51 protein-coding genes and 1 pseudogene (1 of these 52 cut by a window edge) are annotated in these 56,221 nt (G+C 74.6%); 26 read left to right on the forward strand and 26 right to left on the reverse strand.

Annotated elements, in window-relative coordinates:
• The 5 genes from ACFWIS_RS23535 to ACFWIS_RS23555 all read left to right on the forward strand — a co-directional run.
• Positions 1–708 (forward strand): electron transfer flavoprotein subunit alpha/FixB family protein (locus ACFWIS_RS23535; RefSeq protein ID WP_380523980.1); only part of this gene is annotated, 708 nt, incomplete at its 5' end.
• Between the two features lie 194 nt (positions 709–902).
• Positions 903–2,324, forward strand: coding sequence for an acyl-CoA synthetase (locus ACFWIS_RS23540; RefSeq protein WP_380456808.1), 1,422 nt, complete (start codon positions 903–905; stop codon positions 2,322–2,324).
• 329 nt (positions 2,325–2,653) lie between these two features.
• A complete protein-coding gene (locus tag ACFWIS_RS23545; protein ID WP_380456806.1) occupies positions 2,654–3,565 on the forward strand; it encodes a C40 family peptidase in 912 nt (303 codons plus the stop codon).
• 422 nt (positions 3,566–3,987) lie between these two features.
• Complete coding sequence (locus ACFWIS_RS23550) at positions 3,988–5,055, forward strand: NUDIX domain-containing protein (protein ID WP_380456804.1); 1,068 nt, start codon at positions 3,988–3,990, stop codon at positions 5,053–5,055.
• Positions 5,056–5,138: 83 nt separating this feature from the next.
• Complete coding sequence (locus ACFWIS_RS23555; protein WP_380456802.1) at positions 5,139–5,954, forward strand: DUF4184 family protein; 816 nt, start codon at positions 5,139–5,141, stop codon at positions 5,952–5,954.
• Between the two features lie 73 nt (positions 5,955–6,027).
• Here ACFWIS_RS23555 and ACFWIS_RS23560 read toward each other — a convergent pair whose 3' ends face one another.
• A complete protein-coding gene (locus tag ACFWIS_RS23560) occupies positions 6,028–7,392 on the reverse strand; it encodes a dipeptidase (RefSeq protein ID WP_380456800.1) in 1,365 nt (454 codons plus the stop codon).
• Positions 7,393–7,621: 229 nt separating this feature from the next.
• Here ACFWIS_RS23560 and ACFWIS_RS23565 point away from each other — a divergent pair, with 229 nt between their 5' ends.
• A complete protein-coding gene (locus tag ACFWIS_RS23565; RefSeq protein ID WP_380456823.1) occupies positions 7,622–8,800 on the forward strand; it encodes a geranylgeranyl reductase family protein in 1,179 nt (392 codons plus the stop codon).
• 128 nt (positions 8,801–8,928) lie between these two features.
• Here the strand turns inward: ACFWIS_RS23565 and ACFWIS_RS23570 are convergent, their stop codons facing one another.
• A complete protein-coding gene (locus tag ACFWIS_RS23570; RefSeq protein ID WP_380456798.1) occupies positions 8,929–9,906 on the reverse strand; it encodes an ArsR/SmtB family transcription factor in 978 nt (325 codons plus the stop codon).
• A 117-nt stretch (positions 9,907–10,023) separates the two neighbouring features.
• Here ACFWIS_RS23570 and ACFWIS_RS23575 point away from each other — a divergent pair, with 117 nt between their 5' ends.
• A complete protein-coding gene (locus ACFWIS_RS23575) occupies positions 10,024–11,481 on the forward strand; it encodes an MFS transporter (RefSeq protein ID WP_380456796.1) in 1,458 nt (485 codons plus the stop codon).
• A 32-nt stretch (positions 11,482–11,513) separates the two neighbouring features.
• Here the strand turns inward: ACFWIS_RS23575 and ACFWIS_RS23580 are convergent, their stop codons facing one another.
• Both ACFWIS_RS23580 and ACFWIS_RS23585 read right to left on the reverse strand, forming a co-directional pair.
• A complete protein-coding gene (locus ACFWIS_RS23580) occupies positions 11,514–11,918 on the reverse strand; it encodes a RidA family protein (RefSeq protein ID WP_380456794.1) in 405 nt (134 codons plus the stop codon).
• Between the two features lie 253 nt (positions 11,919–12,171).
• Positions 12,172–12,903 (reverse strand): annotated as a pseudogene (locus tag ACFWIS_RS23585) (ATP-grasp domain-containing protein); the annotation flags it as partial.
• Between the two features lie 217 nt (positions 12,904–13,120).
• Between ACFWIS_RS23585 and ACFWIS_RS23590 the strand changes: the two are divergent.
• Positions 13,121–13,894 (forward strand): enoyl-CoA hydratase family protein, encoded by a 774-nt coding sequence (locus tag ACFWIS_RS23590; RefSeq protein WP_380456792.1) that lies wholly within the window; start codon positions 13,121–13,123, stop codon positions 13,892–13,894.
• Between the two features lie 99 nt (positions 13,895–13,993).
• On the opposite strand, the gene ACFWIS_RS23595 is transcribed toward ACFWIS_RS23590, so the two are convergent.
• A complete protein-coding gene (locus ACFWIS_RS23595) occupies positions 13,994–14,830 on the reverse strand; it encodes a maleylpyruvate isomerase family mycothiol-dependent enzyme (RefSeq protein WP_380456790.1) in 837 nt (278 codons plus the stop codon).
• 208 nt (positions 14,831–15,038) lie between these two features.
• Here ACFWIS_RS23595 and ACFWIS_RS23600 point away from each other — a divergent pair, with 208 nt between their 5' ends.
• Entirely contained in the window at positions 15,039–15,794 is a 756-nt protein-coding gene (locus ACFWIS_RS23600) for an acyltransferase (RefSeq protein WP_380456788.1), read from the forward strand.
• Positions 15,795–16,086: 292 nt separating this feature from the next.
• Here the strand turns inward: ACFWIS_RS23600 and ACFWIS_RS23605 are convergent, their stop codons facing one another.
• Entirely contained in the window at positions 16,087–17,457 is a 1,371-nt protein-coding gene (locus tag ACFWIS_RS23605) for a PucR family transcriptional regulator (RefSeq protein WP_380456786.1), read from the reverse strand.
• Positions 17,458–17,658: 201 nt separating this feature from the next.
• Here ACFWIS_RS23605 and ACFWIS_RS23610 point away from each other — a divergent pair, with 201 nt between their 5' ends.
• Positions 17,659–18,555, forward strand: a complete 897-nt coding sequence (locus ACFWIS_RS23610; protein ID WP_380456821.1) for an esterase/lipase family protein — start codon at positions 17,659–17,661, stop codon at positions 18,553–18,555.
• Between the two features lie 102 nt (positions 18,556–18,657).
• On the opposite strand, the gene ACFWIS_RS23615 is transcribed toward ACFWIS_RS23610, so the two are convergent.
• Both ACFWIS_RS23615 and ACFWIS_RS23620 read right to left on the reverse strand, forming a co-directional pair.
• Positions 18,658–19,233: a HutD family protein gene (locus ACFWIS_RS23615; protein ID WP_380456784.1), complete on the reverse strand. Its 576-nt coding sequence runs from the start codon at positions 19,231–19,233 to the stop codon at positions 18,658–18,660.
• Positions 19,234–19,432: 199 nt separating this feature from the next.
• Positions 19,433–20,788, reverse strand: coding sequence for an MFS transporter (locus ACFWIS_RS23620; RefSeq protein WP_380456782.1), 1,356 nt, complete (start codon positions 20,786–20,788; stop codon positions 19,433–19,435).
• Between the two features lie 17 nt (positions 20,789–20,805).
• Here ACFWIS_RS23620 and ACFWIS_RS23625 point away from each other — a divergent pair, with 17 nt between their 5' ends.
• Complete coding sequence (locus ACFWIS_RS23625) at positions 20,806–22,080, forward strand: ROK family protein (RefSeq protein WP_380456780.1); 1,275 nt, start codon at positions 20,806–20,808, stop codon at positions 22,078–22,080.
• Between the two features lie 218 nt (positions 22,081–22,298).
• Positions 22,299–23,429 (forward strand): PLP-dependent cysteine synthase family protein, encoded by a 1,131-nt coding sequence (locus tag ACFWIS_RS23630; RefSeq protein ID WP_380456778.1) that lies wholly within the window; start codon positions 22,299–22,301, stop codon positions 23,427–23,429.
• A gap of 120 nt (positions 23,430–23,549) precedes the next feature.
• Here ACFWIS_RS23630 and ACFWIS_RS23635 read toward each other — a convergent pair whose 3' ends face one another.
• The 5 genes from ACFWIS_RS23635 to mscL form a co-directional block, all read right to left on the reverse strand.
• The gene (locus ACFWIS_RS23635) at positions 23,550–23,855 is read right to left on the reverse strand and encodes a DUF6191 domain-containing protein (RefSeq protein ID WP_380456776.1); all 306 of its coding nucleotides are present in this window, start codon (positions 23,853–23,855) and stop codon (positions 23,550–23,552) included.
• 83 nt (positions 23,856–23,938) lie between these two features.
• Entirely contained in the window at positions 23,939–26,401 is a 2,463-nt protein-coding gene (locus ACFWIS_RS23640) for a right-handed parallel beta-helix repeat-containing protein (protein WP_380456774.1), read from the reverse strand.
• Between the two features lie 298 nt (positions 26,402–26,699).
• Complete coding sequence (locus ACFWIS_RS23645; RefSeq protein ID WP_380456772.1) at positions 26,700–27,575, reverse strand: MOSC domain-containing protein; 876 nt, start codon at positions 27,573–27,575, stop codon at positions 26,700–26,702.
• A gap of 287 nt (positions 27,576–27,862) precedes the next feature.
• Complete coding sequence (locus ACFWIS_RS23650; protein WP_380456770.1) at positions 27,863–28,651, reverse strand: DUF6643 family protein; 789 nt, start codon at positions 28,649–28,651, stop codon at positions 27,863–27,865.
• Positions 28,652–29,106: 455 nt separating this feature from the next.
• The gene (gene mscL / locus ACFWIS_RS23655; RefSeq protein ID WP_380456768.1) at positions 29,107–29,556 is read right to left on the reverse strand and encodes a large conductance mechanosensitive channel protein MscL; all 450 of its coding nucleotides are present in this window, start codon (positions 29,554–29,556) and stop codon (positions 29,107–29,109) included.
• A gap of 462 nt (positions 29,557–30,018) precedes the next feature.
• Between mscL and ACFWIS_RS23660 the strand changes: the two genes are divergently transcribed.
• The 3 genes from ACFWIS_RS23660 (at position 30,019) to ACFWIS_RS23670 (ending at position 33,003) form a co-directional block, all read left to right on the forward strand.
• A complete protein-coding gene (locus ACFWIS_RS23660) occupies positions 30,019–31,218 on the forward strand; it encodes a glycosyltransferase family 4 protein (RefSeq protein WP_380456766.1) in 1,200 nt (399 codons plus the stop codon).
• A gap of 128 nt (positions 31,219–31,346) precedes the next feature.
• The gene (locus tag ACFWIS_RS23665) at positions 31,347–32,021 is read left to right on the forward strand and encodes a thiol:disulfide interchange protein DsbA/DsbL (protein ID WP_380456764.1); all 675 of its coding nucleotides are present in this window, start codon (positions 31,347–31,349) and stop codon (positions 32,019–32,021) included.
• Positions 32,022–32,127: 106 nt separating this feature from the next.
• Positions 32,128–33,003 (forward strand): alpha/beta fold hydrolase, encoded by an 876-nt coding sequence (locus ACFWIS_RS23670; protein WP_380456762.1) that lies wholly within the window; start codon positions 32,128–32,130, stop codon positions 33,001–33,003.
• A gap of 18 nt (positions 33,004–33,021) precedes the next feature.
• On the opposite strand, the gene ACFWIS_RS23675 is transcribed toward ACFWIS_RS23670, so the two are convergent.
• Together ACFWIS_RS23675 and ACFWIS_RS23680 are read right to left on the reverse strand one after the other, a co-directional pair.
• Positions 33,022–33,768: an SAM-dependent methyltransferase gene (locus ACFWIS_RS23675; protein WP_380456760.1), complete on the reverse strand. Its 747-nt coding sequence runs from the start codon at positions 33,766–33,768 to the stop codon at positions 33,022–33,024.
• Between the two features lie 57 nt (positions 33,769–33,825).
• Complete coding sequence (locus ACFWIS_RS23680; protein ID WP_380456819.1) at positions 33,826–34,965, reverse strand: glycosyltransferase; 1,140 nt, start codon at positions 34,963–34,965, stop codon at positions 33,826–33,828.
• A 66-nt stretch (positions 34,966–35,031) separates the two neighbouring features.
• On the opposite strand from ACFWIS_RS23680, the gene ACFWIS_RS23685 reads away from it, so the two are divergent.
• The gene (locus tag ACFWIS_RS23685) at positions 35,032–35,802 is read left to right on the forward strand and encodes a glutamate racemase (protein ID WP_380456758.1); all 771 of its coding nucleotides are present in this window, start codon (positions 35,032–35,034) and stop codon (positions 35,800–35,802) included.
• A gap of 535 nt (positions 35,803–36,337) precedes the next feature.
• Here the strand turns inward: ACFWIS_RS23685 and ACFWIS_RS23690 are convergent.
• A complete protein-coding gene (locus tag ACFWIS_RS23690) occupies positions 36,338–37,591 on the reverse strand; it encodes a polysaccharide deacetylase family protein (RefSeq protein WP_380456756.1) in 1,254 nt (417 codons plus the stop codon).
• Positions 37,592–37,931: 340 nt separating this feature from the next.
• Between ACFWIS_RS23690 and ACFWIS_RS23695 the strand changes: the two genes are divergently transcribed.
• From ACFWIS_RS23695 to ACFWIS_RS23705, 3 genes are all read left to right on the forward strand, one after another.
• Complete coding sequence (locus ACFWIS_RS23695; RefSeq protein WP_188303958.1) at positions 37,932–38,201, forward strand: hypothetical protein; 270 nt, start codon at positions 37,932–37,934, stop codon at positions 38,199–38,201.
• Between the two features lie 255 nt (positions 38,202–38,456).
• Positions 38,457–38,963 (forward strand): sugar transferase, encoded by a 507-nt coding sequence (locus tag ACFWIS_RS23700; RefSeq protein ID WP_380456754.1) that lies wholly within the window; start codon positions 38,457–38,459, stop codon positions 38,961–38,963.
• Between the two features lie 23 nt (positions 38,964–38,986).
• Positions 38,987–39,490: an NUDIX domain-containing protein gene (locus ACFWIS_RS23705; protein ID WP_380456752.1), complete on the forward strand. Its 504-nt coding sequence runs from the start codon at positions 38,987–38,989 to the stop codon at positions 39,488–39,490.
• 26 nt (positions 39,491–39,516) lie between these two features.
• Here the strand turns inward: ACFWIS_RS23705 and ACFWIS_RS23710 are convergent, their stop codons facing one another.
• Positions 39,517–40,056 carry a PTS-dependent dihydroxyacetone kinase phosphotransferase subunit DhaM gene (locus tag ACFWIS_RS23710; RefSeq protein ID WP_380456750.1) on the reverse strand — a complete coding sequence of 180 codons (540 nt, stop codon included), beginning with the start codon at positions 40,054–40,056 and terminating at the stop codon, positions 39,517–39,519.
• Between the two features lie 485 nt (positions 40,057–40,541).
• On the opposite strand from ACFWIS_RS23710, the gene ACFWIS_RS23715 reads away from it, so the two are divergent.
• The 4 genes from ACFWIS_RS23715 (at position 40,542) to ACFWIS_RS23730 (ending at position 43,652) form a co-directional block, all read left to right on the forward strand.
• Positions 40,542–40,730 (forward strand): DUF397 domain-containing protein, encoded by a 189-nt coding sequence (locus ACFWIS_RS23715; RefSeq protein WP_360243590.1) that lies wholly within the window; start codon positions 40,542–40,544, stop codon positions 40,728–40,730.
• Positions 40,731–41,508: 778 nt separating this feature from the next.
• Positions 41,509–42,003, forward strand: coding sequence for a hypothetical protein (locus ACFWIS_RS23720; RefSeq protein ID WP_188303961.1), 495 nt, complete (start codon positions 41,509–41,511; stop codon positions 42,001–42,003).
• Between the two features lie 65 nt (positions 42,004–42,068).
• Positions 42,069–42,152: a putative leader peptide gene (locus tag ACFWIS_RS23725; protein ID WP_363440578.1), complete on the forward strand. Its 84-nt coding sequence runs from the start codon at positions 42,069–42,071 to the stop codon at positions 42,150–42,152.
• A 333-nt stretch (positions 42,153–42,485) separates the two neighbouring features.
• Positions 42,486–43,652 carry an acyl-CoA dehydrogenase family protein gene (locus tag ACFWIS_RS23730; RefSeq protein ID WP_380523982.1) on the forward strand — a complete coding sequence of 389 codons (1,167 nt, stop codon included), beginning with the start codon at positions 42,486–42,488 and terminating at the stop codon, positions 43,650–43,652.
• Positions 43,653–43,680: 28 nt separating this feature from the next.
• Here ACFWIS_RS23730 and ACFWIS_RS23735 read toward each other — a convergent pair whose 3' ends face one another.
• A complete protein-coding gene (locus ACFWIS_RS23735; protein ID WP_380456746.1) occupies positions 43,681–44,904 on the reverse strand; it encodes a phosphotransferase in 1,224 nt (407 codons plus the stop codon).
• A gap of 472 nt (positions 44,905–45,376) precedes the next feature.
• Between ACFWIS_RS23735 and ACFWIS_RS23740 the strand changes: the two genes are divergently transcribed.
• Positions 45,377–46,858, forward strand: coding sequence for a hypothetical protein (locus ACFWIS_RS23740; RefSeq protein ID WP_380456744.1), 1,482 nt, complete (start codon positions 45,377–45,379; stop codon positions 46,856–46,858).
• A gap of 184 nt (positions 46,859–47,042) precedes the next feature.
• Here ACFWIS_RS23740 and ACFWIS_RS23745 read toward each other — a convergent pair whose 3' ends face one another.
• Positions 47,043–47,612: a hypothetical protein gene (locus ACFWIS_RS23745; protein ID WP_380456743.1), complete on the reverse strand. Its 570-nt coding sequence runs from the start codon at positions 47,610–47,612 to the stop codon at positions 47,043–47,045.
• Positions 47,613–47,899: 287 nt separating this feature from the next.
• On the opposite strand from ACFWIS_RS23745, the gene ACFWIS_RS23750 reads away from it, so the two are divergent.
• On the forward strand, positions 47,900–49,399 hold the full coding sequence (locus ACFWIS_RS23750) for a HEAT repeat domain-containing protein (protein ID WP_380456741.1): 1,500 nt from the start codon (positions 47,900–47,902) through the stop codon (positions 49,397–49,399).
• Positions 49,400–49,716: 317 nt separating this feature from the next.
• Here the strand turns inward: ACFWIS_RS23750 and ACFWIS_RS23755 are convergent, their stop codons facing one another.
• The 3 genes from ACFWIS_RS23755 to ACFWIS_RS23765 form a co-directional block, all read right to left on the reverse strand.
• Positions 49,717–50,559, reverse strand: a complete 843-nt coding sequence (locus tag ACFWIS_RS23755; RefSeq protein WP_380456816.1) for an undecaprenyl-diphosphate phosphatase — start codon at positions 50,557–50,559, stop codon at positions 49,717–49,719.
• A gap of 223 nt (positions 50,560–50,782) precedes the next feature.
• Entirely contained in the window at positions 50,783–51,481 is a 699-nt protein-coding gene (locus ACFWIS_RS23760) for a class I SAM-dependent methyltransferase (protein WP_380456814.1), read from the reverse strand.
• Positions 51,482–51,575: 94 nt separating this feature from the next.
• Positions 51,576–52,112 (reverse strand): PadR family transcriptional regulator, encoded by a 537-nt coding sequence (locus tag ACFWIS_RS23765; protein WP_380456739.1) that lies wholly within the window; start codon positions 52,110–52,112, stop codon positions 51,576–51,578.
• A gap of 125 nt (positions 52,113–52,237) precedes the next feature.
• On the opposite strand from ACFWIS_RS23765, the gene ACFWIS_RS23770 reads away from it, so the two are divergent.
• Positions 52,238–53,005 (forward strand): alpha/beta fold hydrolase, encoded by a 768-nt coding sequence (locus tag ACFWIS_RS23770; protein WP_380456737.1) that lies wholly within the window; start codon positions 52,238–52,240, stop codon positions 53,003–53,005.
• Between the two features lie 77 nt (positions 53,006–53,082).
• Here the strand turns inward: ACFWIS_RS23770 and pxpB are convergent, their stop codons facing one another.
• The 4 genes from pxpB to ACFWIS_RS23790 all read right to left on the reverse strand — a co-directional run.
• Complete coding sequence (gene pxpB / locus ACFWIS_RS23775; protein WP_380456735.1) at positions 53,083–53,724, reverse strand: 5-oxoprolinase subunit PxpB; 642 nt, start codon at positions 53,722–53,724, stop codon at positions 53,083–53,085.
• Positions 53,721–54,497: a LamB/YcsF family protein gene (locus tag ACFWIS_RS23780; RefSeq protein ID WP_380456733.1), complete on the reverse strand. Its 777-nt coding sequence runs from the start codon at positions 54,495–54,497 to the stop codon at positions 53,721–53,723. The genes pxpB and ACFWIS_RS23780 overlap by 4 nt, the downstream gene beginning before the upstream one ends.
• Before the next feature lie 142 nt (positions 54,498–54,639).
• Positions 54,640–55,164: a hypothetical protein gene (locus ACFWIS_RS23785; protein WP_380456731.1), complete on the reverse strand. Its 525-nt coding sequence runs from the start codon at positions 55,162–55,164 to the stop codon at positions 54,640–54,642.
• A gap of 200 nt (positions 55,165–55,364) precedes the next feature.
• Positions 55,365–56,221, reverse strand: partial view of an IPT/TIG domain-containing protein gene (locus ACFWIS_RS23790; RefSeq protein ID WP_380456729.1) — the 3' portion only. The gene runs 178 nt beyond the window's last position; 857 of the gene's 1,035 nt are visible here — the last part of the coding sequence; its start codon lies beyond the right edge, outside the window; the stop codon is at positions 55,365–55,367.

Consider the following 56,221-nt stretch of genomic DNA (forward strand, 5'->3'; position numbering starts at 1 on the left):
GACGCGGCCGCCGTCCTGGTGACCTCCTCCGGCGAGGGCAAGGAGGTCGCCGCCCGCGTCGCGCTGCGCCTCGGCTCCGGCATCATCACCGACGCCGTCGACCTGGAGGCCGGCGACGGCGGTCCGGTCGCCACCCAGTCGGTGTTCGCCGCGTCCTTCCAGGTGAAGTCCAAGGTCACCAAGGGCGTGCCGGTCATCACGGTCAAGCCGAACGCCGTCGCCCCGGAGGCCGCCGCGGCCGCCGGCGCGGTGGAGAACGTGTCGGTGGAGTTCACCGGCAACGCCGCCAAGGTCACCTCGCGCACCCCGCGCGTCTCGACCGGCCGCCCCGAGCTGACCGAGGCCGCGATCGTGGTCTCCGGTGGCCGCGGTGTCGGTGCCGCCGAGGGCTTCGGCGTGGTCGAGGAGCTCGCCGACGCGCTGGGCGCGGCCGTCGGTGCCTCGCGCGCCGCCGTCGACGCCGGCTGGTACCCGCACAGCTCGCAGGTCGGCCAGACCGGCAAGCAGGTCTCCCCGCAGCTGTACGTCGCGGCGGGCATCTCGGGCGCCATCCAGCACCGGGCCGGCATGCAGACGTCGAAGACCATCGTGGCCGTCAACAAGGACCCCGAGGCCCCGATCTTCGAGCTGGTCGACTACGGCGTGGTCGGCGACCTCTTCGCGGTGCTGCCGCAGCTCACCACCGAGGTGAAGGCCCGCAAGGGCTGATCCCGCGGGTAGGGCCCGTCGAGGACGGGCTCCGAGACTGGAGGGCGTGGTACCGGGTGCTCGGTGCCGCGCCCTCCGTCGTCGTGCCCCGGGCGGCGGGGAGCGGCGCGCCGGCCCGTAGAGTCGGCCGGACGGTGCCCGGGCGCGGGAGCCCGCGGCGCGACCGGTGCGAGGACGAGGGCGAGGACGGAAGCATGGCACTGCTGACGGCACTTCAGGGTGGCCACGGCGACGCGGCGGACGCGCTGCGGGTCGACGGCCGGGCGCTCTCCCGGGAGGAGCTGCTGGGCGCGGCGACCGCGGTGGCCGACCGGGTGGCCGGGGCACCCGCGCTCGCGGTGCTCGCCCGGCCCACCGTGGAGACGGTGGTCGCCGTGGTCGGCGGGTTGCTGGCGGGCGTCCCGGTGGTGCCGCTGCCGCCCGACTCGGGCCCCAAGGAGCGCGAGCACATCCTGCGCGACTCGGGCGCGGCGCTGCTGGCGCACGCCGCCGGGGAGGCCGCGCCCGACGGCGCGTCGGTGGCGGCCCTGCCCGTGGACACCGCCGAGCGCTCGGCGACCGGGTACGCCGAGCCGGCCGCCGATGCGACCGGCTTCGTGCTCTACACCTCGGGCACCACCGGCGCGCCCAAGGGCGCGGTGATCCGGCGGGCGGCGATCGCCGCCGACCTGGACGCCCTCGCCGCCGCCTGGCAGTGGACCGCCGAGGACACCCTCGTCCACGGCCTGCCGCTGTTCCACGTGCACGGGCTGCTGCTCGGCGTGCTCGGCGCCCTGCGCACCGGCAGCCGGCTGGTGCACACCGGCCGACCCACCCCGGACGGGTACGCGGCGGCGGGCGGCAGCCTGTACTTCGGCGTGCCCACCGTGTGGTCCCGGCTGGCGGCGGACCGCGAGGCCGCCGGGCGGCTGGCCTCCGCCCGGCTGCTGGTCTCCGGCAGCGCGCCGCTGCCGGTGCCGGTGTTCGAGCGGCTGGCGGCGCTCACCGGGCACGCCCCGATCGAGCGCTACGGGATGACCGAGTCGCTGATCACGGTCAGCACCCGGGCCGACGGCGAGCGGCGGCCCGGCAGTGTCGGGCTGCCGGTGGAGGGGGTGCGCACCCGGCTGGTCGGCGAGGACGGGGAGCCGGTCCGGTACGACGGGGAGAGCGTCGGTGAGCTGCAGGTCGCCGGGCCCACCCTGTTCAGCGGCTACCTCAACCGGCCGGACGCCGACGCCGAGGCCTGGACGGCGGACGGCTGGTTCCGCACCGGGGACGTCGCGGTGATCGGGGCGGACGGCTTCCACCGGATCGTCGGCCGCGCCTCGGTGGACCTGATCAAGAGCGGCGGCTACCGGATCGGCGCCGGCGAGGTGGAGGCCGCGCTGCGCGACCACCCGGCGGTCGCCGACGCGGCGGTGGTCGGCGCGCCGGACGAGGACCTCGGACAGGCGATCGTCGCCTACGTCGTCCCGGACGGCGCCGTGACGGGGGAACAGCTGACGGCCTTCGTGGCGGATCGGCTGTCGGTGCACAAGCGGCCGCGCCGAGTCGTCCTGGTGCCCGAACTGCCCAGGAACGCGCTGGGGAAGGTGCTCAAGAAGCAGCTGCTGGCGGAGGCCGAAGGGCGCTGACGAAGGGGTGTCGACACGTCGGCCGGTGACGGGGGTTCACTCTGATGCGCCGTCGGCAGCCGCCCGGCGGAAACCTTCCTTTGGCGCACTCCACTGCGCGCCGTGAGCGGACGCGTGCCTAACGTGACACGCAGGCAGAACTGAATCCCGGGCGAGGCGCCGAGGCTCCCGGTCGTACGACCGGAGGCCGCGGCTTGTCGGACGGGAGTCTGCCGAGCGTACGTACCGGCCCCGCCGGGGCGTACCGCGTGTCCGCAGCAGTTTCCGCAGTCGACCGTTCGGCGGCCGTACGCCGCAGTGCGTTCGCAGCAGTGAAGGAAGTCAGCAGGATGACCACCGTCAACACCGGCGCGCCGGATGCCGCCGACGAACCGACCGGGCCGCACGCCCCCGCCACCCCCGCCCGCTCCGGCGGATCCGCCCGTCCCTCGAGGGCCGCGCGGATCCGTCGGGGGATAGGCATGGCGGCCGTGATCGCGGTCGGCGCGGGGACCATCGGCCTCGGCACCGGCGTGAGCCCCGCCGCGGCCGAGCGGGCGCCGGCGCACGCCGGGTGGGACGGCTCGCGGTACTGGTTCAAGAACAGCCAGGGGCAGTGGCGCTGGACCACCCACTACAACGTGTACCTGGCGCGGACCGGCGGGGCGAAGTCCTCGTCGAAGTCGTCGAAGTCGTCGTCCCCGGCGAAGTCCTCGAAGTCCTCGAACGGCGGGATCAAGCAGGGCTGGGACGGCTCCCGCTACTGGTTCAAGAACAGCAAGGGGGAGTGGCGCTGGACCTCCCACTACGACGTCTACCTGCAGCGGACCGGCGGCTCCTCCTCGTCCGGCTCGTCCTCGTCCGGTTCTTCGGGCGGCTCCCAACAGGTGGCCGAGGACCGGGACGTCGAGACCGCGGTGGAGTACGCGCTCGCCCAGCTGGGCAAGCCGTTCCGGACCGCGGGCAACGGGCCGGACGGCTACGACTGCTCGGGCCTGGTGCAGCAGGCCTTCCGGCGCGGCGGGATCAGTCTGCCGCGGGTCGCCAACGACCAGTACGCGGCGACCACGCCGATCACGGCGAGCCAGCTGCGCCGCGGTGACCTGCTGTTCTGGTCCCCGGACGGGACCGCGCGGGGCATCCAGCACGTGGCGATCTACCTGGGCAACAACCAGTACGTGGAGGCCGCGCGGCCGGGGACGCTGATCCGGACCTCGGGGATCAGCAGCGGGTACTACCCGGCGTACATGGGCCGACCGTAGCGCACCTGCGCGGGGCGCCCGGGCCGACCGGTCCGGGCGCCCCGACGCGCGGTCAGGGGCGGTTCGACCGGGGGTCGGGGGTCGGGGGGTCGGGGGTGGGCGGGGGAGCGGAAGGGCGCAGGGGCGGCGCGAGCGGCGTACGGGTGGGGCGCGCACGGAAAGTCGGCCGGTCCGACTTCCTGTGCGCAGGCGATGGCGGCAGAGTGCGGCTTTGATGGCGGCCGGTCCTCATATATCCGCACCGGGCCCGTGGCCTGGGCACATGCCGCTGTCAAGGGGCGGGCCGGGGCGCGCGGGCGGGCGCGGCGAGCAGTTTTGGGGAGCGGCGTACCGCGGGTACCACCACGGGTGGCGCTGGTTCGGCCGACGGGGGCGCTGCCCGGTGCGAACGGCATCGGGGCAAGTCGAGGGCAGGGGACGTTGTGATCGTCTGGGTCAATGGCACATTCGGGGCGGGCAAGACGAGCGCCTGCCGCGAGCTGGTGAAACTGCTGCCCGGGAGCGTGCTCTTCGATCCCGAGCTGGTGGGCTTCGGATTGCGCCGGATGCTCCCGGCCGACCGGCTGGCCACGGTGTCCGACTTCCAGGACCTCGCGGCCTGGCGCCGGCTGGTGCCGGAGACCGCGGCCGCGCTGCTCGGTGAGGTCGGCGGGCCGTTGGTGGTGCCGATGACCCTGCTCAGAGAGGACTACCGGGACGAGATCTTCGGCGACCTCGCCGCGCACGGGATCACGGTGCACCACTTCGTGCTGGACCCAGAAGAAACGATCCTGCGTGACCGCATCGCGCACCGCGAGGAATGCCCCGGTGACCCCGAGGGCAGCGAGCGGGTCCGCACCTGGTGCCTGGAGCACCTGCCCCGCTACCGGGCCGCCCGCCGCTGGCTGGTCGGCGACGCCCGGATGATCGACAGCAGCGCGCTCACCCCGCGCGAGACCGCGCACCGGATCGCCGAGCTGGTCCGGGTCGGCGCCGCGCGCTGCCCGATCGTCCAGGCCCAGGATCCGACCGGGGACACCGTGGCCTCGGCCGTGCTGTTCTTCGACGAGCAGGACCGGGTGCTGCTCGTCGACCCGGTCTACAAGCCCGACTGGGACTTCCCCGGCGGCGTGGTCGAACGCGGCGAGGCCCCCACCGACGCCGCCCTGCGGGAGACCGCCGAGGAACTCGGGCTGCGGCTCGACCCCTCCGTGCTGCGCCTGCTCGCCGTCGACTGGGAGCCCCGCACCGGCCCACGCCGCGGCGGGCTCCGGCTGATGTACGACGGCGGGCTGCTGAACGACGCGGGCCGGCGGAACCTCCTGCTGCAGCAGGAGGAACTGCGCGGCTGCCGGTTCGTCACCCTGGAGGAGGCGGCCGACCTGCTGCCGCCGAGCCGCTTGCAGCGCCTCGCCGCCGCGCTGGACGCCCGGCGCAGCGGGGAACTGCGGTACCTGGAGGCGGGGAGCCGGGTGGCGCTGGGCCTGGCCAGTACGGCGGAGGCCGTTTAGGGTCCGCCCGGGGGACGGCCGTGGCGCGCGGGGCGGGCGGCCCCGGTTGGTGGGGCGGGCGGTGCGGGCGCCAGGATGGGGGCATGCCGTTCACGCTGAGCCACCCCGCCGCCGTCCTGCCCCTGCTGCGCGCCGCCGGGCGGCGCGGGCCGTTGGTGGCCTCGGCGTTGGTGGCCGGGTCGATGGCGCCGGATGTGCCGTTCTTCGCCGAGTCGCTGCTGCCCGGGGTGTACGGGCACGGCGGGCTGACCCACGCCTGGTGGGCGGTGCCGACGCTGGACGTGGCGATCGCCGGTGCGCTGGTGGCGGGGTGGCACGGGCTGCTGCGGGCGCCGCTGGTGGGGCTGCTGCCCGAGCGGTGGGCGGGCGGGGCGGAGGCGCTGACGGTCCGGCGGGGCTCGGGCGCCGGGAGCGTGGACGCGGCGTGGTTCCTGGCCTCGGCGGCGGTCGGTGCGTTCACCCATGTCGGCTGGGACGCGTTCACCCACGGCGGCCGGCTGGGGGTGCGGCTGCTGCCCGTACTGGATCGGAAGGTGGCCGGTGTCCCGGTCTACGAGGCGCTGCAGTACGGGAGTTCGGCGCTCGCGCTGGCCGCGCTGGGCGGCTGGGCGGCGGGGGCGGTGCGGGCCGTCGAGCCGGTGCGGCCGGCCGTGCGGCTCGCGCCGCGGACCCGGCGGGCCGGCGTCGCGGCGCTGGGGGTGGCGACCGCGGTCGGGGTGCTGCACCGGCTGAGCCCGTTGCGGCGCAACCTCGTTCCGGAGGTGTGCTTCGGGGCCGGGGCCGGGCTCGCGGTGGGGGCGGTCGGGTACGCGGCGGTGGTCGCGGCTGCCCGTCGGTGGGGTGGCGGACGGCCCGGGGCCGGTGCGAACTCCCCTGAGAGGGTCCGCAGTTCGGTGTAGTGGTGGGCAAGGCGGCGGTCGGGGCCGCCCGCCGGGTGGGGTGGCGGGCGGCCCGGGCCGGGTCGAACTGCGGTCAGGCGGTGCGCAGTTCGGCGTAGCGGCGGAGGAACAGGGCCTCGGTGAGGGCCATCCGCTCCAGCTCCCGCGGGTCGACGCTCTCGTTGACGGCGTGGATCTGGGTGGTCGGGTCCTCGACGCCGATCAGCACGATCTCGGCCTGCGGGTAGAGCGAGCGCAGGGTGTTGCAGAGCGGGATCGAGCCGCCCTCGCCGGCCGCGACCATCGCGGTGCCGAAGGCCTCGGCCATCGCCTCGCCCATCGCCTCGTAGGCCGGGCCGTCGGTGTCGGCGCGGAACGGCGCGCCGTTGCCCTGGCGCTTGACCGTCAGATGGGCGCCGAGCGGGACCTGCGCCTCCAGGTGGGCGACCAGGGCGTCCTGGGCGTCGTCCGAGCTCATGCCCGGCGGGACGCGCAGGCTGATCAGGGCCTTGGCGGCGGACTGCACGGAGGAGGTGGCGCCGATCACCGGCGGGGCGTCGATGCCCAGGACGGTGACGGCCGGGCGGGCCCACAGGCGGTCGGCGACGGTGCCGGTGCCGGTCAGCGCGACGCCGTCGAGCACCTTGGCGTCGGCGCGGAACTGCTCCTCCGGGTACTGCACGCCCTCCCAGGTCTGGTCCGAGGCCAGCCCGGCGACCGCGACGTCGCCCTTGTCGTCGTGCAGCGAGGCGAGCACCCTGACCAGCGACTGCAGCGCGTCCGGGGCGGCGCCGCCGAAGGCACCGGAGTGCAGGTTGCCGGCCAGCGTGGTGATCGAGGCCTCGACCACCGTCATGCCGCGCAGCGAGGCCGTCACGGTGGGCAGGCCGGGGGCGAAGTTGCCGGTGTCACCGATCACGATGGCGTCGGCGGCGAGCAACTCGGGGTGGGCCTCGGCGTAGCGCTCCAGGCCGCCGGTGCCCTGCTCCTCCGAGCCCTCCACGATGATCTTCAGGCTGACCGGGTAGCCGTCCCCGTACACCTGGCGCAGCGCCCGCAGGGCGGTCAGGTGCATCAGGATGTTGCCCTTGCAGTCGGCGGCGCCGCGGCCGTACCAGCGGCCGTCGCGCTCGGTCAGCTCGAAGGCCGGGCTGAGCCAGTCGTCCTCGGCCAGCGGCGGCTGGACGTCGTAGTGGGAGTAGAGCAGGACGGTCGGTGCGCCCTCCGGGCCGGGCAGTTCGCCGTAGACGGACTGGGTGCCGTCCGGGGTGTCCAGCAGCCGGATCCCGGTCAGGCCCTCGGCGGCGAAGGCCTCGGCGACCCACTGCGCGGCCTTCTGGCACTCCTCGACCGGGAACTGGCGCGGGTCGGCGACCGACGGGAAGGCGACCAGCTCGGCGAGGTCGGTGCGGGCACGGTCCATCAGGGACCGGACGGCGTCGGCCAGGGGCTGTGACATCGGGGCTCCGGAGGGGACGGTCCGCCCGGGGGGTGGTACGGGCGGAGGCGGTCGGTTGGGGTACCGCCGATCATAGGCGGAGCCCCTCGGGAGCTTCCGGGGAGCTTCTGGGCCGGTGGGCGGTGCGGCGTCCGTGCCGGTGATCGGACGCATAGGATTGCTCGACGTGACTGACTCCGGAAGCCCTGATTCCCGTAGCCCGCTCAACAGCCCGCTCGACGAGGCGCCGGTGCCGCCCGACGGCGTCTGGGACGTCGTGGTGGTCGGCGCCGGACCAGCCGGATCCTCGGCCGCGTACGCCGCCGCCGCGCAGGGCCGCCGGGTGCTGCTGCTCGACAAGGCCGAGCACCCCCGGTACAAGACCTGCGGCGGCGGCATCATCGGCCCGTCCCGGGACAGCCTGCCGCCGGACTTCGAACTGCCGCTGCAGGACCGGGTGTCCGCCGTCACCTTCGCCTACGACGGCCGGTACACCCGGACCCGCCGGTCCGGGCGGATGCTGTTCGGGCTGGTCAACCGGGACGAGTTCGACCTGCGCCTGGTGCAGTCGGCCAAGCAGGCCGGGGCGGTGCTGGTCACCGGAGTGACCGTCACCGGGGTCGAGCAGCGCGGCGGCGAGCACCGGACGGCCGTCGTGACAGCCGCCGACGGGCGCACCTTCGAGGCCCGCGCGGTGGTCGGCGCGGACGGCAGCGCCAGCCGGATCGCCCGGCACGTCGGCGTCACGTTCGACCAGATCGACCTCGGCCTGGAGGCGGAGATCCCGGTGCCGCCGCAGGTCGCCGCCGACTGGTCGGGCCGGATCCACCTCGACTGGGGCCCGCTGCCCGGCAGTTACGGCTGGGTGTTCCCGAAGACCGAGACCAGCAGCCTGACCGTGGGCGTCATCTCGGCGCGCGGCGACGGCGAGCGGACCAAGCAGTACCTCGCCGACTACATCCGGCGGCTGGGCCTGTCCGGCTTCGCCCCGCGGGTCGAGTCCGGGCACCTGACCCGCTGCCGGGCCGAGGACTCGCCGCTCGCCCGCGGTCGGGTGCTGGTCGCCGGGGACGCGGCCGGGCTGCTGGAGCCGTGGACCCGCGAGGGCATCTCGTACGCGCTGCGCTCGGGCCGGCTGGCCGGCGAGTGGGCGGTGCGGGTCGCGGAGGCGGGTGACGCGACCTCGGTGCGGCGCGAGGCGCTGAACTACGCGTTCGCGATCAAGGCCGGGCTGGGCGTGGAGATGCGTGCGGGCAAGCAGCTGCTCGGTGCCTTCGAGCGGCGGCCGTACCTGTTCCACGTGGCGGTGACCTCGGTGCCGGCGGCGTGGCGGGCCTTCGCCCGGACCACCCAGGGACACACCACCTTCGCCCAGCTGCTGCGGCAGAACCCGGCGGCGCGCAAGCTGATGGCGATGGCCTCGCGGTAGCGGCGCGGGCCGTACGGCGGGGCGGGGGCGTGTGGCGGGGCGGGGCCGTACGGCGTGTCGAGCCGGCGCTCCTTCCGGTGCGGAGGGGCGCCGGCCCTGTCGGGGGCCGGGGGTGGCGTGTCAGCTCGTCAGCTCGTCAGCTCGTCTCCGAGCGTGCTCCGCCGGTACAGCACTGAGCGGCCGTGCCGGGCCCGGGTGACCAGGCCGGTGGCCGCCAGGACGGAGAGGTGCTGGCTGACCGCGCCCGGCGTGACGCCGAGGCGGAAGGCGAGCTCGGTGGTGGAGGCCGGCTCGACGAGCAGTGTGAGCAGCCGGGCCTTCGGCGCGCCGACCAGCGCCGCCAGGGCGTGTGCCGGCGCCGGGGAGCCCCCGCCGGCCATCCCGGCCTGCCCGCGTGCTGGGTAACTGATCTGCGGCGCAAGGGAGTTGTCGATGGTGGTGATCGCGCCCCGGACGAAGAAGGTCGGGCAGAGGACCAGTCCGCGACCGTCCACGGCGGTCTCCACATCCCCGTCCGTCCAGTGCCGGTTGATCGACAGTACGCCGTCTGCCCAGTTCAGCCGGTGGTCGAGGTCGGTGAACAGTGCCGCCGCGCCCTGCTGGGCGAGCACCCGGGCCCGGTACACCAGGTCGGCCTCCAGTGCCGCGCGGGCCTGCGGCCACCAGGTGGGCGCGAGGCAGGCCTCCCAGTACTCCGCCAGGGCGTCACAGATCCTGGTCAACAGCCTTTCTGGGTCGACCAGTTCGGCTTCGAGCAGGGCGGGCAGCGGCTGCCCATGCGGCAGGAAGGTCCGCTCCAGTTCGGTGCGCAGCAGCTCGGGCGGCAGCGCTCGGACGGTGGCGAGCTCGGTGCGGAACTCGGGTGTCGGGGAGGACGGCCGGGGCGTCAGGAAGTCGGGCACCCAGCGGTTCCGGGCGACCAGGGAGAGCAGCAGTCGGGAATCCAGTCGCTCGAACGAGGGCCTGAGCTGTTCGAAGGCCCGGCTCTGCAGCCAGTAGTGGCCGGGGTGGGTCCACATCCGCAGGCTGAGCACGGCCTCGTGGATCGGGGAGTACGCGAACCAGGTGGTGGCGAGATCGGCCAGTCGAAGGGTGAAGCGGTGCACGGGAGCTCTCCTGCCGACTGCCCGGCGCCCACGGCCGGGTTCCAGCCGGAGAGCCTAGTTTTAGCCAGGGCCTAAAGGAATATCCGGCCCGGCCCGCCCGGCGGTGGAATCGACGGCATGACCACCACACCGGCGGAGCCTTCCGCACCCTCCCTGGCCATGCCCGCGGCCGGCCGGACCGGTCGCCTGCCCGAGACCGTCCGGCGCCGGCTGCACCCCGACCCGACGGTCCGCCGGCTGGCCGGGATCACCCTGGTCAACACGGTGGGGAACGGCCTCTCGCTGTCCGTCTCGGTGCTGTTCTTCACCCGGGTGCTCGGCCTCAGCGCCGCCCAGCTGGGGTTCGGGATGACCGCCGCCGGCCTGTGCGGGGTCCTCGCCAGCGTGCCGGCCGGCCGGGCCGGCGACCGCTGGGGCGCCCGTCCGGTCCTGCTGGTGCTGGTCTCGGTGGAAGCCGTGGGCACCGCCGGGTACGCGCTGGTGCACAGCTACCCGGCCTTCGTCGCCCTGGCCTGTGGCGTCTCCGCCGTCGACCGGGGCGCGGCCGCCGTACGGAACGCGCTCTACGCCGAGGTGCTGCCCGCCGACCGCAGGGTGGCCGGACGGGGCTACCTGCGGGTGGTGACCAACATCGGCATCTGCGTGGGGACGGGCTTCGGCGCGCTCGCGCTCCAGCTCGACACCCGGCCGGTCTACCTGGCGGCGATCCTGGCCGACTCCGTCTCCTACGTGGCCGTCGCGCTGATGCTGTACCGGCTGCCCGCGGTGCTGGGGGCCGCTCCGCCCGCGCACTCGGCCGGGGCCGGAACGGTCAGTGCCGACCCCTCTGTCACGGCCGTCCCCTCGGTCAGTGCCGACCCCTCTGTCACGGCCGTCCCCTCGGTCACGGCCGTCCCCTCGGCCGGAGCCGGGACGGCCGATCCCGCGGACCCCGCCGGCAAGGGCGTCGAGCGGGGCCGGCGGCGCAACCCGGCGCTGCGCGACGGCCCGTTCCTGGCCGTCACCGCGCTGTGCTCCGTCCTCGGTCTGCAGTTCGCCGTCCTGGAGGTGGGCGTCCCGCTGTGGATCGTCCAGCAGACCGACGCACCGCGGATCACCGTCGCCGGCGCCTACATCGTCAACACCCTGATGGTGATCGCCCTCCAGGTGCGGGCCACCCGGGGCACCGGGGAACGGTCGGCCGCCGCCCGGGCCTGCCGCCGCGCCGGGCTGATGCTGGCCGCCTCCTGCCTGGTCATCGCCCTCGCACACGGGCTGCCCGGGATCCTGGCCGCCGCCGTCGCGCTCGCCGGGATCGGACTGCAGTCGCTCGCCGAGGTGTCGGGCCAGGCGGGCGGTTGGGCGCTGAGCTACGACCTCGCGGGCGAGCGCCACCACGGCGCCTACCAGGGGGTGTTCAACGCGGGCTCGGCGGCCGCGATGATGGCCGGCCCGGCGGTGGTCAGCACGGCCGTGATCGGCTACGGGCTGCTCGGGTGGGCCGCCCTGGGCGCGGTGGTGGCGGCGGCGGGACTGGCGATGGGCCCCGCCGTCCGGTGGGCCGGACGGCGGGACGCGTTGGTCCGGCCGGCGTGAGGGGGCCCCACTCCGGTCGGCGTGAGGGGGCGCTACTCCCGGACGATCGCCATCGCCTCGATCTCGATCAGGACGCCCGGCCGGAACAGCGCCGCGACCTGCATCGCGGAGGCGGCCGGCAGCGGCAGGCCGGCCAGGTACTCGTCGCGGGCCTCGCGGATCGCCGCGAGATGGGCGATGTCCGTCATGAAGAAGGTGAACTTGACGACGTCGGAGAAGTCCGCGCCGGCCGCGGCCAGGCAGCGGCGCAGGTTCTCGAAGACCTGACGGGCCTGGGCCTTCGGGTCTCCCTCGCCGACCAGGTTCCGGTGCTCGTCGAAGGCGACCTGCCCGGAGACCTGGACCAGCCGACCGCTGCCGGTGACGACGTGGGTGTAGCCCGTCCCGGGGGCGACTCCGGGCGGCTCGGCGATGTGGGTGAGGTGCGTGGTGGTCATGGCGCATGATCGTGCGCCATCGGCAGCCGGTGCCGCAAGCGCCGACGCCGTCCGGGCGCCGCCCGGGCGCCGCCCGGGCGGCCTCCGCAGGATGCCAACCCGCCTGGTCAGCGGACCACTTCGGCAGTTCGCGGCGGAACGGACGGTCGGCGCGGGCTAGTTGCGCGGCCGGGCCGGAGGAGCGCAGCACCACGTCCAGGACGCCGTCCGGCTCGGCCGCGTAACCTCCGCTGGCCCAGGCCGCGTTGGCCTCGACCACCGCCCAGCCGTGGTCCGTCCGTCCGACGTCCACCACCACCGCGCTCGGCAGCGGGGCCTGCTCGGCGGCGGCCGCCAGCACCTCGCGGGCGAAGGCCGTCACCTCGGCGTCGCCCCGCCCGTCCTGTAGGTCCTGCTCCTCCCGAGCGTCCTGCCCGTCTTGCGCGTCCCGCCTGTCCTGCCTGTTCCGCCCGAGCGGTGCGACGGACAGCTCGCCGTCCACCGCGTAGCGCGAGCCGGCCCGCACCGCGCCGTCCAGCACGAACAGCCGGTACTCCGTGCGGAACCGCACCACCTCGCTCACCAGCACCGGAGTGTCACCGTCCAGCAGCTCGGGACCGGGCAGCGCGCCGCCGTCGGGGTAGACCCGGGCGGCGAACAGCTTGTCGGCCGGCGGCTTCACGAAGGCCGGGCCGGTCAGCGTACGGGCCTTGGCCAGCGTGGTCGCGGACACCCGGCGGCCGGTCAGCGCGAGCGGCAGCCGGGCCAGCCAGTCCGCGGCCGGCTCCAGCAGGGCCAGGCCCAGCTCCCGGCCGACCGCGTCGCCGAACAGCGGCCCGCCGTACACGTGCACCGGTGCGCCGAGCAGTTCGCGCGGCGCCTGCCAGGAGGCCGCGGTGAACGCGCGCAGGCCGCGCAGACCGGCGGCGGTGCGCAGCTGGAGGCCGGTGTCGTTGATCCGCGGGGCGAGCAGCAGGACCGGGGAATCGGTGGTCATGGCGCCCATGCTGGCGGGTGGGCGGCGGCCGTCACCAGCGGTTTTCCGTCCGGCCGACGGACGGTCCGGTGCGCCGGGCGGCGGTTGGCTCTGGCCGAGGGGCGGGTGGGCGTGCCAGAGTCGTGCGGGCGCCGTCCGGGCACCCCTGGACCGCACCCGCGGCCCGGACACCCCGGACCGCGCCCGCTGCCCGACCCACCCTCAGCCGGAAGGCAGGCCCACGCCGATGACCAGCGCAGAGCCCCTCGTCCGCGTCAGCACCGCCGACGCCGTCACCACGCTCACCCTCGACTCGCCGCACAACCGCAACGCGCTCTCCTCCCGCCTGATGTCCGAGCTGCACGCCGGACTGGCGGTGGCCGCGGCGGACCGGGACGTCCGCGCGGTGGTGCTCACCCACACCGGCAAGGTGTTCTGCGCGGGCGCGGACCTCTCCGAGGCGACCGGCGCGGACCCGACGGTGGGCCCGCGCGGCCTGGTCGAGCTGCAGAAGGCGATCGTGGACTGCACCAAGCCGGTGATCGCCGTGGTCGACGGGCACGCCCGGGCCGGCGGCCTCGGCCTGATCGGTGCGGCGGACCTCGCCGTCGCCGGACCGGCCGCGACCTTCGCCTTCACCGAGGTCCGCCTCGGCCTCGCGCCCGCCGTCATCTCGCTGCCGCTGCGCCCCAAGCTGGAGCCGCGCGCCGCCTCCCGCTACTACCTCACCGGTGAGGTCTTCGACGCCGCCGAGGCCGCCCGGATCGGCCTGATCACCCGGGCGGCCGACTCCACCGAAGACGCCGGAGTGGTGCTGAAGGGCCTGCTGGACGCGCTGCGCCAGGGCTCGCCGCAGGGGCTGGCCGAGTCGAAGCGGCTGGCCAACGCAGAGGTCGCGCGGTCCTTCCAGCGGGACGCGGACGAGCTGGTGCAGCTGTCGGCGCGGCTGTTCGGGTCGGCGGAGGCGCAGGAGGGGATGCGGGCCTTCCTGGAGAAGCGGCCGGCGGCCTGGGTGCGCTGAGCCGCTCCCGGACGGCCGACCGGGCCGCGCCGTGTTCAGACGGCCGGCCGACGGCCCGGGTGCGCCGAGTCGCTCCCGGGCCCGGTCGGCGTCCCGGGCTCAGCGGACCGCGGCGTTGTCCCGCCAGAGGTCGAGCAGGCTCCGGTCGCCGCTGAGTTCGACCTGCCCGGCCTTTCCGATCTGTCCGGCCCTGCCGGTCTGCCCGACCTGTCCGGCCCCGCCGGCCCGGGCCGACCGCTCGGCCTGTTCGACCGTCAGCCGGTTCCAGAGCAGCAGGTAGAGCTCGCGGGCCGGGCCGGTGACGGTCAGGTCGGCGGGCTCGGGGCGCTCCTCCGTGGTGACGGCGAGCGGCTCGCGGGAGAGCGTCAGGTGCCACGTGCCCGGGCCGTCGGTGGTTCGGATCGAGACGGTGCGCAGGCTCTCGGTGTGCACCTTCGCCCGGCCACGGCGCATGAAGCCGCGCAGTAGCTCGTCGATGCCGTCCAGGGCGAGTTCGGGCGCCACGGCCGGGCCCGGGGCGCCGGCCGCCGCGTCGGCGTCGAAGCGGTGGACGGCGGTCTCGTGCGCCTGGCGCCGGGCCCAGAAGGCCAGTGGGGTGGGCGCGGGCAGGAAGGTCCAGCACTCGAGGTCGGCGGGGGCCGCGGAGAGCACGGTCAGCAGGGCGGCGTGGCCCTCGCGGTACCAGTCGAGCAGCTCGGCGTCCGAGGGGGCCGGGCCGATGACGGCCTGTTGGCCGGGCTCGTCCAGAGGTGCCCGGAGGCCCTTCGCCGGGAAGGCGGCGGCCCAGCGGTGGACCTGGCCGATGTGCCGCACCAGGTCACCCATCCGCCAGTCCGGGCAGGTGGGGACGGGGGCGGTGAGGTCGGCGCGGGTGGCTGCGTCGGCGAGCAGGGCACCCTCGTGGCGCAGTGCCTCGATGTGCTCGGAGATCTCCATGGCACGGAGTCTCCCACCGGGGACCGACAGCGGTGGCGGAATTCGGACGGCCCCGGGGGCCGGGCGCGGGGGCGGAGCCGCGCGTGCCGGTGGGCCGACGCGCTACGCCAGAAGTGCTGGTGGGCCGGGGCGAACGAGGCCGCTGGGCCCGGTGTGATGTCGGCCTCCCACCGGACGGACGGACGCTACGGGCCGGTAACGTGAGCGCATGCCGATAACCCGTTCCCTCCTCTCCACCGTCCGGGCCGGTGGCCGCCGGGCCGCCGGGCGCCTCGTCCACCGGGGCTGGCGCTGGGTGCAGCGGACCGGCGCGGTCACCAACCGGACCCCGGGCCCGTACCGGTTCGGCGAGCTGGGTGACGGTACGACCCTGGCCTTTCCGCTCGGGGCGGTGTTCAACGAGCAGTGGATCACCATCGGGCCGTTCTCGATCATCGGCGAGCGGGTCACCATCAGCGCGGGCTTCCTGCCGGGGCTCGACCTCGGGCCGGAGCCGATCGTGCGGATCGGCGGCGGCTGCGTGATCGGCCGGGACAGCCACATCGTCGGCCACCAGTCGATCGTCATCGGCGACGACGTGTGGACCGGCCCCGGCGTGTACGTGAGCGACCAGGCGCACGAGTACCGGGACACCGAGCTGCCGATCGGCAAGCAGTGGCCGCGCAACGAGCCGGTGGAGATCGGCGCGGGCAGCTGGATCGGCACCGGCGCGGTGATCATGCCGGGGGCGCGGATCGGCCGCAACGTGGTGGTCGCGGCGGGTGCGGTGGTGCGCGGCGAGGTGCCCGACCACAGCGTGGTCGCCGGAGCCCCGGCCAAGGTGGTCCGCCGTTGGAGCGAGGCGGAGGGCTGGCAGCCGCCGCTGCGCCACGAGCCGCCCCGACCGGTGCCGGACGGGGTGACGGCGGAGCAGCTGCGCGCCCTGGTGGGGTGGGACCTGCGCTTGCCCGGCGAGCGGGACTGACGGCCGTAACGGCCTGATCGTTTGTCAGTCCCATGGCTGATCCCTCCTGTTTCCTGACGGTTCGTCCGCTAGTGCGCCGTTCATTGGACTGTCGTCGTGATGTTGAACGAACCTCGAACGGGGAGCTTCCTAGGCGCAATCGTCTCGTCGGCGGGCTCGCCACCGTCGCGCCCGTGACTGCGCCCGCGCTCGCGCCCGCGCCCGCGCCACCGTCTCCGGTGGTGCGGGCGCGGTCCGTTGCCAACCGGCCTGCCGGGGCCTGCCGGGCCTGCCGGGCCTGGTAGGGCGCCTGTTAGGGCGTGGGGGTTCTCCGCTCGGCCGTCCGGGCGGCGATCGCGGCGGTGATCCGCAGGACGTCGGCGGGGCGCGCCGGGTCCAGGCCGGTGAGGACGGCGATCCGGCGCAGCCGGTAGTCGACGGTGTTCGGATGCAGGTGCAGGGCGCTCGCGGTGTGGCGGCGGTTCAGGCCCCCGGCAAGGTGGGTGCGCAGGGTCATGAGCAACTCGCCGCCGTCGGCGAGCGGTTCGAGCAGGGAGGCGAGCCGGGAACGGGCCTGGCTGGGTCGGGTCAGCTGGTACTCCAGCAGGACGTCGTCCAACCGGTGCAGCCCCGGCGGGCGGCCGAACGCCCGTGCCAGGTCCAGGACTTCGTACGCCAGCGCGGCGGCGCCGGGCACCTCGGCGGGCACCGCGGCGGCGGCCCCGGCCAGCACCGGGGCCCCGGCGGCCCGGGCCCCGGCGGCGAGGGTGGCGGCGAGCTGGGGCCAGAGCGACTCCTCGGCGGTTCCGTCGGACGGCTCGGTGGTGCGCTCCGGTGGTGTCTGCAGCGGGACGAGCACCAGGCCACCCGAGGGAGTGAGCGCGGTGAGCGCCGACTGCCGGGTGCGGTGGTCGAGTTCGGCGCCGAAGCGGCGGAGCTTGCGGCGGGCCGCTATGCCCGGGTCGATGCCGGGTGAGTGCTCGTCAGGGTGGTCGGCGAGGGACAGGCAGAGCACGGCGTAGCCGGCCGGCAGCTCGGTGCCGGCCCGGGCGGCCGCCTCCTCGGCGGGGGTGCCGGCGAGCAGCGCGGCGAGCAGGGACTGCCGGGCGGTGGAGCTGCGGTCGCCGGCCGAGCGCTGCCCGTCCAGGTAGCCGGCGCCGGCGGCGGTGGCGGCCCGGCGGAGCTGGTCGAGCAGCAGACGGTTGAGCAGTAGTAGGTCGGCGGCGTCGTCGGCGTGGGCGTCCCGGGTGAGGAACTCCCAGCAGACCTCCAGCCCGAGGTGGTGGGCGAGCAGGACGGCGTCCAGCGGTAGGCCCTCCTCGGCGCGGCGCGCGGCGGCCTCCCGTACGGCGGTGAACTCCTCGGCGGGGGCGGGGAGTCCGGTGCGGACGGCGTGGGCGAGGGCGCGGATGCGGCGCTCGGTGTCGCGGGTGAGTTCGCCGGTGAGCTGTTCGCGCGGGAGGCGGCGGTAGACCGGCACCCGGGCCAGCAGGGCGGCCATCACGGCTGCGGCCAGGTCGGGGGCGCCGCCGAGGAGTCGCTGGTCGGCGGGGAGGCCGCCGATCACCGGGATGTGCCAGGGGGAGGGGGCGTCGGCCGCAGCGGGGGTTCCGCCGGGGCGGCCGGTGGGAGGTTCGGCAGGGCGGCCGGCGGGGGTGCAGTGGGGTGCGTTGTGACCGGTCACAGAGAACACCGTCCAGGTCTGGGGAACGCCCAAGGGCCGGGCCGGAGGGGCGACCGCATCATTGAGCCACTCGGGTTACCTGTTGGTAACAAACTTCTGCTGTGGAGGCAACAGTTGAGAACCCCACTTCTCCGCTTCTCCGCAACTCCGGTGCGCCGTCGGCTCGGTGGATCCCTCGGTGGATCCCTCGGTGCGGCCGTACTGGCCGGTGCGCTGCTGGTCGGCGCGGCCGCGGCTCCGGCGTCGGCGGCGCCCGCCGCGGCCCGGGCCGTCACCGCTCAGGCCGTCACCGCCGCCGAACTGCCGCCCGACGGCGACTCGGTGGCCTCGCCGCCCGGTGCCAACGACTGGAGCTGCCGACCGTCCGCCGCCCACCCCGACCCGGTGGTGCTGGTGCACGGCACCTTCGCCAACCGCTACGAGAACTGGCTGGCGCTCTCTCCGCTGCTCAAGGGCCTCGGGTACTGCGTCTTCGCCCTCGACTACGGCACCATCCCCGGCATCACCTCCACCGGCAGCGGCCTGGTGCTGCCGATCGGCGGCCTCGGAGCGGTGCCCGCCTCGGCGGCCCAACTCGCCCACTTCGTCGACCTGGTGCGCAGCGCGACCGGTGCGGCGAAGGTCGACATCGTCGGGCACTCGCAGGGCGGCATGCTGCCGAACTACTACCTGAAGTTCCTCGGCGGGGCCTCGAAGGTCGACAAGCTGGTCGGCCTGGCGCCGTCCAACCACGGCACGACCCTCGACGGGATCACCAAGCTGGCACCGTACTTCCCGGGCGTGGCCGACCTGATCTACACCGTCTGCCAGGCCTGCCGTGACCAGGCGGTGGGCTCCGACTTCAACACCACCATGGCCTCCCGGCCGGACACCGTGCCGGGGGTGCACTACACGGTGGTCTCGACCGTGTACGACGAGGTCGTCACCCCGTGGCGGACCCAGTTCCTGAACGGGCCGGACGTGGACAACGAGGTGCTGCAGGACCACTGCCCGGTCACACTCGCCGAGCACGTCGCGATCGCGTTCTCGCCGACGGCGCTGCACCTGGTGACCAACGCCCTGGACCCGGCGCACGCCACGCCGGTGTTCTGCGGCTGACGGCTCGCCGGTTCTGTTGCCCGTACCCAGGTTCCTTCCGGGGGTACGGGCAACAGCGCCGCTCGGCGGGTGCTGCCGTGTGTGTCAGCGGGTGGTGCCGTGTCAGCGAGTGGTGCTGCGGAAGGTGATCACGGCGGTGACCCCGTCGGGCCGCAGTTCGTGGGTGCCGGGTGTGACGAGCAACGCGGCGTCGTAGCGGGCCAGTTCGGCGTCCCCGACGGTGGCCGAACCTGCCAGGCACACCAGCAGGACGGTCGACGACGGCGGGACGTGGACGGTGCCGGGCCCGGTCGGCAGGTCCACGGTGGCCTCGGCCCGGCCGCGGCGGGTCATCACGTTGAAGTCCACCACCGGGCCGCCGAGCAGTCGGCAGTCGGTCGTGGCGTCGCCGGGGAAGGCGAAGGGGCGGAACGGGGCGTCCACCAGCTGTCGGACGCCGTCCACGGTGAGGGCCATGCCCGCACCCTCGACCAGGGTGATCACCCGGTCGATCCCGGGGAACGGGGAGAAGGGCCCGGCCGAGGCGACGTCGGCGAGGCTCACCCGCCAGTCGAACTCGCCCAGTCCGGCCCCGGCGGGGAACCCGGCGACCTCCCTGGTCACCCCGCCCCCGTTGAGCCACGGGGTGGCCGGGCGCTCGCTCGCCCGCAGTACCTGGATGCCTCCGGTGGTGGTCATGGGGTCGCATCCTGCCAGTTGTGGGGTGGGTCCGTCAGTGATGGGGGCGGGGAACGGCGAACAGGTGACAGCGAACAGGTAACAGCGAACGGGTAACAGATGTTGAAATCTGTTATCCGTTTGCTGTCAGTTGTCAACGGCTACCCGCCACCTGCCATCCGCCCCCTGCCACCCGACCGCCACCTGGCCCCGCCCGCCGTCAGCGCCGCCCGACCGCCAGCGGCAGCAGGGCCGCCGTCGTGGCGGCCACCGCGACCGTGGTCAGGGCCAGCGGCAGTCCGGCGGCGTCGGCGAGGAAGCCGATCACCACCGGTCCGATCAGCATTCCGCCGTACCCGAGCGTCGAGGCGAGCGCGACGCCTTGCGGCCCGCCCGCCGCACCGGCGCGCGCGATCGCCAGTGGGAACAGGTTGGCCAGTCCGAGGCCGGCCAGGACGAACCCGCCGATGACCAGCGGCACCGACGGCGCCAGGGCGGCGACCAGCATGCCGACCGCCGCGGCCAGTCCGCCGAGCAGCATCAGCCGGTTCTGGCCGAGCCGGATGGAGAGCCAGGTGCCGCTCACCCTCCCGCTGGTCATGGCGAAGGCGTACGCCGCGTACCCGGCGGCGGCCGTTCCCGCGCTCGCGTGGACGTCGTCGGTGAGGTGGAGGGTGGTCCAGTCGGCGATCGCGCCCTCGCCGTACGCCGTGCACAGCGCGGTGAGTCCGAGCAGCAGCACCAGCAGCCGGAGGTGGCTCCCCGTCGGGCGGCCCGCGGAGTGCCCGCCGGCGCTCGCCGTGGAGCCCCGGGTGCTCGCCGGGGTGCCCTTCGAGGCGGTGTCCGGGGCGGCCTCCGGAGCGACCTTCCGGGCGGCACCCGCACCCGCACCCGCGTCCGCGTCCGGCACCGGCACCGGCGTCGGCGCGACCATCGGCGCCGCCGGGCTGCGCAGCAGGACGACGCCCGCGCCGACGGTGACGGCCAGTCCGAGCAGGCCGCCGAGGGCGAGCGCCCACGCGGTGGTCAGCCGGTCGGCGAGCAGCCCGCCGAAGCCCGCGCCGAGCAGTCCGCCCAGGCTGTACCCGGCGTGGAAGCTGGGCATGACGGGTCGTCGAAGCTGGGCGACCAGGTCGACGGCGGCGCTGTTCATGGCGACGTTGGCCCCGCCGTACCCGGCGCCGAACAGCAGCAGCACCGCGCCGAGCGAGAGCACCGAGTGGGCGTGCGCGGGCAGCGGTACGGCGAGGCTGAGCAGGGCGAGCGAGCCGACGGTGACCGGCCGCGAGCCGTAGCGGAGGCAGAGCCGGCCGACCAGGGGCATGGTGACGACGGCACCGACGGACAGGCAGAGCAGGGCGAGTCCGAGGGCGCTGTGCGAGGCGCTGACCTGGCTGCGGACGTCCGGGATGCGGACGACCCAGGCGGCGAAGAGGAAGCCGTCGACGGCGAAGAAGGCGGTGAGCGCGAGCCGTGCGGCCCCCCAGGGGCTGTCGGCCACCGGGGGTGTGCTGCGAGACTGTGTGGGGGAGTGGGCGGCGGGGCGGCGGGAACGGATTTTGTTTCGAAGCGACACAAAGTCACAATAGGGTCGTGCAGCTCTCACCATCAAGCCCGCGGCCCCGCTCCGGGACCGACCCCGACGCGCAGCGCGACGCCCACCGCCGCGCGGCCCCCGACCGGGGGCGGACGCTGCTCGGCCCGGCGCTGTCGCTCATCCACACCGGTCAGACACCCACCCGTTCCGCGCTCACCCGCGCGCTGGACGTCACCCGCGCCACCGCCGGCGCGGTCACGGCCGAACTGGAGGCGCTCGGCCTGATCACCGTCGACTCGCGCCCGGCCGGCGGCGGCCGCGGCCGCCCCTCGCACCGGCTGGCGATCAACCCGCAGGGCCCGGTCGTGGTCGCCGGCCAGATCCACGCCGACGGGCTGAGCGTCACCCTGGCCTGCCTCGGCGGCCTGCTCGACCCGCCCGTCCACCTGCCGCTGCCCGCCGCCACCGACCCGGTCCGGATGCTGCGCGCCGTCGCCCAGGCCGGCGCCGAACTGGCCCGCGCGACCGACCGCCGCTGCCTGAGCGCGGCACTCGCACTGCCCAATCCGGTCACCGAGCCGGACGGCACGGCGCTCGCCGCGCTGCACTTCGCCTGGCCCAGCGGCACCCCGGTCGCCGATCTGTACGACGTCGAGGTCGGCCGGGCCGACCACGGCCCGAACGCGGTGCGCCCGCTGCCCACCGCCATCGCCAACGACGCCAACCTCGCCGCGCTCGCCGAGTACCGGCACGGTGCCGGTCGCGGCGCCCGACACCTGCTCTTCGTCACCTCCGGCCACCGTGGCGTCGGCGGCGCGCTGGTGATCGACGGCCACCTGCACACCGGCAGCGCCGGGCTCGCCCTGGAGGTCGGCCACCTGGCCGTCGACCCGCAGGGCCGTCCCTGCGTGTGCGGCAACCGGGGCTGCCTGAACTCCGAGACCGACCCCGACGCGCTGTTCGCCGCCGCGGGCCTCACCCCGGAGCCGGGGCGCCCGTTGCTCGACCAGGCACGCGAGCTGTGCTGGGCGGCCGCGACGGACGAGCGGGCGCGGGCGGCGGTGGAGCACGTGATCGACCGGCTCGGTCTCGGGCTGGCCGGGGTCGTCAACATCCTCAACCCGGACCGGGTGGTGCTCAGCGGCCTCCACCTCGACCTCCTGGAGGCCGCCCCCGACCGGCTGCGCGCCGTGGTGGCCGACCGGAGCCTGTGGGGCCGCAGCGGACGGGTGCCGATCGTCGGTGCGGAACTGGCGCACGGCGCGCTCGCCGGCGCGGCCGAACTCGGCTGGGGCCCGTACCTGGCGGATCCGCAGTCCGTCCCGGCGTAGCGGGTGCGGTCGGCGTCGGTGCGATCGGCGTCGAGGCGATCGGCGTCGAGGCGGTTGAGGCGGTGGGCGCGGTGGGGGCGGTCGGAATCGGGGCAGGCGGCTTCGCCGGACGGGGAAGGCCCGATAAGCGGAAGCTGGGCCACTGAAAACGGTCACTTATCGTGACCCTCGTACACTCGTAGTGAGCAGCGGGGGGCCGCAACGAGGGAGTAGTGACCATGAGCACCCAGTCCGGCCTGAGCCTCGGCATGGAGCCGACCGTCGACGTCGACCGCTCCGACGCGCAGTACCGCACCTGGCTGAAGGAAGCGGTGCGCAAGGTCCAGGCCGACGCCAACCGCTCCGCCGACACCCACCTGCTGCGCTTCCCGCTGCCGGCCGAGTGGGGGATCGACCTCTACCTCAAGGACGAGTCCACCCACCCGACCGGCTCGCTCAAGCACCGCCTCGCCCGCTCGCTCTTCCTCTACGGGCTCTGCAACGGCTGGATCCGCCCCGGCAAGCCGGTGATCGAGGCCTCCAGCGGCTCGACCGCCGTCTCCGAGGCGTACTTCGCCCAGCTGATCGGCGTCCCGTTCATCGCCGTCATGGCCAAGAGCACCAGCCAGGCCAAGATCGACCTGATCGAGTTCCACGGCGGCGAGTGTCACCTGGTCGAGCGCTCGGACGAGGTGTACGCGGCCTCCGCGCGGCTCGCCGAAGAGACCGGCGGGCACTACATGGACCAGTTCACCTATGCCGAGCGGGCCACCGACTGGCGCGGCAACAACAACATCGCCGAGTCGGTCTTCGCCCAGCTGCGCCTGGAGCCGCACCCCGAACCGGCCTGGATCGTCGCCACCGCCGGGACGGGTGGCACCTCGGCCACCATCGCCCGCTACGTGCACTACATGCAGTACGACACCCGGATCTGTGTCGCGGACCCGGAGAACTCCTGCTTCTTCGACGGCTGGGTCAAGCACGATCCGGACGCCGTCTGCGGCAGCGGCTCCCGGATCGAAGGCATCGGGCGGCCCCGGATGGAGCCGAGCTTCGTGCCGGGGGCGGTCGACCGGATGATGAAGGTGCCGGACGCCGCCTCGATCGCCGCCGTCCGGGTGCTGGAGCAGGTGCTCGGGAAGAAGGCGGGGGCCTCCACCGGGACGGGCCTGTGGAGCGCGCTGCGGATCGTCGCCGAGATGCGGGCGGCCGGCCGGACGGGCAGCGTGGTCGGCCTGATCTGCGACCCGGGAGACCGCTACCTGGACAAGTACTACTCGGACGACTGGCTGGCCGGCGAGCGGATCGACATCGCGCCGTACCAGGCCGCGCTGGAGTCCTTCCTCGCGGGCGGCGCCTGGACGGGCTGAGGGTCCACGGCTGACGCGCGACGGCGGGCGGGCGACAACTGACAGATGACAACTAACAGCTGACAGATAACAGCTGACAGATAACAGATTTCAGACTCTGTCTACTGTCACCCGTTGCCGTCACCCGCCACTCCGCCGCCGGATCACCGCCCGCCCGCCCGCGAGGTCGATCCCCGTGCGCTTCGGCGCCCCGTCGTGCTCGTCGTCCCGCAGCACCAGCTCGATCCGCCGCTGCTCCAACTGCACCCGCTTGCTCGGATAGAGCAGCGCGTGCAACTCCTCTGTCGCGGTCGTCCCCGCATCGCGCTCACCCGGCGCGGCGGTTCGGATGCGGAGCCGCCGTACCACCGCGCCGAGGAAGAACACCACCACCAGCCCGGCCGGTAACAGCAGTCCACCCGCCGCACCCGTCAAAAGCATGCCCATGCCCGGCTCAACGCCCCGCCACTGTCCGGCAGTTCCCCCCTCCCGCCCGGCTCCCCCGCCGTCCGGCGGTCTCCGGCGCCGCCCTATGGCAGCGGGGCGGTCGGCAGGTCCGCCGGGACCAGCAGCTGCAGCTCCTCCGTGGAGGGGTCGGCCAGTGCCGCGACCCGCACCGCGTGGCGCTCGACCATGGTCTCGAACACCTGCCGCGCGGTGCGCCCGTTGCCGAAGTTGGGCCCGCGCTCCAGCCCGCCGAAGTGGTCCAGCAGCGCGTCCGCGGTCGTCTCGGCGAGCGCGTACTCGTGCTCCGCGCACTGCGCCCGGGCGATCTCCAGCAGCTCCTCCGCCGTGTAGTCGGGAAAGGTGATGGTGCGTGAGAAACGTGACGAGACACCGGGGTTGGCGGAGAGGAAGCGCTCCATCTCGGCGGTGTAGCCCGCCACGATGACGACCACCTCGTCCCGGTGGTCCTCCATCAGCTTGACCAGGGTGTCGATCGCCTCGCGCCCGAAGTCCCGGGCCCCGTCCTCGGGTGCGAGCGCGTACGCCTCGTCGATGAACAGCACCCCGCCGCGCGCCCGGTCGAAGGCGGCGGCGGTACGGATCGCGGTGGAGCCGATGTGTTCGCCGACCAGGTCGACCCGGGCCACCTCCACGAGGTGCCCGCGCTGCAGGACGCCGAGCGAGGCGAGGATCTCGCCGTACAGTCGGGCGACGGTGGTCTTGCCGGTGCCGGGTGCGCCGGTGAAGACCAGGTGCCGGCGCAGCGAGGGTGCCTTGAGCCCGGCCTGGCGGCGGCGTCGGCCGACCGAGATCAGGTCGATCAGGGTGCGCACCTCCTGCTTCACCGTGGCCAGTCCGACCAGTGAGTCCAGCTCGGCGAGCGCCTCGTCGGCCGGCCGACAGTCCGGGATCGGCCCGATCGCGGCGGTCGCGGCCGAGGCGGCCGAGGTCGGGGACACTGCCGAGGCCATCGGTGCGGCGGTCAACACGGGTGCGGCGGAGACGGGTTGGGCCGATCTGGGGGTCGGCAACTCCGGCAGTCCGGAGATCGTCGGGCCGGCCGAGGCGGTCCGGGCCACGTCGTCGGAGGTGCATCCTTCGGCGATCGGTCCCGGTTCGGAGAACTCGAATCCGGCCCGCTCGTTCTGTTCCGCCCGGCACCGGGTGAGCTGGGTGCGGCAGCCGTCGATGATGTGGAACCCGAAGCCCTTGCCGTGTGAGACCCGGCAGTCCTCGAAGGTGCCCCGGCCCTGTGCCGAGACGTAGACCCCGGCGTCCGCGCTGGCCCGTACCGTGCACTCGCGCAGCACCGGGTCGGCGCCCTTGGTGACGATCACCCCGGTGGCGACGTCGGAGATCTCGCAGTCGGTGAGGAGTCCGCCGCTGCCGTGGTCGCGGAACCAGAGCCCGGTCCCGGCCTCCTGCACCCGGCAGGACGCCAGTGAGACGGTGGCTCCGCCGCTGACCGAGACCGCCGAGCTGCGGATCCGGCTGAACGAGCAGCCCTGGGCGACGGCGGCGGAGTCCCGGTCGAGGACGAACAGCGCGTCCGGCAGGTCGTGCAGCGAGCAGTCGGTGAGGGTGAGCCGGGCGCCGTCGCTGACCCACAGCGCCGGGTACTCGCCGCTGGAGCCGTGGATCTGGCAGGACTCGGCAACGGCCTCGGTGCCCTGGTCCCAGATCGACAGCGCCCCGCGCCCGAAGTCCCGCACGGTGGTGTTGGTGAGGCTGAGCCGGGCGCGTCCGCGCAGGTCGGCGCCGTTCTCCGGCAGATCGTGCACCCGGCAGCCGGTGAGCACCAGTTCGGCCTCGCCGTCCAGGGTCAAGCCGTTGCCGGTGACCCGGTGGATGTCGCAGTCGACCAGCCGCCCGCCGGCCTGCGCCTCGGCCTGGACGCCGCTGCCGCGGATCTCGTAGATCTCGCAGCCGGTGAGCTCGGCCGCGCTGCCCGGGTCGGAGAGCAACACCCCGGCGCCGGAGGCGTGGTGGACCCGGCAGCGGTCCAGGGCGGCGGTCGCCCCGCCGAGGACGGCGATCCCGGCCTGGCCGGCCGCGGCGACCTCGCAGTCCTCGAAGGCGGCGGCGGTTCCCTCGCCGCGCAGCCGCAGCCCGAGTCCGCCGGGGTTGGCGACGACACAGCCGCGCAGGGTCGGCCGGGCGCCGCCGCCGATCTCGATCCCGGTGGCGGAGCGGGTCTCGATCCGGCAGCCGCTGAACGACGGCGTCGCCTGAACTCCGGTGACCAGGACGGCCGGGGAGGAGCTGTCGCCGCCCTCGACCACCAGGTCGCGCACGGTCGCGGCGGCGGTGACGGTGATCGCCACCCCGGAGGCCGGTTCGATCCGGACGGTGCCCGGGCCCTGGGCCGGGACGATCGTCACCGGCTTGTCCAGCAGCAGGTTCTCCCGGAAGGTGCCCGGCCGGACGGTGACGGTGTCGCCCGGCTCGGCGGCCGCCAGGGCTTCGGCGAGCGTGTCGTAGTCGCCCGCGCGGCGACGCCAGCGGGATGCGCTGTCCTGGGTGACCCGGACCCTGTGCTCAGCCATGACGGTCTGTCGTCCCCACCTTCGTCGTGCCGGCGATCAACGGGCCGTGGGCGCGGGGGTGCGCGGGCCGTCCGCCCACCGTAGCGCGCCCGGACGGGTGGTCCGTCCGCCCGTTCCGACCGGTCGGGGCGGGTGGCCCGGCCGCCCGTCGCCGCGCGGGCACCGGGGGCGCCCACCGTGGTCACAGGTTCCGACCACTTGTTTCAACGAGCGCGCACAGCCGGAGTTCCGTACGGGCGGGCCGCGTGCGGGACTCCGGCCGGGAGCCAGGAGGCGGGCCCCAGGGTGCGGCGCCGGCTCAGCGCCCGTCGGCGGGCCAGTGCGCCCCGTCCTCCAGGACCTCGACGTCGTCGCCGAGCCGCAGCGTGCCCAGCACGTCGCCCTCGATGCCGGCCGGCCGCTCGGGGATCAGGTTCTGTCCGAACGCGGCCTTGCGCAGCAGCTTGTGGTGCCGGGCCAGGGTGCGCAGCGGTTCGGGGCCGCGCCGCTCGCCGCTCTCCTGGTCGGTGGTGGTGATCACGCAGCGGCCGCAGGGCTTGACCACCTGGAAGGTGATCGCGCCGATCCGGATCCGGCGCCAGCCGTCCTCGGCCCAGGGCTCGGAGCCGCCGACCACCACGTTGGGGCGGAAGCGCTCCATCGGCAGGGTCTCGTGGCCGTCCGGGTTCTCGGCGGCGATCAGCTCGTTGAGCCGGTCCAGCGAGGCCGTGGTGGTGAGCAGCAGCGGGAAGCCGTCGGCCATCGAGACGGTGTCGCCGGGCCGCCCGTACTCGGGATCGACGGGCCGGGCGCGCGGGTCGTCCAGGTGCACCAGCCGGTAGTCGCCCAGGTGTTCGGCGGTCCACCGGTGGGCTTCCTCGGCGGCCTCGACGGCGCTGAAGCGGGTGCCCCAGACCTCGACCTCGGTGACCGGGCCGCCGCCGGCGGCGGTGGGGGCGGTGACCTCGATCCGGGAGCCGTCGGGGGCGGTCAGCGCCAGCCCGCCGTCGGGCAGCAGGCTGGGCCGGATCTGTCCGAGGGCCGCGTTCTCGCGCTGGCTGACGAAGCGTCCGGTGGGGCCGGCGAGCATCCAGCGGCGGTCTCCGGCCAGACCCCAGGGGTGGAGCGCGGCGGTGTCCGGGCTCAGGCGGTACATGGACTTGACGGGGTAGACGTGGAGTCCGGTGAGGTGCATTCCCCCATCCTGCCAGCAGCGCTCCGGCCGGACGCGCGCCCCCTGCTGCGCCCCCGCGCGCCTGACTCGCAGGCCTCGCCCGCACGTCGTCGTTCGGCCCCGGTTCGCCCCCTCGCACGTTGCCGTACACCCCTGTACGCGCACGGACCGCCCGGTACGCCGTGGGGGGCGTTCCGGGCGGTCCGTGGATGACCCGTTTCTCCGTTCGCCCGGCGTTCGGGGGCCGCCGGGTGGTGCTCAGGTGGTGCGGGTTCGGGCCGGTGGGGGCGGCCCCTGGTGTCAGTGGCTCAGTAGCCCTGGCCCTGCTGCTGGTAGCCGCCCTGCTGGAAGCCACCGGGCTCGCCGTACGGGCCCGGGCGCTGCGGCTGCATCGGGCGGACCGGCGCCATGGCCGGGCGCAGCTGGCCGCCGCCGAAGCCCTGGTCGCCGCCCTGGCCCTGGAAACCGGGGCCGGCCGGGTTCGGGCCGCCGAAGGACTGCTGTCCGCCGAAGCTCTGCGGACCGCCCTGCGGGAGCCCACCGGGCTGGCCCTGGCCGAAACCGGCCGGTCCGCCGGTCGGCTGGGCGCCGAAGGTCTGCTGGCCGCCCTGGCCGATGAAGGTGTTCTGGCCGCCGAAGCTCTGGCCGCCGGTGGGCTGGTAGCCACCGCTGGCGGTCTGGGCGAAGGCCGGGGCGGCGGGCTGCTGTCGCTGGTACGGCTGGGGGGCGCCGTAACCGGGGACGGGCGGCTGGGGGGCGGCGGCGTACGCCGGCGCGGGCTGCGCCGGGATGTACGCCGTGGCGGGTCCGGCCGAGGGGCCGCTGCTCGGGCCGGGGCCCAGGGCGAGGCGGGCGGGCGGCAGCGCGGGGAGGTTGCTGCCGGCACTTTCGTACCCGTTGCCGTACCGGTTCTCGTAGGACTGGCCGAGGCCGGATCCGTAACCGGAGGACAGTGCCGGCGGCAGGGCGGCCGGCACGTTGATGGGTGCGATCTGGGGGACGCCGCGCTCAGCCACGAGGCTGTCGTAGATCGGCGTGCCGGAGGAGAAGGACGGAGAGGGGTAGCCGACTCCGTCGTAGGAGCGGGGCGAGGTCATGGGGCATACGGTAAGCCCACAATGCGCCTGCTGAGGAGAGCGGGAGGGCGAGCAGTTCGAGTGTTTACACAGTCTTCGCTCGCACAAAGGTTTCGAAAGTAGGAAGAACGGACATACCGGCGTTCAGTTCCGGACAACCCTGGCGCCCCGTCAGTGATCGAACGACACCCGGACACGGCCTCCGGTAGGCCTTGCGATGACCGGCCGGTGGAGGCCCGGGGGCCCCATGGAGAAACTTTTGCGGACCGGGCGTGCGCGGGCGCATTCGAGCCCCTGCCGACGGTGCGACGGAGGCTCGTGAATGTTTGGGGAATAAATTTCCCGTCAGGGCCCACACGGGGCGAACCGGGCGCGGTCCGCGCCTGTTCCGGGCCTGCTCCCTGGCCTTCTCCGGGCCTGCTCCGGGCCTGCTCCGGGTCCGGAACACAGGCGCTCCGGACGCCGCCTCCGGGGCGTCAGTGCGACTGCAGCGCCTGGGACTGCGCGGGCAGGCCGGGCCGGGCCGTCACCTCGGTGGTGCAGAAGGAGCAGCGGGTCGCGGCGGCCGGGATCGAGCTCAGGCACTCCGGGCAGTCCACCTTGGCGGCGGGCGCCGGCTTGGCCCTCTCGAAGCGTTCCTGCAGCTTGCCGACCGGCACCACCACGGCGAAGTAGATCAGTGCGCTGACCAGCACGAATCCGATCAGCGCGTTGACGAAGAGGCCGTACGGGAACTTGGTGCCGCCCACCTCGAAGGTCTTCTGGGTGAAGTCGCCGACCGCGCCGGTGGCGACCCCGATCAGCGGGGTGAGGAAGGCGCTGACGAACCCGGTGACGACGGCGGTGAAGGCCGCGCCGATCACGATGCCGACCGCGAGGTCCACCACGTTGCCGCGCAGCAGGAAGCTGCGGAATCCCTTGAACACCGGGTGACTCCAAATCCGAACGGGGAAGGGGGAGATGGGGCAGAACACCGGGCGCCCCGGCCGGACATCCTGCCGACCGGCCGGGGTCGAGGTCCAACCGCGTTCACCCGATCCGCGTAACCGGCCGACGGCCCGACCCGGGCCCGCCCGGGTGGCGCGCGGGCCGTCCGCGTACCGGCCGATCGGCCTTCCGCGGCCCAGGGTTGATCCGACGACGTGAGCCGGTGACCGACGCGGCGTGCGGGGGAGCGAAGGGGCGGTCCGACGGAGCGGGGGCGGCCTCGCGGAGCGGAGGGGCGGCCCGACGGAGCGGCGGGGGCGAGCCGGGGCGCACGGCGGTCGCAACCGGCGCACGACGGCGGCCCCTCAGCGCGCATCGGGTGTACGGGCGCGGGCGCACGGGCCACCACCAGGTTGCGCGAAGGGGCTGTACCGGGCGGAGCGCTGTGCCAAGGTCGGTCCATGCCCGACCCTACGGCGGCCGATTCGGCCGGAGCCCGCCCGCGTGTCCTGCACCTGATCAGCGACGAACGCCGGGGCGGTGCGCAGAACTTCGCCCGTGACCTCCACCGGGAACTGCGCCGCCGGGGCCAGGCCTCCGCGCTGTGCGCGCTCGCCCCGCACCCCGCTCTGCCCGCCGCCCTGCCGGGTGCGGTCGCGCCCGGGGTCTGCACCGCGGGGACGGCCGTGCCGGGGACCTGCGGCGAGGGGTGCTCCGACACCGCTCGGCTGCGCGCCGCCGTCCTCGGCCCCGGTCGGCTGCGCCCGAGCACCCTGCGGGCGCTGCGCTCCGCCGCTCGCGCCGCCGACGTGGTGCTCGCCCACGGCTCCGACACCCTGGCCGCCTGCGCCCTCGCGCTGGCCGGCACCCCCACCCCCTTCGTCTACGTCTCGGTCGGCCACCCCCGCTACTGGACCGCCAACCGGCTGCGCAGACTCCGCGGCGGCACCCTGATGCACCGCGCCGCCGCCGTCACCACGCTCACCGACGAGGCGCGCGAGGTGCTGGAGGAGCAGTTCGCACTGCCCGACGGCAAGGTCCGGGTGATCCCCAACTCCCGTGCGGCGGAGAGCTATCCGCCCGCCGACGGCCGGGCCGACCGGCGCGCCGCCCGGCACGCCCTGGGCCTGCCCGCGGACGTCCTGCTGGTCGCCTGGATCGGTGCGATAGCCCCTGAGAAGCGGCTCGACCTCGCCCTCGACGTGCTCGACCGGCTGCCCGATGTCCGGCTGGCCGTCGCCGGGGAGGGCCCGCTGCTGGAGGCGCTGGCCCGCCACCCGGCCGCCGCCCGCGCCCACTTCCTCGGCCCGCTGCCCGACCCGGCCCCGCTCTACCGGGCGGCCGACGCGCTGCTGCTCACCAGCGACAGCGAGGGGGTGCCCGGTGCGCTGATCGAGGCGGCGCTGGCCGGGGTGCCCGCCGTCGCCACCGACGTGGGCTGGGTGCGCGAGGTGGTCCGGGACGGCGCCACCGGAGCACTGGTCGCCCCGGGGGATCCACTCGCCCTGGCCGAGGCGCTGGCGAAGGTGCTGGCCTGCAACCGCGCGGGGCTGGGCGCGGCCGCCCGGGCGCACGCGCTGGAGCACTTCGAGCTGGGCGCGGTGGTGGACGACTGGCAGCGGCTGGTCGCCGAGGTGTGGACCGGCACCCCGGCCGGCTGAGCTCCGCCACGCGATGACCGGCACGGGTGCCCGTGGACGCCGGGCCGGCTACGCCGTTCGGGCGAATCCGGGCCCGCCGCCCCGTACCGACTCGCCGGTAACGGGACGTCACCACCACACTGCCCGGTGTGAACTCGAAGTCGCTGCTGCGGTCCACCGTCCTGCTCGCCGTCGCCGCCGGGATCGCCGCATCCCCCGTCCAGGCCGGTGCGGTGGCTCACCAACCCCCTTCCGAGGGCGTCCAGTTCGTCAAGCTGGAGCGCCCGCAGCCGGTGCGCGAGAGCGCCCGTACCGAGGCCGTCGAGTTCTTCTGGTACGACTGCGGCCACTCCCAGGCGCTGGAGCAGCCGCTGCAGGCCTGGGCCGAGCGGCACCGCGGTGATGTCGCTCTGCGCCGGGTCCCGGCGATCTGGCAGGGCGGCCCGGACGAGGGCGTGCAGCGCGCCCACGCGCGCCTGTACTACGCGCTCGAGCGCCTCGGCCTGGTCGAGCGGCTGCAGACCAGCGCCTTCCGTTCGGTCCACACCGACCACGCCGACCTCGCCACCGAGGCCGCCGCCACCGACTGGGCGGTGCGCCACGGCGTTGACGCCCAGCAGTTCCGCACGGCCTACCGCTCCGCCGAGGTGCGGCGGTCGGTGGACGACGCGGCCGCCCAGTTCGTCCGCTACGGCATCAACGAGCTGCCGACGGTGGTGGTCCAGGGTGAGTACCGGACCTCCCCGACCAAGGCCGGCGGGGTGGAGGCGATGCCCGAGGTGCTCGACTACCTGGTGCAGCAGGAGCAGCTGAAGACGCACTGAAGCCCGGGTGGCCGAAAACCGACGGTGGTTGACGGTGGCTCAGTTCGTCCGTGCCGTGTCCGCGGCACACCTTGCCTAACCGTTCACATGGTGTTTAATGGTTAGCATGAGCGAGCTGACGATCCCCCACATCCACCACCGCCACGTCGACCTCGACGGCCTGCGCGTCTTCTACCGCGAAACCGGTCCGGCCGACGCCCCCGTCCTCCTGCTGCTGCACGGCTTCCCCTCCGCCTCGCACCAGTACGCCCGGCTGTTCGACGCCCTCGGCACCCGCCACCGTCTCATAGCCCCCGACTACCCCGGCTTCGGCTACAGCGACAGCCCCGCGCCCGACGCCTTCCCGTACCGCTTCGACACCCTCGCCGACGTGATCGAGCGCTTCTGCCTCGCCCTCGGCCTGGACCGCTTCGCGCTCTACGCCTTCGACTTCGGCGCACCCGTCGGTCTGCGCCTGGCCACCCGCCGGCCGGAGTGGATCACCGGCCTGGTGGTGCAGAACGGCAATGCCTACGAGGAGGGGCTCTCCGACCAGGCGCGGGGGTTCATCGCCCAGCGGCGCGGCGTCCCCGGCGCCGAGGAGGCCGCCCGGTCGATCCTCACCCTGGACGTCACCCGCAGCCAGTACGAGGGCGGCACCGGCGACCCGAGCCTGGTCGCCCCCGACGGCTGGACCCTCGACCAGCACTTCCTCGACCTGCCCGGCCGCAAGGACATTCAGGTCGAACTCGCCCTCGACTACTTCTCCAACGTCGAGCTGTACCCGCAGTGGCAGGCCTGGTTGCGCGCCAACCAGCCGCCCACGCTGGTGCTCTGGGGGCGCAACGACCCGTTCTTCACCGAGGCCGGCGCCCGCGCCTACCTGCGCGACCTGCCCGCGGCCGAACTGCACGTCTTCGACACCGGGCACTTCGCCCTGGAGGAGAAGCTGCCCGAAATCGCCCCGCTGATCGACGACTTCCTCACCCGGACGCAGAAATAGCCGTGCCCATCGGTGAGTTCAGTCGCGGCGCAGCAGATAGGTGACGAAACCGAGCGTCCCCCGGTAGCCGTGCAGCCACCCGGTGCGGTGGTGGTCCGCAGCCTCGCGGGCGGCCGCCGTGTCCGGATGCTCCGGGTGGTCCAGCGCCCACTCGGCCAGCGAACCCGTCCAGGCGAACTCGTAGTCGTCCCACTCCCGCGCCGTGCTGACGTGCCCGTCCACCGGCGTCCAGCCCTCCGCGAGCACCCGGTCGGTGGTGGTCGCGAGATCCGCGAAGTCCTCCGGGGCCGCGCCCAGCCCGTCCAGCGCGGCCGGGGACGGCGTGCGCTCCCAGAACCCCTCGCCGACCAGCAACCGGCCACCGGGCGCCAGGAGTTCACCGGCGGCGGCGAGGGTGGGCAGCAGCCCGCCGAAGGCGTGGGTGGCGCCCACGCAGAGCACCAGGTCGAAGCGCTCCCGGTCGGTGAACTCCCGCACGTCCCGGTGGTGCAGGCCGATCCGGCGCACCACACCGAGCGCCGCCGCCGACTCCCGGGCCCGGGTCAGCGCCGCCGCGTCCGCGTCCACGCCCACCGCCCGCCAGCCCGGCCGCGCGGCCAGCGCCCGCACCAGCCAGGCGCCCTCGCCGCAGCCGAGGTCCAGCACCCGGCCGGACTCCTGCCCGCCGAGCGCCCGCTCCAGCAGTCGGGCCACCGACCCGTCCGCCAGCGGCGCCGCGATCGGGTGGTGGGCATGGGCGAGCCGGGAGATCCGCTGACGGTCCATCCGAGCAGTATGGGCCCGACGAGCCCGCCGCGCCCAGGGTTTCCCGCCCCGGGCCTCTCAAGCCCCGGAGTAGGTCCGGCCCTTCCAGGCCGCACCCCGGCCCCGCCAGTGCTGCACCGCCGAGTCCACCGTCATCAGCAGGTACAGCGAGGCCGTGAACGGCAGCAGCAGCACGGCCGCGGCCGGCTGCCGGTAGTACCGGACCATCGGCAGGTACGTCCCCGCCATCAGCGCCCAGGCCGCCCCGCCCACCGCCGCCACCGGCGCCACCCCCGCCACCAGCCCGGCCACCGTCGCCACCGGCGGCACCAGGTACACCAGCGCCAGCCCCAGCACCGTCCCCAGCAGCAACAGCGGCGAGTGCCGCAACTGGGCGTACGCGCTGCGCGACACCATCCGCCACAGCTGCTCCAGCCGCGGGTACGGGCGGACGCTCTCCACCTCCCCGGCCAGGCCCAGCCAGGTCCGCCCGCCCGAGGACTTCACCGCCCGGGCCAGCGACACGTCGTCGATCACCGCCCCCCGGATCGCCGCCACCCCGCCCGCCCGCTCCAGCGCCTCCCGCCGCACCAGTGAGCACCCGCCCGCCGCGGCCGCGGTCCGGGACCCGGGGCGGTTGCTCCGGCGGAACGGGTACAGCTGGGCGAAGAAGTAGACGAAGGCCGGGACCACCAGCCGCTCCCAGCCGGTCTCCACCCGCAGCCGGGCCATCTGCGACACCAGGTCCAGCCCGCCGGACTCGGCGGCGGACACCAGCTCGGCCAGCGAGTCCGGGCCGTGCGCGATGTCCGCGTCCGTCAGCAGCAGGTACTCGACGTCCGGGCCGGCCAGCTCCACTCCGTGCCGCAGCGCCCACAGCTTGCCCGTCCAGCCGTCGGGCAGCGGCGGAGGGGTGGTCACGGTCAGCTCCAGCCCGTCCATCGTCCGCAGCTCCGCCGCCACCGCACCGGTGCTGTCCGAACTGTGGTCGTCCACCAGGATCACCCGCGCCCGCCCCGGGTACTTCTGCGCCAGCAGTGTCGGCAGGGACGACGGCAGCACCGCCGCCTCGTCCCGAGCCGGCACCACGACCGCCGCCTGCGGCCAGCGCACCGGCGGACGGCGCGGCGGCAGACGGACGTCGGTGCGCCAGAACGAGCCGTGGCAGCACGTCAGCCAGAGCCAGACCAGCAGGGAGAACGCGGCGATCCACAGCAGGACGGTCACCCCGGCAGTCTGCCGCAGATCGGGCCGCCACCGGTGGATCGACTAGAGTCTTGCCCCGTGAAGATTGCCCTGATGGACTCCGGAATCGGCCTGCTGGCCGCCGCCGCCGCCGTTCGGAAGCTGCGCCCCGACGTCGACCTGGTGCTCTCCTCCAACCCCGCCTCGATGCCGTGGGGACCGCTCACCCCCGCCGAGGTCACCGAGCTGGCCCTCGGCTGCTGCCGCGCCGCCGCCGCCCTCGAACCCGACGCCCTGGTGATCGCCTGCAACACGGCCTCGGTCCACGCGCTCGATACCCTGCGCGCCGAACTCGAGCCCGGCCTGCCCGTCATCGGCACCGTCCCGGCGATCAAGCCCGCCGCCGCGGCCGGCGGCCGGGTCGCCATCTGGGCCACCCCGGCCACCACCGGCAGCGCCTACCAGCGCGGGCTGATCCGCGACTTCGGCGGCACCGCCGACATCACCGAGGTCGCCTGCCCCGGCCTCGCGGACGCAGTCGAGCACGGCGACGACGACGCCATCACCGCCGCCATCGCCGACGCCGCCGCCCGTACGCCCGAGGGCACCGACACCATCGTGCTCGGCTGCACCCACTACGAGCTGGTCGAGGACCGGATCCGCGCCGCCGTCGCCCCCACCGCCTCCCCGGCCCTCACCTTCCACGGCTCCGCCGACGCCGTCGCCGCCCAGGCCCTCCGCCGCGTCGCCGACCCCACCCGCACCGGCACCGGCACCCTCACCGTCCTCCACGCCGGCGCCCCCGCCACCCTCCCCGGCGCCGTGACCCTCTACCCCCAGGGACTCTCCCTCACCCCCGCCATCGCCTGACCCCCGAACCCCGCCGGGACCCTTCGGTCCGGCGCAGGGCCGCTCGCGCGGCGGCCGGGACCCCGCCCCCGCCGGAACCCTTCGGTCCGCCGCACTCGCACCCTTCAACCGGCCTCACCCCACAACCCGGGGCACCCCGGCCCGGCAAGCCCGCCGCCCTCAGCCCCCGGGGCCCCCGTCCCGCGCCAGCTGTCGGTTGCCCTCCGACCCGGCCACCGGGCCGCCGGGCCGGCCCCGGGAGCGGGCCAGGCGAGCGGGCGACTTCCGGGGCCGGAGCAGGGCTCCACCAGCCGGGCTCGCCCAGTCCTCCCGGCGCGGAGCCAAGTCGCCCGGCCACTTCTCGGCCCGCTCGACCTGCTCCCTCCCGGCCGGTGGGCATGAGGAAGTCGGCCTGCCCGACTTCTGGTGCCGCGCGGCCCGGCCCATCAGGCGCCGGTCGGCCTCGCCCCGCACCCCGCCGGTCCACGAAGTGGCCGGAGAGGGCGCTGCGCAGGAAGTCGGCCGGATCGACTTCCTGCGCAGCGGCGCCACCGGGTCAGGCCACCTCGTGGCGGCGCCAGCGGCGGTAGGCGGGTTCGAGGCCGGAGAGGATGGTGTCGAAGCGGCGGATGCTGGTGGTGGAGTCGACCTGGAGGCGGCTGATCTGGAGGGGGTGGGTGGGGAGGCGGGGGCCGAGGCGGTGGTCGGAGAGGAAGCCGAGGCGGTAGCCGAGTTCCTGCAGGACGGTTTCGGCGCGCGCGTCGTGGCCGCCGTCGGGGTAGGCGAACGCGATCGGGGGTTCGCCGAGCCAGCGGGTGAGGGCTTCGTGGGCGCCGGTGATCTCGGCGCGGACGGTGACGTCGTCGCAGCGGCCGAGGCAGGGGTGCCCCTGGGTGTGGTTGCCGATGGCGACCCCGCCGTCCCGGAGGGCGAGGAGGTCGGCGGGGGTGAGCTGTTCCTGGCGGGGCGGCCGGCGGTCGGCGCTGACCCGCAGTTCGTGCAGGCTGCGGCGCCGGTCCGGGTCGGGCATGGCCTTGAGCCGGGGGAGTAGCTGGGAGGGGTGGCCGCAGTCGAGTGAGCGGGCGCGGCCGCCGTGGCGGGCGAGGAAGTCGGCCTCGTGCCACCAGAAGGGGCGCTCGGTGCCGATGAGTTCGGAGATGACGAAGGCGGTGGCGGGGATGCCGCGCGCGTCGAGGGCGGGCAGGGCGTGGGTGAGGACGCTCCGGTCGGCGTCGTCGAAGGTGACCAGGACGCTGCGCGGCGGCAGCGGCCGCCGCTCGCTGACGGCCCGGAGGACGGCCTCCAGCGAGACCGGGGTGGCGAGCCTTCGCAGCCGGTCCAGCTGGGCGCCGAAGGAGCGGTGGTCGGTGACCCCGTGGTAGGCGAGGACGGCGAGTCGCTGGGCGGCCCGGGCCCGGAACAGCGGTTGTACGGGGGCGAACCGCAGCCATTCGCCCCGTGCGTCCTGCTGTTCCGTCTCGGTGTGCGCCACGTCGACGGGCTCGGCCTCGGCACTGTCGGGCCCGATGCCGACGGGCCCGACACTGACGGGCCCGACACCGACCGCCGCGATGTCGAACGCCTCGGCACCGGCCCCCTCGGTACCGACCAGCTCGACGTGTTTGGTCTCGAGGCGCTTGGTGTCGAGCCGTCTGGTCGGTTCGAGGCGCTTCGCCTCGATGGTGGGTCGGGGGCGGCCGGCGCCGTGGTGGTCGGACGCGAAGCCGGTGGGCGGCGGCAGTGCCCGGACGCCGGGTAGGGGCCTGGCGCGGGCGGTGGAGGTCGACGGGGTGGACTGGGTCTGCGGCAACGGTTCCCCCTTGGTCGCCGAGCGGCGTGGCGGTACCGCCGGAGGACGGAGCCCGGCCTCCGACTCCAGGGGGCGGCGGCTCCGCTCCCTGGGTATTCCGGTTCTCGGTGGGGGGTCTCACCCTCCCGTGAACGGCTCCTGGATCACTCGATGCCATTGAGACCCCCGCACCAGGCGGATGGTTGTACCGGGGGGACGAGGATTTTTCGTGGACTGATTGTGGAGCCCGTACACGCGTCCGCAGGCCCTGAGCAACCCCCGGACGGGCGGTCGCGCAGGGTGCGCGGGGCCTCACTCCCTGCGGGCTGCTTCGGGGGCGTGCCCGGGGTACCTTGGGCTCATGGCAGATGCGGACCGTGATCCCTTCCACCTGCACGGTGCGACCCGATGGACGCGCGCGTGCAGCGGTGGAGCCCTGGTCACCCACCGGATTCCGCTGGCGGTGGCGGGTGTGGCCTGTCTGGTGCTGGGCATCGTCGTGGCCGTGATCGTTCCGGACAGTGACGGTCCGGCCTGGGCGATGGCGGTGGCCGGCTGCCTGGCGACGGGCGTGCTGCTGCTCGGCCGGATCGTGTTCGGAGTGGTCCGTCGGCGGGGTGCCGCGCTCTGACTGTGGCGCCGGCGCTCACTCCGTCGGGTGCTTCGCCACGGGTCGGGTGCGATTGATCAACAGATCGATCGAAATTGGTCAGAACGACCGAATTTCATCTCTTCTGACAATCATCCGCGCTTGTGTTTCCCCATTCCCGGACAACGGCTTCCTCCCCCCTCTACTGTGAATGCGTTCCCGTGGCTCGGAAGGCCCTGGAGAACGCCCTGGAGGGGGAGCGATGCGCGGTCGACCGGACATCGCCGTGTCCGCCTCATGAAACGCGGTGGCGACCTCGCCGTCGCCTTCCTGACCGCCGTCGTCGCACTCCCGCTCGCCCTGCTGATCGCCGCCCTGCTCCGCTGCACCGCCGCCGGACCGGTGCTGCTCCGGCAGACCCGCACCGGACGGCACGGCCGCGAGTTCCAGGTCCTGCGCTTCCGCACCGGCCGCCACGGCCGCCTCGGCACCCTGCTGCGCCGCACCGGCCTGGACGAGCTGCCGCGGCTGTGGAACGTCGCCCGCGGCGAGATGGGCGTGATCGGCCCCCGCCCGGACCGCCCCGAGCAGGTCGTCCACTACACCCGCCGCGAGCGCGGCCGCCTCGCCGTACGGCCCGGCCTGACCGGTTGGGCGCAACTGCACGCCGCCTGCCCGCTCGCCGGGCCGGACCGGGCCGAACTCGACCTCTGGTACGTGGAGCACCGCTCGCTCCGGCTGGACCTGCGGATCCTCGGCCTCACCGTCCTCGCCGCGCTCCGGCCCTACGGCTCCCGGGCGTAGGCCCGCTCGGTAGGCTGCGCCGCATGGCCATTCCCCCCTTCCTCCTCGAACTCCGCTCCGTCGTGGGCACCCGTCCGCTCTGGCTGAGCGCCGTCGCCGCTGTGGTGCTGGACGACCAGGGCCGGGTGCTGCTCGCCCGCCGGGCCGACGACGGGCGGTGGGCGTCGGTCGGCGGCATCCTCGACCCGGGAGAGCAGCCCGCCGACGGAGTGGTGCGTGAGTGCCTGGAGGAGACCGGGGTGGAGGTCGTGCCCGAGCTGCTCGCCGCCGTCACCGTCACGCCGCCGATCACCTACCCGAGCGGCGACGTGACGCAGTACCTGGAGCTGATCTTCCGCTGCCGGGCGGTCGGCGGCGAGGCCCGGGTGAACGACGACGAGTCGCTGGAGGTCGGCTGGTTCGCGCTGGACGAGCTGCCGCCGATGATCGACTCCGAGCACTTCCGGATCCGCCACGCGCTCGAGTGCCAGGGCCCGGCGGTGTTCGCGCTGGACGGCCGGGAGCACCCCCGGGAAGGGCGGGGCTAGATCGGCCGGACGGGCCTAGGAAGGGCTCAGTCCTTCTGCTGCCGGTAGGCCTCCTCCGCCGCGTCCAGCACCGCGGCGAGGTCCCCGCCCGCGGTGGCGGTCGCGGTGGCGGCGACCGCGCCCTCCACGAACGGCGCGTTCGCGAACCGGACCGGGAACGGCAGCCCGTGCTCGTCGGCCTCCGACAGCAGCGCCCGGACGGTGGTGACGGCGCCGCCCAGGTCCGCGAGCACCACCACGCCGTGGCCCTGGTCGACCCGCCGGGTGGCGGCGGCCACCAGCACGGCGCTGATGCCCGGCCCGTCGCCCGGGTCGCCACCGGTCGAGGCGACCGGCGCGGGGGAGTCGGATCCGGTCAGCGTGAGCGCCAGCGAGCGTACGGCGGTGGCCAGTTCCTGGCTGTGCGAGACCAGGACGATCCCGACCCGGCCGTGCGCCGCGGGCCGCGCCGGGGTCGGCCGGGGCAGCGGGGTGGCCGAGGGCGGGGTGCGGGGAGCCGGCGGGTGGGCCGAGGGGGCGTCGGAGATGGGGATGACGTCGGCGCGGGTGCCGTCCCGGCGGCTCATCGGCTGCTCCCTGGGGCGAGTTCATGGGCGGGGGTCGGGCGGGGTGTCGGGCGGGCAGTGCGGCGGATCCTGGGCGGACTGTGGGCGGGCCGCCGAAGTCGTGGGCGGCGTACGGGCTTTGCACGGGCTTCCCGCGGCGGATCCGCGGGCCGCTCGCGGCGGGTGTACGGGCTTCCTGCGGGGTGTCCGGGCCCGTCCGGCCCACCCGGGCACCCACGCGTCCTGGCAGCACTCTGGCAGCTGCCCGCCGCCCCGCCGGTCGGGACACGCCCCACCGGGCCCCGAGCGCTTCTCCGGCGGCGCCCCTCCCGGCCGGGGGAGTCCTGGTCAACCCGCTGACCGGGCCGGGGAGGTGTGGCTAGGCTGGCCGTGGAAACCCGTCGGGAGGAGATCGGTCAGTGGCAGTCAACAGCGGGACGGACACCGGGGCGGACACCGGGACGGTCGGCGTCGAGCCGGAGCTCGCGCGGAACGGGAAGCCGAAGGTGGACTTCACCGGGGCCGAGTGGCTGTGCAGCAGCCAGGGTGTCGGGGACGTCCAGATCGCGTTCGTGGACGGGTACATCGGGATGCGGGACGGCCGTCAGGAGGACGGGCCGGTCCTGGTCTTCACCCCGGCCGAGTGGCGGGCCTTCGTGCTCGGCGCCCGGGACGGCGAGTTCGACCTCACCTGAGCGCCCGCGCGCCTCCGGAAGCACCTGCGGAGCGGCCCGAGCTGCGGCGAGCCGACAGCGTCGGGACCGCTCCGCAGGTGCTTCCGGAGGCGGGGCCGACGCCGATTCCGGCACCGAACATCACAACTGATGATCTATTGAGCGTGCCACGTCAGAATTTCTGTTGACTGTTAGACAAACGCAGCTCAGAGTATGAGCACAGGCAGACGCCGTGCCCACCGCCCCCACGCGGCCAGACACGGCGCCTGCTGTGCGGCCCGGCATTTGCCAGGCCTGCCTCCCAGTCATCCCCTGCGCACCGGGGTGCGTCGGCCGGTCCCGGCCCACGAGGGGCCGGCAGTCGCCGGGAGGCTGGCGCCGACGCCGAGAGCGACTCGGACGACGGCACCGTTTGCTCGGGACCCGCACGCCCCCACGCGGCGGTGTCCCGAGCAGATCCACGGGAGCGACGGGCCGGGGCCCCGCGGATCTGGCTCTTGTTGCACGGAACTGCAATGGAATTGTTGGCTTGTGTGTTGTGCTCTGCGCGACGACGAAGCTGGGTGCTCGGCAGTTCGGCACGACAAGTGCACGGTGAGGGAAACGCGTGTAGGGCCGCGTTGCGACATGCCGTCCCCCCGGAGGGTGAAACCCAGAACGGCTGTCGTGCTGAACCGAACGTAGCCCGGACGGTTGCTCAGAGTCAACATTGGTCTCTGAGCGTCGACCTCCCGCCCGTCCCCCGTCGGTGTCCCACCCGCCTCGCGAGTGTGGTGTGCCGGACACGTACGATGTTCCCATGTCTTTTCTCCGCCGTCGCTCCGGACAGCCCGCCGGCCCGGACTTCGACGTGCTCGCGATGGACCCGGGCGACTGGCCCGGCGACTTCGGTGCGGCCATGATGACCGGCCCGGACGGCTCCTGCCAGGGGATTTTCCTGCGCTACGACCTGTTCGGCGGCAGAGGCCCGGCGATGTTCATCGGCAACCTCCCCGAGGGCTCGCCCGCCCGGGAGACCGGTGACGACGTGCCCTTCGAGGTGCGCCAGCTGCTCGCGGCGCTGGAGAACGACGAGCCGGTCGAGTTCGTCTCGGCCGAGGACTTCCCGGTCATGCTCGGGGACGACCTGCTGATCGTGAAGAAGGTCAAGACCAGCGAGGAACGCGTGTTCTGCGCCCAGTTCGGCCGCAGCGACGGCGTCCTGGTCACCATCGCGTCCTGGGACCGACCGATTTCGGACGACCTGTATCAGCTGCTGAAGCCGCTTCCGGCCGACATGTTCCAGCAGGGCTGACCGGACCCACCCGGGGCGCGGACACTGCTTGACGGTATCGATCACCGGTTCGTACAGTCGCGAACATGCCGTGCCGTCTCCCGCTGTTGACCCGTCGCAGGCATCTGGACCTGTGCCGGACCGCCAGCGCGGTGTGTCCGGGCCACTGAGGGGGGATCTCGCCCCCGTGGCGGCGGGCGGCCGACCGGACCGGGTCGGCGCCGAATCCGGGGGAGGGTCGTGGGCCGGCCTCCGGGGCCGCCGGCCGGTTCCGCGCGCCCCCGCGGCGTGCGTCCACACCCGCTGAGCCCATGCTGTCGCCCGGAGGCACCAGCACCATGACGACCATCGCCGCAAACGATCGTTCACCAAATGATCGTCCTCGAACCGAAGCGACGGATTCCGGCCATCCCGCGCCGACCGCCCCGCTCGCGCGCCCGGCGGCCCCCGTACGGCCCGCGCGGCCCGCGGCGCCCACCCCTCCCGCGGCGCCGGTGACACCCGTGCCGCCCGTGCCCGAACGCCCGGCGGTCGAGGCCGCCCTGGCCGGTCTGCCCCGGGTGGTCGACCTGCTCGCCGCCCGCGCCGAGGAGCACGACCGCGACGCGACCTTCCCGTACCAGGGCATCGAGGCCGTCCACGAGGCCGGGCTGCTCACCCTGACCGTCTCCCAGCGCTACGGCGGACCGGGCGGCACCCTCGCCGACACCGTCCGGGTGCTGGCCCAACTCGGCCGCGGGGACGCCTCGGTGGCCGTGGTCACCGCCTTCACCCTGCTCCAGCACGCTGAACAGGCCCGCCGCGCCGGCTGGCCGACGGCCGGCTACCGTCGGCTGCTCACCGAGTCCCGGCGCGGGCCGGCGCTGGTCAACACGCTGCGGACGGAGCCCGGTGGCGGACCGGACGACCTGCCCGGGACGGTGGCCCGGCGGGACGACGAGGGCTGGCTGCTCACCGGCCGGAAGACGTACTGCACCGGCGCCGAGGCGCTGGCCTGGATGGCCGTCACCGCGCGGACCGACGAGCCCGAGCCCCGGATCGGGACGTTCCTGGTCCGCGGCGAGAGCGAGGGCCTGGAGATCGACCCGACCTGGGACCAGCTCGGCCTGCGGGCCAGCGCCAGCCACGACATCGTGCTCGACGCGGTGCGGGTCCCGCTCGAACTCGGCCTCGGGCTCCGCACACCCGGCCAGGCGGACGCCGCGGAGGCCGGACTCGCCCGCGCCTGGCAGGACCTGGCCCTCGCCGGGGTGGCGGTCGGGGTCGCCCGGGCCGCTGAGGCCTGGCTGGTCCGCTTCCTGAACCAGCGAACTCCGGCCAATCTGACCGAGCCGCTCGGCACCCTGCCGCGCTACCGCTGCGCCCTCGGCGAGATCGACGCCCAACTGATCGGCGCCGAGGAACTGCTGCACGGCCTGGCGCCCCGGGTGGACCGGGGCGAGCCGGACGCCGTGGCCCGGACCGGCCCGGCCCACCTGCTGGCCGTTCGGGCCGCCACCGCGGCCGTCCAGCAGGCCGTCGCGCTCACCGGCAACCCGGGGCTGAGCCGGCGTCACCCGCTGGAGCGCTACCTGCGGGACGTGCTCAGCAGCCGGGTGCACCTGGCGCCCGAGGATGACGTCCTGGACGCCGCCGGCCGGGCCGCCCTGGAGCGCGGCGCCCGGCCGTGAGCCGGTGGGTCGGGAGGCCCGGGGCGGGTCAGCGGGTGCCGACCGCGGCCCGGACCGCCCGGCGGGCCAGCGCGGCGTCGTCGTAGAGCCGGCGGATCATGATCCGCTGCTCCTCGCCGGCGCCCGGCACGTCGTACAGCCGGATCTCCCGCATCAGCACCAGCACCAGGTTCACCAGGAACGCGTCCCGGGCCAGCGTGCCGCCGCTCTGGGCGAGTTGGCTGATCTGGCGGCGGGCGGCGGTGTCGCCGGAGAGCACGCTCCACAGCACCGCCAGGTCGTAGCCCGGCAGGTACCAGCCGGCCTGCTCCCAGTCCACCAGCACCGGGCCGGAGGGCGCCAGCAGCATGTTGCTGAGCAGGGCGTCGCCGTGGCACAGCTGCAGCGGGGTGGTGCCCAGGCCGTGCAGCAGGCCGCGCAGGTCGCCGGCGTCCCGGTCGGTGAGCTGGCCCACCGAGTGGTAGCGGGCGATCTCCAACTGGTAGTCCAGGCGCGGCTGGAAGACGTCGCTCGGCGGCCGCCAGAGGTTCAGCGTCCGGACGGCGTTGAGCAGCGCCCGCACCTCGCCCGGGGTGGGCGCGTTGACCGGGTGGCGCTCCCGGGCGGCCGGGCGGCCGGGGACGCGCTCCATGACGAGCACGCAGCGGTCGTGGTCGGCCGCGACCAGCCGGGGCAGCCGCACCGGCGGGCGGTGCCGGACGAACGCCCGGTAGACCGAGACCTCGTGGTGGAAGTCGGCCACCAGCTGCTCGAAGTACTCACTCCGCACCGCCTGCGGCGCCAGGCACTTGGCGACCACCGGCGCCCGCCCGATGGTGCCCGCCACCAGGATGTGGCGGCTGCCCTCGCGCAGGACCTGGCGCGGGGTGAACGCCGGACATATCCGCGCGACGCTCCCCAGGGCGGCCCGTACCGCCGGGGTCTGCAGTGCCGACGGGTCGATCCGCTCCGGCCCGACCGGCTGGCCGGGCCGCCGGGCGCGCAGCACCTGGCCGTCGGCCTGCCGGGCCAGCGGGAGGCGGTGGCCGGCCGGCGGGAGGGCCTGCGGGGCGGCCTCGGGGGCGCGCAGCCCCAGCGCCGTGCGGCCGGACGGCACCCGGGCGTCGGCGGACCGGCCCTCGGTCCCGCGCGGAGCCACCGGCCGGCTCGCCGGGGGCAGCTGCTTGGGCCCCGGACGGCCGGCGGCCGCGTTGGGGGGGCGCAGCGCGGTCCGGTTCGCGGTCGGCGTGGGGGTCGTCGCTGAGGAGTACATGGGCTGAGGGGGGTCCCTTCCGGTCCGTCTGCGGGTTCGCCCCGCGGGGGCGGGGAGGGCTGGTGCCGTGTGCTTCCTGGCGTGACGGCGGCCCTGGTTCGGTCGGTGGGTGGTGCGCGGGCGCCGGGCACGGACGCGGGGCCGGAACCCCTGCTCGGCGGTGCTCAGGCCGTCCGCACCCTGGGGAATGCGGTCGGCCGGGCTGCCGTGGCCGTGCCCGGCGCCCCCGCGCCACCCGGCCGCGCCACCCCCTCGGGTGAAGACCGGGAGCGCCCCGTGCCACGGTCGGGGGAGTGCCCCGACGCTGGTGGGACGCCGCCCGACCCGAGGGGCGAGGTGGCGCATCCCTACAACACACCCGTCGGGCACTGGCTTTGTAGTCTGGCGGGCCCTGGCGAACGGTGGCGAATGCTCGCCTGGCACTTGCCCGAGCCTCTAGCCTCGGAGGTGCCGAGGAACCTGGGGGCTTCATTTGAGCAGGGAACCCAACACCCGACTCGCCGATCTGTTCGTCCTGACCGGATGGTCCAAGGGCGAACTGGCCCGGCTGGTCAACCGTCGGGGTGCCGCGCTGGGGCAGCAGCAGCTGTCCACCGACACGTCGAGGGTACGGCGGTGGATCGAGCAGGGGGAGATCCCGCGCGATCCGGTGCCGAGGGTGCTGGCAGCCGTGTTCACGGAGCGGCTCGGACGTGTCGTCACCACTGAGGACCTCGGTCTGGAACGACACCGGCCCACCAGGTCCGGAGCGGAGCCGTCCGCAGCAGTCCCGTGGTCGCCGGATCGAACAGCCGCGGTCCTCACCGAGTTCACGGGAATGGACCTCATGCTGAACCGACGTGGATTGGTGGGCGCCGGAGCCGCGCTCACGGCCGGGGCGGTCGTCGCCGACTCGCTGAAGGGCTGGTTGGGCGGGGACGCGGTCGCGTACGCGGCCTCGGTGCCCGGACCGCGCCAGCTGGTCACCGGGAGCGCCGCGCGCCCGGTGGTCGACGTGTACGACGCGGGCCCGGTGGGGCTCGACGAGGTGGAGTCGCTGGAGCGCTCGGTGCAGGTGTTCCGGGCCTGGGACGCGGCCCGCGGCGGCGGGCTGCAGCGCAAGGCGGTGGTCGGCCAACTCAACGAGGTCGGCGGACTGTTGACGCACCGCCACGCTCCGGCGGTGGAGCAGCGGCTGTGGCTGGTCGCGGCCAACCTGTCGGTGCTGGCCGGCTGGATGTCGCACGACGTGGGCCTGGAGCCCACCGCCCAGAAGTACTTCATGATGGCGGCCGAGGCGGCCAAGGAGGCCGGCGACCGCCCGCGGGCCGGGGAGGCGATCTCCCGGGCCGCCCGGCAGATGGTGCACCTGGGCCGGGCCGACGAGGCGATCGAGCTGATGTCGGCGGCCAAGGCGGGCGGCGGCCTGCTGCTGCCCAGAACGCGGGCGATGTTCAACACGGTGGAGGCCTGGGCGCGCGCCTCGATCGGGCACTCCCAGGACACCTACCGGCTGCTCGGCGAGGCGGAGGAGCTGTTCACCGAGGACGCGCCGGAGCCGCCGCCGTCCTGGATGCAGGTCTTCGACGAGGCCGAACTGCGCGGCATGCAGGCCCTGGTGCTGCGCACCCTGGCCGAGCACGACCCGGCGGCGGCCCCGCAGGCGCGGCGGCACGCGGAGCGGGTGATCGCCCTCCGGGAGGGGACCGGGCAACTGCGCTCGGCGCTGTTCGACCGGATCACCCTGGCCTCGGTGCACTGGATCACCGGGGAGCCGGACGCGGCGGAGTTCCAGGCCAAGATGGTGATGAACCTGATCGGCCAGAACTCCTCGCACCGGACCTGGGACCGGCTGCGCGAGATGTACCGGCTGACTGCCCGCTACCGGGGGCTGCCGGTGGTGGACGAGCTGCGGGCGCAGCTCGGCCGGGAGCTGCGGGCGGCGGACGCCAAGAACCGGCCGCGGCCGTCGTGAGACGGGCAGCCGGTCGGGAGGCGGTCGGGCCGAGATGATCGGGCCGGAGGCGGTCGGGCCGAGATGATCGGGCCGGAGGCGGTCGGGCCGAGATGATCGGTCCGGAGGCGGTCGGTCCGGAGACGGCCGGGAAGCTGTCGGCCGGGCGGTTCCCGGCCGGTGGAACGCGGATGGGGATCCGGGTTCAGGCCCGCCGGAGCAGCATGCGCAGCGCGGTGACGGTCCCGTCCGTGCCGAGCACGGGTTCGCCCGCGCACTCGACGTCGTCGTGCCGTCCGCAGGGGCGGCGGATCCGCAGGGTTCCGGCGGCCGGGCGGCCGTGCACCAGGGCGTCGGTCATCATCCGGCGCAGCAGCGGCCGGTCCGCCTCGGGGAGGCGGTCGGGCAGCCGGTCGAGGCTGAGCGGGCCGTGGTCCGGGTCGCAGCCGAGGAGGAGGTAGGTCTCGGCGTCCCAGCGGACGCCGTCGGTCAGCAGGTCCCACTCGGCCGAGCCGACGAGTCCGTCCCCGGCCGTGCCGCCGGTGTCTCCGTTGCCGAGGTAGGGGCCGGACGGTTCCTGCGCCGTGCCGTCCACTCTGCCGTCCGTTCCGCGGTCGGAGCCGTCCGCGGCGCCGTCGCCCGCTGCGCCGCGGGTGCGGGCCGCCCTGCCCGTGGGGCCTGCGGAGCGCTCCGTGTCGGAGCCGTCCGCGCCCGCCGGGACACCGTCCACCGTGGCGGTGTCCGGCGGGCGGGCGGTGCCTAAGGGCATGTTCATGACGGGTCCATCGCTGAGTGTGGCCCGCCGTGCGCGGGGCGTCGGGGTGGTGAGAAGACTGTCGCACAGCGTTCTCACCGGTGTGGGCGATTTGGACAGAACGCAGGCAAAATTCCCCTGGCATATGCCACTGTGGCAGCCGCCTTCGTCGCCCTGTGTGCGGAAGCGGGTCCGAGGCGGTAACCTTCGGTGATTCCGGCGCCCGGGCGCCCACCGCAGTACCGACCAGAGACCCCGGCGACGGAAATCCCGTTGCCACTACGACCGCCGCAACGGATGCTGACCTCATGTTCGAGCCAGTGATAGCACCTAGTGCCAGCCTCCTAGGCCTCCTTCAGCGAGGCCGTGGTGACGGGCAGCTCCACGCGCTGGCCGCCGACCGTGCCGAGGCCATCGCCGCGCTGGAGGAATGCGTCACCAGGGATCCGCGGGCCGACTGGCAGGTCGAGAGCCGCTCCCTCTACTACGCCCGCCTCTACATGGAGCTGGAGGCCTCCCTCGACGGCATCGAGGACCACCTCCACTCCGCCGAGGACCTCGTCAGCGATGACGAGAGCCGCACCGGCCTCGCCCTCTCCGTCCTGGGACACCTCGCCGCGTACGGCCGGCGCGACGCGCTGCTGATGCTGCGCGAGTACGCCGCCACCGGCGCCAACTGGGCCTGGGCCCTGGACGAACTCGCCCTGCGCGACGACGACCGCGGCCTGCTGCTGCTCGGCACCGCCGTGCTGGACCGCTTCGCACCGGGCCCCGAGGGCGACGCCGAGCTGCGCGAGTTCATCCGCAACGCCTACGAGCCCAGGCCCTGGCGGCTCTGGGCGGCCTACCACCCGAGGGTGGCCGCGGCCAGCGAGCAGTCCCCCTTCGACCTGTGGCAGCGCCAGCTCAACCGCGGCGGCGTCACCCCCGGCTGGTCCACCGCCGACGTGCTGGCCTGGGCCGACCAGGGCAGTCTGGGCGACCTCGGCGCCGCCGCCTTCCTGGGCCGGCCCGAGCCGGTGCGCGCCGACGAGGACCGCTCAGGCCCCGACGCCGTGGACCGCCGCGCCGCCGCGGCCGCCCGCTGTCTGACCGCCGTGGTCCGGCCTGAGGACCGTCCCGCCCTGCTGGAGGCGGCCCGCGACGGCCTGCCCGGCGCCCGGCGGGCCGCCCTGCGCTACCTGGTGGACCAGCGCGACCCGGCCGCCATCGAGCTGATCGAGGCCGCTGCAGCTGACGTGGACGACCGGATCGTCCGGGCAGCTCTGGAACTGCTCGGACGGATGCGCGGCCCCGAGGTGCTGGCGCAGGCCCGCCGCTGGGCCGACCCGGCCAGCGGGGGAGCCGACAGCGCGCTCGGCGAGACCGCGGTACGGCTGCTCGCCGACGCCGGGGAGCCGGCCGACGCGCCGCTGGTGGTCGCCGGACTGCGCCGCTGGATCTCGGTGCGCGGGGTCAGCGGTACGGGGCTGGGATCGCTGGTCGACGGTGCGGGGCGGCTGGCCGCCGCCGACGCCGTCCCGGTCCTGCGCCACATCTACGGCGAGGCCGGCTCCTCCGAACTGCGCGGCCGCGCCGCCCGGGCGCTCGCCGCCACCGATGTGCACTTCCCCGAGGGGCCCGCCGTCGAGTGCCTCTGGGACTGCGAGGAGTCCACGCGCGAGCTCGCCGCGCGCCATGTCGCCACCACCGGCGACGCGCGTGTGCTGGAGCGGCTGCGAAGGCTCGCCGCGGACCCGGCCGAGGAGGCCGAGGTCCATGCCGCCGTACGCGGCCGACTGACCGCAGCCCGGGAGTTCGGGCGCTAGGGCGTCGGTCGCCGATGCGCTGCACTGGGCTCCGCCCCCAGCCTCCGGCCGGGAGGTGCCCCACCTCCGCCTTGCGATGCGCGCACCCCGAACGCCGCCCCGCCCGCCCTCCGGGCGGACGACGGGAGTTTGAAGACAGGCCTTGGACGGACCCGACGTTCGGTGGGCCGGGACACCTCGACGGTGTCCCGGCCCACTGCTTTGCGTCGGGGCCCACTGCTTTGCGTCGGGGCCCGCTGCTTTGCGTCGGGGCCCGCTGCTTTGCGTCGGCGCCCGCTGCGTTCGGTTTTCGGTCGAGGGCTTGGTGGAACGCGGTTCTACTTGACCGGGCCCGCGTCCGGGGCCAGCACGCCGCCCGCCACCAGACCGATGATCAGCACGCCGAGCAGCACCCGGTACACCACGAACGGGAGGAAACTGTTGCTCGAGATGTACTTGAGGAACCACGCGATCGCCGCGTAGCCGACCGCGAAGGCGATCAGGGTGGCCAGGATCGTCGGCCCCCAGGCCGGGGCCGGTCCCTCGCCGATCTTGAACAGTTCCAGCGTGCCCGAGGCGAGCACCGCCGGGATCGCGAGCAGGAACGAGTACCGGGCCGCCGCCTCCCGGCTGTAGCCGAGCAGCAGGCCCGCGCTGATCGTGCCGCCGGAGCGGGAGACGCCCGGGATCAGCGCCAGCGCCTGGGCGAAGCCGTAGGCGGCCGCGTGCGGCAGGGTCAGGTCGGTGATCGGACGGGCGTGGCGGACGGCCCGGGTGCGGTCGGCGAGGGCCAGCACCAGGCCGAAGACGATCAGCGTGGTGCCGATGATCCGCAGATCGCGCAGATGGGTCTCGATGGAGTCCTGGAACAGCTTGCCGAGGATGCCGATCGGCAGGGTGCCGATGATCACGAACCAGCCCGTCCGGGCGTCCGGATCGGAGCGCAGCGCCGGGCGGAACAGCGACAGCACCCAGGTCCGGACGATCGAGGCGATGTCCCGGCGGAAGTAGATCAGCACCGCGGTCTCGGTGCCGAGCTGGGTGACGGCGGTGAACGCCGCCCCCGGGTCGTCCCAGCCCAACAGGGCGGAGAACACCCGCAGATGGGCGCTGGAGGAGACGGGCAGGAACTCGGTGAGCCCCTGGATCAGGCCGAGAACGGCCCCGTGGAACCAGTCGATCACCGAACACCCGCCAGGGGTATCAGGCGGGTGTGGTGCTGGTGCGGCATGGGCGGGTCCTTGCGGGTCGGAGCGGGCGTGCGGACGACCGCGACCCGCGCGGCCCGCGGCCGCGCACGGGCCCGGCGCGCGGCCGATGGTACGGGGTGGAGGTGACAACTCTTTGTTCACCCTTTAGCCGTGCTTTGCGCACCTGGGCCGTCCCGTCCCGCGCGGACCGGTGCTAGCCGGCCGGCCGGGCCAGGACCCAGGTGCGATCCTCCGTGAGGTACTCCTCGACCCGCAGACCGGCTTCTGCCAGGGCCTGTTCGAAGGCCGCCGCGGTGAGCGGACGGGACAGGAAGGTCTGGGTCCAGATGCCGTCCGGGAAGACGTACTCGGCGTGGACCGAATTCACCCCGGTACCGACCGGTGTCGCGGACAGGATCCGGGCCACCCCCTCCGTCCCGGCGATCCGGCTCTCCCGCGGCACGTTGCGGTGCCAGTCCTCCCCCTCGCGCTGCACCAGCACGCAGCCGTCCTCGGCGACGTGGCGGCGGCAGGTCTCCAGCAGGCCCTGGCGGACCGCCGGGTCGCCGGCGTGCACCAGGAAGGAGGCGAGCATGACGACGTCGAAGCGCTCGCCGAGGTCCAGCCGCTCGATCGGGCTGCACACCGTGCGGACGTCCGACCGGACCCGGGCCAGCATCTCGGCGGACTCGTCCACGGCCGTCACGGCGAAGCCGCGCTCGACCAGCGGGTGGGTCATCCGGCCGACGCCGCAGCCCAGTTCGAGGATGCGGGCGCCCGGCGGCACCGCGGCCTCGATCACGTCGGGTGCGTCGCCCACCGGGAGGCGGGTCCACACCTCGACCGCGCAGCCGTCCGGGGTGATCGCACCGGTGCCCGTTCCGTGGTAGCCCTCGCGTCGCTCGTCGCTCATGTGCGTGTCGTTGCCCATGGGCCTCATCGGAGCACGGGCCGGACGGGGAGGGAAGGGAGAGCGGACGGCTTTCGGTCAGCCGCCGGACGGTCCGTCAGTCGCCCTGCGGGCCCTCCAGTTCGGCCAGGGCGGCGCGCAGCCAGGTGAGTTCGGCCTCGGTCGTGGCGCGGGCGGTCAGCAGCAGGCCGCGCCGGAACGGGTCGGTGAACTCCTCGGCGCTGCGCGGGCGGTCGTCCTCGTAGAAGAAGCTGGCGGGCTCGGTGAGGAAGTCCAGCCGGCGGCGGAGCACGGCGGCCTGGGCGGCCGGGTCGTCGAGGTGGCGCAGGAAGGAGACCACCGTGGTCCAGCGGTTGCCGTCGCTGATGTCCAGCGGCTCGGGCTCGCGCAGCCGTTCGAGCAGGGCGGTGCGGCCGGCCGCGGTGAGGTGCAGGGTGTGCCGGGGCGCGGCGGCGCTGCCGGGCTCGGTCTCGCGGACCAGTAGGCCGTCGGCCTCCAGACGCTTGATCGCGGGGTAGAGCGAGCCGTCGCTGATCGGGCGGATGTGGCCGGTGAGGGCGGCGAGGTGGCGGCGCAGCTGGTAGCCGTGCAGCGGCCGGTCGTACAGGAACCCGAGGATCGCGAGTTTCAGCATGGGCTCACTCTTCCAGCTCTTCCGGACCCGTGTCCCGGGGCGCCGGTATATCGGTTCCGTTATACCTCGAAGCCGATGTATGGTCTGGCCTCGACAGCTTCCCACCGACACAGGAGCGTGTGCGCGTGCGCGAGACCCCCGTCACCCCGAACGGCGACCGGATCCGCTGGGTCGAGCTGCCCGGCGCCGAACCCGCCCGGCTCTACCTCCACGGGCTCGGCGCGAGTTCGCCCGTCTACTTCGCGGCCGCCGCCGCCCATCCGCTGCTCAGCGGGCACCGCTCGCTGCTGCTCGACTTCCTCGGCTTCGGGATCAGCGACCGCCCGGCCGACTTCGAGTACACCCTGGAGGCGCACGCCGACGCGGTCGCCGCCGCCGTCGCCGCGGCCGGCCCGGAGCGGGTCGAGGTGGTCGCCCACAGCATGGGCGGCGCGATCGCGATCGTCCTGGCGCACCGGCACCCCGGGCTGGTCGCGCGGCTGGTCCTGGTCGACGCCAACCTCGACCCCATCGCGCCCGACCGCGAGCGGATCGGCAGCAGCGGGATCGCGACCTACTCCGAGGCGGAGTTCCTGGCGGGTGGGCGGGCCGAGGTCGCCGAGCGGGTCGGCCCGTTCTGGTGGTCCACCATGCGGTTGGCCGGCCCGGAGGCCCTGCACCGCAGCGCCGTGCACCTCGCCCGGGGGAGCGAACCGACCATGCGCGAACTATTGCTCGGGCTGGACCTGCCGCGCACCTTCCTCCACCCGGAGGCGGACGCGCCCGCCGGTGCCGACGGGCTGCGCGCGGCGGGGGTACGGGTGGTGGAGGTGCCGGACTGCGGGCACAACATCATGCTGGACAACCCGGACGGCTTCGCCGCGGCGGCCGCCGCGGCGCTGGGCGCGGGCTGAGGAACGGCTGCTGCACCGGGACTTCCACTTGGGGCCTCCACCGCGGCGACGTCCTCACCCCCGCTGCCCGGCAGCGGCTACGCCCGTTCCGCGGTGAACCGCACCCGCGCCCCCGGCGCCAGCAGCGCCGCCGGTTCGCGGGCCGGGTCCCAGAGGGCCAGTGCCGTCCGCCCGATCAGCCGCCAGCCACCGGGGGAAGGGCTCGGGTAGACGCCGGTGTACCGCCCGGCCAGGGCGACCGAGCCGGTCGGGACGGCGCTGCGCGGGGTGGCCCGGCGCGGCACCTCGTAGCGCGGCGGCAGCCCGGTGAGGTAGCCGAAGCCGGGTGCGAAGCCGCAGAAGGCGACCACGTACTCGGGCTCGGTGTGGATCCGTACGGCGGCCTCCGCGGAGACGCCCCAGAGCGCGGCGAGCTCCGCCAGGTCGGCGCCGTCGTAGACGGTGGGGACCTCCAGCAGCGGACCGCTCGCCGCGGTGGCGGCCGCCGGACGGGCGGTGCGCAGCAGCGCCGCCAGCGCGGGGGCGTCCGTGACGCCGTCCAGCAGCACGGTGCGGGCGGCGGGGACGACTTCGTCGACCCCACCCAGTTCCCCGGCGGCCTGCCGTTCGCGCAGCCACCCGTACAGCGCGGCGACCTCGGCCGTGCCCGGTAGCTCGACCAGCAGCGCCCGCTCGCCCACCCGCCGCACCCGGCGGCCGGGGCCCCCGTCCGCCGTCATGTGAAGGCCTCGACCCGGACGCCGGCCGTGGCCAGGGCGCCGCGGATCCGCCAGGCGAGCTGGGCGGCGCCGGGGGTGTCGCCGTGGACGCAGAGCGAGCGGGCCTCGACGGCGATGCGGTCGCCGCCGACGGCCTCCACCGTGCCGTCCCGGGCGATGCCGACCGCGCGGGTGATCACCGACCCGGGGTCGTGCACCACCGCGTCGGGCTCGCGGCGCGGGACGAGGGTGCCGGTCCAGGTGTACGCGCGGTCGGCGAAGGCCTCGGTGACCACCGGCAGGCCGACGCCCTCGGCGACGGCGAGCAACCGGGAGCCGGGCAGTCCGAGGACGGGCAGCGGCCCGTCGCAGACGGCGCCCGCCCGCAGCACGCCGGCCACCACGGCCTCGGCCTGCTCGGAGTCGGTGACCACCCGGTTGTAGAGGGCGCCGTGCGGCTTGACGTAGGAGACCCGGGAGCCGGCCGCGCGGGCGAAGACCTGGAGGGCGCCGATCTGGTAGGCGATCTCGTCGGCCAGTTCCTCCGGCGGGACGTCCATCGCGCGGCGGCCGAAGCCCGCCAGGTCGCGGTAGGAGACCTGGGCGCCGATCCGGACGCCGCGTTCGGCGGCCAGTGCGCAGACCCGGCGCATCGTCGACGGGTCCCCGGCGTGGAAGCCACAGGCGACGTTCGCGCTGGTCACCACGGACAGCAGGGCCTCGTCGTCGGTCAGGGTCCACCGCCCGAACCCCTCACCGAGGTCCGCATTGAGATCGATCACCGCATCGGCCACGCCCGTCCGCCTCCCAGCAGCTGTTGAGCCAGATGGTAGGGCCTGGCGAGGAAGCCCGTCGGCCGTGACCCGGACGGCCGACGGGCCCACCGGCGCGGGTGCGAAGCCCACACGCCCCGGGGCGGCGCCCAGGAGCGCCGACTCAGTTCGCGGCAAGGCGTTCCTGGAAGGAACGTTCCAGCGGACGCAGTGCCCGCAGCACGATCAGCAGTGGAATGACGCCGAAGACACCGAACGACATGTCGATGAATCGCCAGGCCAGCGGGATCCCGCGGAGCGGCCCGCAGATCAGCGCCAGCGGGATCACCGCGCCGCAGGCGAGCACCGCCCAGCGGATCACCCAGATGTTGCGGACCGGGTCCTTGAGCGGTCCCCAGAAGGCGGCGCCGATCACCAGGTGGGCGAAGGCCAGCCAGTCGGTGCCGTAGGCCAGGAACGGGTAGTTCCGGTTGGTCTCGGCGATGCCGGTGTGGACCCGCTCGAACCAGGCGGCGACGGCCGGGACGTGGTCGGTCAGTGGGGCGGCCGGGCCCGCGGCGAACTCGGCCAGCCAGCGGGTCTCGGTCTCCAGCGGGAAGGCGGTCAGGCCGCTCAGTACCAGGCAGACCAGGAAGAACCGGAGCCAGCGCCGGGTCTTCCGGAGGGTGACCGCGGGGTCGCCGTCCATCTCGCACACCTCCAGCGCGCGCCGGGCGCGCGCATGCCGAATGTGCAGGCGGGCCTTGTCCCGTCTGCGCAAGAGCGACTCTAGACCCTGTATTTGAACGCGTTCAACATGGTCTCCGGATCGGCCCCGGACACGCCGATGCCCGGGCGCCTGAAGGGCCCCGGGCATCGGTGGAACAGCGGCCGCTCGGTGGAACCGGGCTACGCGGTGTACGTGTACGTCACCGGCGCGCTGGTGCCGCCCGCCGTGGTGACCGTGACGTCCACCGGCCCGGGCGCGGCGCCCGCCGGAGACGTTGCCGAGCAGAAGGACGGCCCGCAGGAGACGTGCGCGGCCGGCACCCCGCCGAAGGCGACCGAGCCGTAGGTCAGGCCGGTGCCCTGGAGGTACACCTGGGTCCCGCCGGCCACCGGCCCGCTCTTGGTGGTCAGGTTGCTCACCACCGGCGCGGGCGGTGCCGGCGGCGGGTCGCCGGTGTAGTCGAAGGCGGCCGGCGCCGCCGCCGTGCCGCCCGGGGTCACCACGCTGACCGGCGCGCTGCCGGAGCCGCCGGGCGTGGTCACGGTGCAGGCGGTGTCGGTGCAGGTGCCCGCGGCCGGGACGCCGCCGACCAGCACCATGCCGCTCGACAGGTTACTGCCGCTGACGGTCACGGCGGTGCCGCCCGTGCCCGGTCCGGTGGTGGTGTCGAGGCCGGTGACGGCCGGTGCGGCCTGGACGGTCGCCGGCAGGTAGGACCGGCTGCCGAGGTCGTACCGCGAGATGTGCCCGGTGGGGTCGGTGTCGTTCGGGTTGGCGGCCGTCACCGTGATCACGCCGGCGATCGGAACCCCGGCCGTGGTGCGGAGGTTGAGCTTCATGAACTCGCTCTTCCCGACCACTCGGGTGCCGGTGAGCACGGCCTCCAGGTGGCGGCCGTCGGGGGAGAGGGTCTCGGTGAAGGTGTAGTCGTACGGCGTGGAGTAGAACATCGCGCCGTCGGTGGTGACGCCCGGCGGCAGGTCGACGGTGAAGTGCGTCGGGCCGGTCAGGTCGGAGGTGCCGGCCGAGACCCAGC

Origin of the sequence: Kitasatospora sp. NPDC127060 (assembly GCF_042724935.1) — a bacterium.
Lineage (GTDB): Bacteria > Actinomycetota > Actinomycetes > Streptomycetales > Streptomycetaceae > Kitasatospora.

Coding starts and splice junctions, on each gene's coding strand:
- ACFWIS_RS23745 (WP_380456743.1), bottom strand. CDS start 47,612: ATGAACATGCCCTTAGGCACCGCCCGCCCGCCGGACACCGCCACGGTG.
- ACFWIS_RS23750 (WP_380456741.1), top strand. CDS start 47,900: ATGTTCGAGCCAGTGATAGCACCTAGTGCCAGCCTCCTAGGCCTCCTT.
- pxpB (WP_380456735.1), bottom strand. CDS start 53,724: ATGACGGCGGACGGGGGCCCCGGCCGCCGGGTGCGGCGGGTGGGCGAG.
- ACFWIS_RS23540 (WP_380456808.1), top strand. CDS start 903: ATGGCACTGCTGACGGCACTTCAGGGTGGCCACGGCGACGCGGCGGAC.
- ACFWIS_RS23695 (WP_188303958.1), top strand. CDS start 37,932: ATGGCAGATGCGGACCGTGATCCCTTCCACCTGCACGGTGCGACCCGA.
- ACFWIS_RS23575 (WP_380456796.1), top strand. CDS start 10,024: ATGACCACCACACCGGCGGAGCCTTCCGCACCCTCCCTGGCCATGCCC.
- ACFWIS_RS23640 (WP_380456774.1), bottom strand. CDS start 26,401: ATGGCTGAGCACAGGGTCCGGGTCACCCAGGACAGCGCATCCCGCTGG.
- ACFWIS_RS23710 (WP_380456750.1), bottom strand. CDS start 40,056: ATGAGCCGCCGGGACGGCACCCGCGCCGACGTCATCCCCATCTCCGAC.
- ACFWIS_RS23630 (WP_380456778.1), top strand. CDS start 22,299: ATGAGCACCCAGTCCGGCCTGAGCCTCGGCATGGAGCCGACCGTCGAC.
- ACFWIS_RS23760 (WP_380456814.1), bottom strand. CDS start 51,481: ATGAGCGACGAGCGACGCGAGGGCTACCACGGAACGGGCACCGGTGCG.
- ACFWIS_RS23590 (WP_380456792.1), top strand. CDS start 13,121: ATGACCAGCGCAGAGCCCCTCGTCCGCGTCAGCACCGCCGACGCCGTC.
- ACFWIS_RS23785 (WP_380456731.1), bottom strand. CDS start 55,164: ATGGACGGCGACCCCGCGGTCACCCTCCGGAAGACCCGGCGCTGGCTC.
- ACFWIS_RS23580 (WP_380456794.1), bottom strand. CDS start 11,918: ATGACCACCACGCACCTCACCCACATCGCCGAGCCGCCCGGAGTCGCC.
- ACFWIS_RS23675 (WP_380456760.1), bottom strand. CDS start 33,768: ATGGACCGTCAGCGGATCTCCCGGCTCGCCCATGCCCACCACCCGATC.
- ACFWIS_RS23725 (WP_363440578.1), top strand. CDS start 42,069: ATGCCGTGCCGTCTCCCGCTGTTGACCCGTCGCAGGCATCTGGACCTG.
- ACFWIS_RS23670 (WP_380456762.1), top strand. CDS start 32,128: ATGAGCGAGCTGACGATCCCCCACATCCACCACCGCCACGTCGACCTC.
- ACFWIS_RS23600 (WP_380456788.1), top strand. CDS start 15,039: ATGCCGATAACCCGTTCCCTCCTCTCCACCGTCCGGGCCGGTGGCCGC.
- ACFWIS_RS23660 (WP_380456766.1), top strand. CDS start 30,019: ATGCCCGACCCTACGGCGGCCGATTCGGCCGGAGCCCGCCCGCGTGTC.
- ACFWIS_RS23720 (WP_188303961.1), top strand. CDS start 41,509: ATGTCTTTTCTCCGCCGTCGCTCCGGACAGCCCGCCGGCCCGGACTTC.
- ACFWIS_RS23650 (WP_380456770.1), bottom strand. CDS start 28,651: ATGACCTCGCCCCGCTCCTACGACGGAGTCGGCTACCCCTCTCCGTCC.
- ACFWIS_RS23560 (WP_380456800.1), bottom strand. CDS start 7,392: ATGTCACAGCCCCTGGCCGACGCCGTCCGGTCCCTGATGGACCGTGCC.
- ACFWIS_RS23645 (WP_380456772.1), bottom strand. CDS start 27,575: ATGCACCTCACCGGACTCCACGTCTACCCCGTCAAGTCCATGTACCGC.
- ACFWIS_RS23615 (WP_380456784.1), bottom strand. CDS start 19,233: ATGACCACCACCGGAGGCATCCAGGTACTGCGGGCGAGCGAGCGCCCG.
- ACFWIS_RS23555 (WP_380456802.1), top strand. CDS start 5,139: ATGCCGTTCACGCTGAGCCACCCCGCCGCCGTCCTGCCCCTGCTGCGC.
- ACFWIS_RS23595 (WP_380456790.1), bottom strand. CDS start 14,830: ATGGAGATCTCCGAGCACATCGAGGCACTGCGCCACGAGGGTGCCCTG.
- ACFWIS_RS23700 (WP_380456754.1), top strand. CDS start 38,457: ATGAAACGCGGTGGCGACCTCGCCGTCGCCTTCCTGACCGCCGTCGTC.
- ACFWIS_RS23735 (WP_380456746.1), bottom strand. CDS start 44,904: ATGTACTCCTCAGCGACGACCCCCACGCCGACCGCGAACCGGACCGCG.
- ACFWIS_RS23545 (WP_380456806.1), top strand. CDS start 2,654: ATGACCACCGTCAACACCGGCGCGCCGGATGCCGCCGACGAACCGACC.
- ACFWIS_RS23635 (WP_380456776.1), bottom strand. CDS start 23,855: ATGGGCATGCTTTTGACGGGTGCGGCGGGTGGACTGCTGTTACCGGCC.
- ACFWIS_RS23705 (WP_380456752.1), top strand. CDS start 38,987: ATGGCCATTCCCCCCTTCCTCCTCGAACTCCGCTCCGTCGTGGGCACC.
- ACFWIS_RS23765 (WP_380456739.1), bottom strand. CDS start 52,112: ATGCTGAAACTCGCGATCCTCGGGTTCCTGTACGACCGGCCGCTGCAC.